The following is a 57,671-nucleotide window of genomic DNA, read 5'->3' as shown; positions in this document are numbered from 1 at the left end:
ATCCTTCAGCTCGGAGACCGGGTGGAGGCCGACCATTATTTTTTTGACAAAACCAATTGATTCAGGAGACGGAGGAAGCGATATGGCACAGTGGAAAGAAATTACAACGAATGAAGAATGGGAACAGCTTTTAGCGGCGACGACGGAACAACCGATCGTTATGCTCAAGCATAGCACGGCATGTCCAGTCAGCTTCAATGCGCTGCAGGAATACGAGGCTTATCTCGGCAAAACGCCGAACCCGGATGTCGAGTATGTACTGGTCAAGGTGATCGAGTCCCGTCCGGTGTCCAACCAAATTGCCGAGGATACGGGCGTTAAGCACGCTTCGCCGCAAATTTTATATATCAAGAACAAAGAAACGATTTGGAATACGTCGCACTGGGCGATTACCGAAGAACATATGACCGCTGTACTGAACTAAGGCGGCATACTGAGGCTAAGGAAAGGGGAGCGACCGCTATGGGAGTGACGCCGTTTGCGTTTTTTTCCAGCGCTTTGTTTGCGCGCAAGCTATGCTACGTCTATCTTCCCCCGAGCTATAACGAGTCCGAGGACACCCGCTACCCGGTTGTTTATTTGCTTCACGGGCTATACGGGAACGAAACGAGCTGGAGCGTGAAAGGAAATGCCGAGCAAACGATTGAAAAGCTCATGGCTTCTGGTGACCTCCGCGAAAGCATCGTTGTCATGGTCAGCGACGGAGGCTACGGCCACGGCACGTTCTACGTCAACTGGTTTGACGGCTCGGGACGCTTCGAGGATTATTTCTTGTACGATCTTATACCTGCGATCGACCGCGAGTTCCGCACGATTGCAGCTCCTTCCCATAGAGCTCTCTGCGGCCTGTCCATGGGCGGCTACGGCTCGTTCGTGCTGGCACTGCGCAATCCGCACCTTTTCGGGTCGGCCGCCAGTATCGCGGGCGCGCTCATGTCCGCCGGCCTCATGACAGAAGCGTTCCTTCGTACGGACGTGTGCCGGATGATCGGACCCGTACATGGGCCTTATGCGCAAGAGCTGGATTTGCACGTGCTGGCTGCCCGGAGAGTGAAGGAGGAGGTCCGGCCCGCGCTTCATTTCAACTGCGGCATGGCGGACTCGTTATTCCCGCTTAACTCCGCTTATCAGGCGCTGCTGGAGCAGATTGGCTACCCGCACGAGTATATGGAATTCGAAGGGGATCACAATTGGGAGTATTTCGGAGGGCATCTGCCTGAGGCGCTCCGGTTCATCGAGCGCAGTTTCGCCGGATCGGCGCCAAAGCATACTCCGGCAGTTTGACAACCAGTACTGAAAAGCCCGCCGTCTACAGTGGATGAAGTGCATCAATTCATCGCTGTTGACAGGCGGGCTTTTATGTGCCCAGGGCGTTAATTCAATCCGGCAGCCACAGCGCCCTCATGGATCGTGCCCGGTCCTTTTTTACGCAAGTGCACGGTAAACGTCGTTCCCTTCCCCGGATCGGAATGGCACTCCACTTCTCCTCCGTAATGCTGAAGATAATTCTGCACGATATGCAGACCGAGACCGGAATTCGTGACGTCGGATTTGGTGGAGAAGCCTTTCTCGAATATGGTTAACCGATCCTCTTCCTTGACATAGGAGCCGGAATTAAATACGGAAACCGTATACCGGTCATCGGCTTCCTCGATCGTCAGGCGGACGGTGCGCAGCAAGTCGTCGGCCGGAATGGCCTCCACGGCATTTTTCAGCAGATTGTGCATAATGCTGGAGAAATGACAGATCGGCAGCGTCAACTCTTCGAATGTGCAGTCAAGCTTCCCGGCGACCTGCAGATCGATTTTCTCTGCAATGCAGATAAGCGACAGATTGCTCAGAACGACGCCAAGCACCGGGAATTCAACCGATCCGATGACCGATTGCTGAACGATCTCTTTGCACCAGACGGAGATATATTCCTTCGCCATATCGAACTTGTTCATCATCAGCAGCGCATGAACGGTTTGCACATTGTTGATCAGCTCGTGCTGCGCTTTGCGTATATTCAGCATGGCCGCTTCCGCCGACTGCACCCAGCGTTCCTTCTCGTCAAGCTTCAGACGGATGTTTTTCTCCTGCGCCTCCATAAGCTGCAGCTTGTAATCTTTGTATTCAAGATGGTCACACAGCTTGGAATTTTCGATCAGCATCGCGATCTCCGCGGCCAGCAGCTTAAGCGTGTCGAGACGTGCCTCTTGAAATACATGGCTGGCGAGGCTGTTCTCCAAGTAAAGCGCGCCGATCAGCCTGCTCTGCTTAAGAATAGGCACGCAAAGAATCGATTTGGGCCGCTGCGCCAAAATGTAAGCGTCCCGGGCGAAGACCTCCGAAACTGCTGTATCGTGCAAAAGCACCGTTTCACCGGTCCGGGCGGCATATTGTATCACCGTAACGGCTGCGCTGCGACAATCATCCAAAGAGGCCGAATGCAGTGACTCGAACGGGGTGCGGAGAGCCTTTTCCACTTCGACGAACAGCCGGCCGTTCCGTTCGAGCACGAGGAGCCCTTTTTCCGCACCCGCATTTTCCAACAGGATCGTCATGATGCTTTCGAGCATCCGTTGGAATACGGCTTCGTTCGAGATCGCTTGAGCCGCCTTCATCATACAGGAGAGGTCGAGCGTCGATTCACCGGCCTGAGCCCTGCTGAGCAAGGATGGATAGCGGTCGTCGAGATCGGATACCTTCCGGTTGGCGCCCCACTTCGCGTATAAGCATCGGGCTTCCATTAAATAGGAGCGGGCCACCTTAAGCTTGCCGGCTTGCATATAGTACTTTGCGGCATATTCCCCGGCCATCGCCTCGAGCGGCACGAAGCCGTTATTCGAGGCATGATGAATGGCCTGGTCGTATTTTTCCACAGCCAGCACCGGGTTACCGGAAATCCGATACCATTCGGCTTCGACAAGCAGCTTCATCGCGAGAAAATTATCCGGCGAGAAGGCTGACCATTTTTCCAGAAACCGGATGCTTTTGCGGATACGGGCTTTGTAAGCTTTCTGCTCCTTGGCTGACGCCTTGGCGTACAATCCGGCAAGCGACAAAGCATAATGAAAGTGATGCAGGTGCACGTGCGGCAGACCGAAAACCGACTTGATGCCGGCTTCCGCGGTCTCGCAAATGGCCTTGGCCTCGTCCGGACGCTCCAGCAGCAAATACGTTTGCGCTTGAAGCGCGTAATACGTATGGGCGATAGCCTGATTGGTCAAAGCTTTCATTTGCTTCGCTTCATTCTCGTTCATGAAGGGCTCGCAGCCGTTTGCGCCCGCCGGGGCAGGTAGAATATCTTCCTTCAAAAACATCATATAGCGCTGAAGCACGGTATAGATCCATATCGTGTCCCGGTCTTTTGACTTATGTATAAACGTATGGTGCTGGTCCGTTTCCTTCAGCACTTCCGCCAACGAATCGCCTTTAAGCAGCCGCATAAAAAAGCCGAACGCGATCGAATAGCCTGCGTATATGAAATCCCCCGATTCTACACCGTATTGATAAGCCTTGCGCAAATATCGGACACTTGCTTCGATATGCTCCTTCGCGTTGCTCGTAAAGGAACCGTAAGCGAAGTAGACTTTGCATTTCATGGACAAATCGTTAAACGTATCGCTGAGCTTCGCTCCAAGCCGGCCATATTCCATACCTGCCTTCAGTCGCCCGAGCAGCGAGCTTTGAATGATTCCATACGTCGAGCAGGCGAGGGCCGAACCTTCCGAATGGCCGTAAACGAGCGAGTAGTTGAACATTTGCAGCATAAGATAAACGTATAATTCCGAATTTAAAAAATAAGCCGGAGGCGTTAAATTGACCATGAGCCGCATGACCGCTTTATGGTTCGGGTCCGTCATGACCGGCAGATCGAGCAGTTCTTGGGGATGGCGGGTTCCTACAAGCAGATGTGCCTTCATCAGCGCCTGCCCGATGCTCAGTTTGCCGGGATTCGGCCGGATCGGAAGACCGAGCAGCTTCAATCCTTCCAAGCCGCTCCGTAACGCTTCTTCATGCTCGCCCATATTGGTGAAGAGCACGATCATCAGGTTGTAGGCTTCCGCTTTTTCCAGCTTCGTCCGCGCATGCTTCAGTACCGTCTGAAATGAACGCTTCGCTTCTTCGAACTGACCGCACAAGTACTCCAGCTCGGCTTGATCGAGTTGTAGGGAGAAGGTCAGCTCGTACTGGCTCACCCAGCAATCTGCCTCCAGCAATGCGATTCCTTGGGCCGCATAGCGCAGCGCAATGTCATAAGCGGAATTGGTCTTCGCTTTCCGGCATGCCGCCGCATTCAATCGGGCCAATTGATCTTTTTCTTCGGGGAGCGTAATAAGCTTCGAGCCGAGATTGAGCTGATTCGTCATTTCGAACAGCCGCTCTTCCTGCGCATCCCCTTGATAATGGCTTTGCAGCAGCCTTCCGATATGCAGATGAATCTCTTGTTTCCGCTCCCTTGGGACAAGCGAGTAGACCGCTTGATAGACCCGGTCATGCATGAATTTGAAGGAGAGCTTTTCCGGCGGAGCTTGGCGACCAAGTCCGACCTGCAGCAAAAGCCCATCAGTAACCGCTTCTTGCAGCAGGGGGACGATCGTGTCCGGAGGCCGGTCCAGCACATGGGCCAGCGTATCGGTATTAAAATGGTGTCCGACGCAGGCGGCATGCATCAATACTTGCTGCAAAGGCCCGGAGAGACGGCGGATTTTGTTGATCATAAAATCCACGACGTTGTCGGTAATATGCAGCTCGCTGATTTTATCGGGGTCCCATTCCCAGCAGCCGGTGTCATAATTGAAACGCAGCAGCTGATGATCGTACAGCGTCCGGAAAAACTGCTTAGTAAAGAACGGATTGCCTTTCGTCTTATCCATGATCAGGCCCGCCAATTCATTCACCGGCTGGCGGATCGGCCGAAGCGAGTCGTTCAGCATGCGTTCGATGTGCTCTTCCCGGAGCGGTTCGAGCCGGATTCGCGTCCTGTTCGGCATTTGGCTTCGCTCCATCTTGTCCAAGAACGCCTGCAGTGGGGGAGGCTCGCTAAATTCCCGGTCCCGGCAGGCTGCTACGAACAGTCCGTACTGAAGCCCCGAGTCCAAGACCATGTCTTCGATGATCTGGACGGATGACGGGTCGGCCCATTGCAGATCGTCCAAGAAAATAACCAGAGGCTGTTCTTTGGACATAAACCCAGACAGGAATTTTTGCAAGGTTAAAATAAACCGGTTATGCGTTTCGACAGGCGGAAGCTTGGATAGCGGGGGCTGCTTGCCCAGAATCAGCTCGATATCGGGATTCATCTCTACCAGAATCTGTCCGTTAGGTACGACGGCCTCCAGAATCCGCTGCTTCAGCCCCTGAAACCGTTCCTCGGGAAGCGCTAGCAAATGCTGCAGCAGCTGCCGTCCCGCTTGCTGAACGGCATAGTACGGCGTATCGCGCTTGAATTGGTCGAACTTGCCGGTAACAAACAAACCGCCGTCACTTTGCACCGATTGTTGAAATTCATGGATTAAATACGACTTGCCGATCCCCGATAAGCCGGAGACGAGCACGATTTCGAGGTTGCCGAGCAGAGCGCGCCGGTAAGCGCCCTGAAGCTGCTGCATCTCCGCTTCACGACCGTAGATCGCATCGGAGATACGGAATTGGTCCGACATTTCTGTGCCACTTACGGCGGACTCGTCGATGTACCCTTCCGTCTGAAGCTGTTTCAAGCAGCTTTCCAAATCCCGCCGTAGGGCAAATGCGCTCTGATACCGGTCTTCCGGATGCTTGGCCAGACACTTCATGACAATACCGGAAACGGGCTGCGGCACCCCATACGACCGCTCTCCAGGCGGGACGGGCTGCTTCGCCATATGCTGATGAACCAGCTCGCAGGAATCCTCGCTGTCGAACGGATACACTCCGGTAAGCATCCGGTAGAACAAAACACCCAGCGCATACACATCCGTCCGGGTATCCGTTCGGCGGTTCATACGGCCGGTCTGCTCCGGCGCTGCGTACAGCAGTCGTTCCGCTTCGTAACGAGGCGGTTCCTCGACGGCATCCGGTATTGCGGCCGTTGGCGTTACGCTATATAAATCGGTAAGTTTCATCTTTTTTCTATCTGATTCGACAAAAAATGCATATGCCGATAGAGCCAGATGGGTGAATTTCAATTGATGCAGCTTTTGGATCAGTTTCGACGCCGCAACGGCCCACTGCAAAAAAAGGCCGAGCTCCATAGGCTGCGGAGTCAGCAGGGAAGAAAGAGGGTACCCGTCCGTGTGCTCCATGACAAGCGCTGAAGCGCCGCCGACCGAGATTATCCCGCGCGGGACGAGGATGTCGTCCAATGGAATGGTTTTACCGATTTTATATTCTTGATGCAGCCAGTCGGGTTGCGAAGGCTGGGAATATTCGTCTTTTACTATTTTAACGAGCCTTGTCTCGCCGGAAGGAAGCTCTTCGCCGCGGTAAAGAATCGTGAAGCCGTTTTCGCCGATCGGCTCAAGCGACTTTTCATTTACGTTCCAAGCCAATGGAATGCCCTCCGATAAACTGCTTTGTTTCATTTCATTGTACTTTTTCACAGGTGTGGAAGCAACCATTAATCCCATTATCCGCCATTAGAAGAAACCTGCGCCAGCGCTTGCGGCGTCGGAAGCGGAATGGAAAGTAAAGATTTTCGGCGCAGCATGGCTTCACGAAGCGATTTCCGATATAATGAATGTCAAAAAGATATCAGTGTAAGCGGAGGAACATTCATGAAGGTCGCTATTGCAGGGGGGACCGGCTTTGTCGGCAAGCATTTGACCCAGTTATTTTTACAAAAAAAAGATACGGTAATCCTCATTTCCCGGAAAAAGCGACGTTCGGATCATCCCTTGATTCGCCATATGACTTGGGATGAACTGGAAAATAATATCAAGCCGCTGGAGGGCGTCGACGCGATCGTCAATCTGGCGGGGGAAACGATTAACCAGCGTTGGACGGAGGAAGCCAAGAAGCGGATTCTGGAATCGCGTCTGGATGCGGTTAATCGTGTCCAAGCGCTGATCGAACAGTTGGAGAAAAAGCCTGTATTGGTCAATGCGTCCGGCATGTCGATCTATGGCACGTCCGAGACCGAGTCGTTCACGGAGGAAAGCGAACTGCGCGTAGAGGATTTTTTGTCCGGCGTCGTCGACCAATGGGAGATGGCAGCGGAGCATATCCCCGATACGCGCGTCGTTCTGCTGCGGATCGGACTCGTGCTTGGCAACGACGGCGGCGCCTTCCCGAAGATGAGCTTGCCGTTTAAGCTCGGTGTTGGCGGACGGGTCGGCAGCGGACGTCAAATCATGTCGTGGATTCATATCGAAGATCTGTGCCGGATGATTGAGTTCTGCATCGAGCACGAAGAGATCGAGGGGCCGGTCAATGCGACGGCGCCGATTCCGGTGACGTACGACGAGTTCGGGCGCAGCTTGGCCAAGGCGCTTCGCCGGCCGTACTGGTTTCCGGTTCCTACATTCGTGCTGAAAGCGCTGTTCGGCGAAATGTCCGAGCTACTGCTAAAAGGTCAACAAGTATTTCCGAAAGTCGTTACCGACCTCGGATTTCGTTATAAATATTCGGTGATCGATCATGCGCTGGAAAATTTGGTGCGGTCCGGCAAGAAAGGGTGAACGCGAGATGATCGAATACGGTAATCCGGACATCCGGGAGCTGCGGTTCGCGAGGTTTCGTTCCCAGGCAGAGGTGCGCAGCGAGCAGTGGATCGACGTGGAAGTAAGTCTGGAGCTGGAGGAGGGCAGCGAGGCGCCGCAAGGGATCGTTGAACTGGGAGCGCTTATCGTCTGTACGCGCCGAGGAGACATCGTTGAGATCGTCCCGCAGGACGAAGGAAGAGACTGCGAGTACCAGTTCACGGAACAGGAAAAAGCGCAGCTGCGGACCTATTATGAGCAGGAAGTCCGGCCGGCGGTGGGAAACATGGGCTAAAAAAAGATTGAAGCCAGTTGCGGCTTCAATCTTTTTTGTGCTTCGCCATCGCGGCTTTCAGCGCTTCTTCCAGGCTGGAACCGAGCGAAACGTTATCGCTGAACTGCTTGGCGAGCTGGGCTTGCTGCCGTTTCGCCGCGCGTCCGCCCCCGCCGGATTCGCCAAGCATCTCGACCACGTTGCACGGACGGCACTGTGCGTATTTGCCCGCTTTGCCCGTATGGATCTCCATCCGCTTATGGCACTGCGGACAACGCTTGTTCGAAAGAGCAGGCTCTGCGGCTCGTTTATAAGCGCATTCCCGGTCGCTGCACACGAGCAATTTGCCGCGCTTGCTCTTGATCTCCTGCAGCGGCTTGCCGCACTCGGGGCAGCGGGAATGGGTCAGGTTGTGCGGCTTATATTCGGCTTCGCTCGCCTTAACCTCCCGGACGATGGTCTCGGTTTGCTTGCGGATGCTCTCCATAAACTTTCCGGCGTCGCCTTTGCCTTTGGAGATGCGCTCCAGCTCCTGCTCCCAAGCGGCTGTCAGCTCCGGGGTGCGAAGCTCGGGCACGACGAGCTCGATCAGCTGGGCGCCTTTGCCGGTCGGTTGGAGCGTGTTCATGCGGCGCTCGATCGTATCGGTCTGCAGCAGCTTCTCGATAATATCGGCGCGTGTCGCCGGCGTGCCAAGGTTGTGCTTTTCCATGACCCCGAGCAGCGCCGCCTCGGTGTAGCGGCCCGGCGGCTTGGTCGTCTGCTTGTGCTGGCTGAGCCGGAACTCCTTCAGCTCCATCCCGGGCTGAAGCGCAGGCAGCGTTTGCCGGGAGGCCGGTTCGTCCTCGGCTGTATCGTCGTCCTCGTCTGCGCCGGCCGATGCTTCATACAGCGCCTTCCAGCCCGCTTCTTTGACGATGCGCCCTTTGGCGTGGAAATGCTCTCCACCGAGCTCCAGCGTCACCGACGTTTCGTCATAGCGGAACGCCGGAGTGAACAACGCGATGAACCGGCGCACGATCAGGTCGTACAGCTTGCGCTCCTCGGCCGACAGATTGTGCAGCTGCGGGCGTTCATCCGTCGGAATGATCGCATGGTGGTCCGATACTTTGCTGTCGTCGACAACACGCTTGGAGACCGGAAGCGGCTTCGCAAGCAGCGGCTTGATCCAAGCCGCGTAAGGCTGGACGTTCAAAGCCTTGAGCCGGTCGGGAAGCGTAGAGATCATGTCCGAGGACAGGTAACGCGAATCGGTGCGCGGATACGTGACGAGCTTGTGCTGCTCGTACAGCCGCTGAAGCACGTTCGACGTCTGCTTCGCGGTGAAGCCGTGCCGCTTGTTGGCATCGCGCTGCAGCTCGGTCAAGTCGTAGGCGAGCGGATGGGGCTCGCTCTTCTCCGCGACTTTAAGCTGCGCAACTTTGGCCGAGCGCACCTTATTCAACCGTTCGAGCAGCGCGTCGGCTGCGGCTTTGTCGAACAGGCGTCCGTCCGGATGCGCCTGGCTCCGCCATACGGCCTGAAACGAGCCGAACTGCGCCCGCAGCATCCAGTAGTCTTTCGCCTGGAACGATTTGATCTCGCGCTCGCGGTCCATCATGGCCGCCAGCGTCGGCGTCTGTACGCGTCCGGCCGCCAGTTGGGCGTTATGCTTGCAGGTCAAGGCGCGCGTAATGTTAAGTCCGATCAGCCAGTCCGCTTCCGCCCGGCAAACGGCGGATCGGTAAAGCGGGTCGTAGGACTGTCCCGGCTTCAGCGAGGCGAAGCCGTCGCGGATCGCCTTGTCCGTTTGCGAGGAAATCCAGAGCCGCTTGAACGGTTTTTTCCAATGAATCATTTCCATGATCCAGCGGGCGACCAGCTCGCCCTCGCGCCCGGCGTCGGTTGCAATGATGAGCTGCTCCAGATCACTGCGCTTAGCAAGCTGCGCGATCGCTTTATATTGCGGCGTCGTTTCGCGAATGATTTTCAGCTTCATTCGCGAGGGCAGCAACGGCAAATCGTCCAAGTTCCAGTTTTTGTACTTTGGATCGTATTCCTCGGGCTCGGCCAGCGTGACCAAATGCCCCAGTGCCCAAGTCACCACATAACCGGGGCCCTCCATATAATGCTTATGCTTCTGCTGGCAGCCCAGGACACGCGCGATTTCCTTGGCGACACTCGGCTTTTCTGCCAATACGAGTGATTTCATGACAGGCTCCTTTCAACGGGGTTGTTTATTCTTAACATAATAGTACAATAGTCCTAACACTTTTTTAATACGTGTCTGCTATGATCGACAGCACAGAGAAATAGAGGGGGTGCGGTCTATGTTTCAATTATTTATCGCTAATTTGGCATTATTAACTGCATTTATGTTTTTGTCAAGCCGCATCCTGCGTAACCACGAACGGAAGCCGTTTCTGCCCGTTAAGCTGCGTCTCGTTATCGGAGGGGTGCACGGGCTGTTCGGCATTTTACTGATGTTCTTCAGCGTCAGGATCGACGGGTCGACCATTCTGGATTTTCGGCAGATCGCCATTATCGCGGCGGCGCATTTCGGAGGGATCTACGCATCGGCGGTAACGGGCTTGATCATCGCCACCGGCCGGATTGCGATGTTCGGGGTGAATACGTCTTCTCTGACGGCAGCCACGACAGCTGCGCTTCTTGGTTTCATCAGCGGCATCATTGCGATGCATATTACGGATTATTGGAAAAAATGGCTGATTTCCATCGCGGCAAGCATTGGAGTCATCACCACAAGCTTATTTTTCCTACTCGGATGGCGGAGCTGGTATGTGAATCTTTACTTTATCGCCATTATTTTGTCCGGCGGTCTGTTCGTCGCATACCTGATCCGTTATTTGACTGACGCCAACCGACTCGTCTATCAATTGGAGGAAAGCGAAGCCAAGTACCGGCGGTCGTTTACGCTGCAAGAGGCGATTTTCCGCTCGGCGACGGGCGTTGCGATTATTTTCATCGATCCGGCAGGTATCACCAAAGTGTTCAATCCAGGGGCGGAACGAATGTTCGGAATTCCCGTCGACGAAGCGATCGGACGGCGGGTTCCAGGCACGATCGTGGACCCGGAGGAGTTTGCGCTGAGAAAACAGGAGCTTCAGCGTCAGCTAGGACGGCCGGTAGAAGATCTGGAGGTATTCGTGACAGGCTTGTCCGAAGGGAAGGGCCATGAACAGGAGTGGGCCTTCGTCCGGCGCAGTGGAGAGCGGATGTACGTACACCTGATGCTCAGCGAAGTCAGGGAGCGGGAGGACCGCTTGCTTGGCTATTTGGCGATTATCGTCGACAGGACGGAGTCGAAGCGGGCTGAAGAGACCATGATGCAGGCGAACCGCATGCTGGAGCAGCTGTCGCGCCGCGACGGGCTGACCGGAGCGGCCAACCGCCGGGCGTTCGACGAATATCTCGATGCGGCATGGACGACGGCGGCGATGTATTCGCAGTCGCTATCCGTTATTATGCTCGACATCGATTGCTTCAAAGCGTATAACGATACGTATGGTCATCAAGGCGGAGACGCTTGTCTGAAACGGGTTGCCGGTGTTCTGCAGCGAGTTGTCGGCAGCATGGACGGTCTCGCTGCCCGCTATGGCGGCGAAGAGTTTGTGGTGATCCTGACGGCCTGCGGAAGGATACAGGTAGCCGGCGTGGCCGAGAGCATTCGCCGGGAAGTGGAAGCGCTTCGTATCCGGCATATCGGCTCGTCGGTATCCGAGTATGTCACGGTCAGCGTCGGCGCCGCTTCGGCCATTCCGTATGCGGGTCTCTCGCCGCTCGAATTGGTCGGGATGGCGGACAAGGCGCTGTACCGGGCCAAGCAGGAGGGGCGCAACCGGAGCGAAAGCTATCAGCCGGGGAGTTAACCGGGGGCGGTGAGGCTAACGGCGCAAATAGAGCTGCCGGTATTCCGTCGGCGTCATGCCTTCCTGCTCCAGAAACCGCTTGTTGTAATAGCTGACGCTCGGATAGCCGGCGCGCTCGGCAATTTCCTTCACCGTCAGCTGCGGCTGCTCCAGCAGCCATTGCTTGCTGTTCTGCAGACGGCACAGCGTAATAAAGGTCATCGGCGTTAGATGAGTCGCTTTCTTGAATAGGCGGCAAAAATAATAGCTGCTGACGCCGGCACGGTCCGCCCAATGCTGCAAATCGAACGGCAGGCAGGCATCGCGCTGCATTTCGGGCAAGAGCTCCGAGATCCGGTTGTCGGCCTCGGGGCTTCGGGCTTCGGACCAAGGAACCGCTTGCGTGACGAACTCCGCCAGTATCGCGTAAGTCAGCGTCGAGATGCGGGTCAACTGCCAAAACCCGTTCTGCTCCAGCTCCTCCAGCAAATCCGCCAAAGCCTGTTCAAGCGGCTTCCACTGCGGTATTTTCCACAAGGGCTTCGTCCCGATGCCCCGTTCCAGCAAAAACTCCTTCAACGTTTTGCCGTAAAAATGCACCCACCGCACTTCCCAAGGATCATCGTTGCTGCTGTAGTACCTTTGCGATTGTAAAGGGAAGTAGAGAAAGGCGTCCCCCCGGTGCAGCGTATGTTGCTGTCCGTCGGTTTCCAGATAGCCTTTGCCGTCCACAATCAGATGGATGCTGAAATTATTGAGAGCTCCCGCTTTGCGCAGCACTTCATGCTCGGGGTCCTTGTACCAGCCGACCGATTCGGGCAGCAACAAATATTCGTGCTCGTTAAGCGTCGGCAGAAAGCTTTGGCGCCGCATTATTACTTCTCCTTTTGAATGACAATATTGTTTCATGCGATTGCAAAAAGATGTTATTTTCATTTTATTCCAGGATCAATATAATGACAATATCTTAGCATATTCATCCAAACCAAGCTGAAGGAGCGATGAGGAAATGAGGGAAAACAAAGTTCGTTGGGGGGTCATCGGCTGCGCGGGTATCGCCATACGTTCGGTCATTCCGGGGATTCAACAATCGGCTACCGGCACCGTGGCGGCCATTGCCAGCCGAGGACTGGACAAAGCGAAGGAAACGGCGGAGCGGCTGAATATCCCGAAGGCGTATGGAAGCTACGAGGAGCTGCTTGCCGATCCCGAGATTGATGCCGTTTACATTCCGCTGCCGAACCACCTGCACAAGGAATGGACGATCCGCGCCGCGGAGGTGGGCAAGCACGTGCTGTGCGAGAAGCCGGCCGCGATCGATGCGGCCGAAGCCGAAGAGATGGCGGAAGCTTGCCGCCAGGCGGGCGTAACGTTCGCCGAAGCGTTCATGTACCGCTATCACCCGCGCTATGCGGCCGTAAAAGCTGTGATCCGGAGCGGGGAAATCGGCGAGATCCGTGCCATCCACGGCGCCTTCACCTTCAACAATGCGAAGGATGCGGACAACGTGCGCTACAAGCAATGGATGGGCGGCGGGTCGATCTACGATGTCGGCGTGTATCCGATTAGTGCGGCGCGGTTCATTCTGGAACAGGAGCCGGAAGCGGCGGCGGTGCATGCTTTCTTCTCACCGGAGCATGATCACGTCGACATGATGGCCTCGGGACTGCTCGAATTTGCCGGCGGCGTTGCGCTTACCTTCGATTGCGGGATGTGGGCTGCCGGACGCAATACGCTTGAGATCGTCGGAACGGAGGGCCGGATCGAGGTGCCGTCCGCGTACGTTGTCCATGAAAACGCGCAGGATCATTTTTATGTCGTTACCGGAGGGGAAAAGCGCGAGGTGGAGGTTCCTTACGTGAACCAATATACGCTTCAAGCCGACGCGTTCGGCCGGAACGTCCTGCACGGCGAGCCGATGCCGTTCGGACCGTCGGACGCGGTGAACAACATGCGCGCCGTCGACGCTTGCCTGACGTCGGCCCGGGAACGCCGCCGCGTGGAGTTGAACTTATAATCAAGGGGAGGAACGAGACGTGAGAACGATTCGCATTGAAGGCTTGGAAAAACCGGTATCGTGCCTGATTCAAGGGTCGGATTATTTCAGCATGGACATTTACGATAAGGTCTGCGGCGTGCTCGACGCGTTCTTCAGGATCGGAGGCAATACGATCGATACGGCTCACGTCTATGGCGGCGGGAACAGCGAGCGCACGATCGGCCAATGGATGAAGGACAGGGGGAACCGGGCCGATGTGATTCTTTTGACCAAAGGGGCTCATCACGACAGCAAAGGCCCGCGCGTGACGCCCGAAGCGATCGCCAGCGATTTGAACGAAAGCCTGGAGCGGCTCGGCACCGATTATGTGGATTTGTATGCGCTGCATCGGGATGATCCGTCCGTACCGGTCGGCACGATCATTGAAGCGCTTAACGGGCATATCGCGGCAGGCCGCATCAGGGCGATCGGCGCCTCCAACTGGACCGTGCAGCGGCTGCAGGAGGCGAACGACTATGCGGCGGCGCACGGCTTGACCGGGTTCGCGTTCAGCAGCCCGAATTTAAGCCTGGCCAAAGCGAAGGAGCCGTTCTGGGCCGGCTGCGTTTCGGCTTACGCCGACGATTGCGCGTGGTACGAACGGAACCGCTTCCCGCTGTTATCCTGGTCGTCGCAGGCCCGGGGCTTTTTCACCGGGCGCTATACACCTGAGGTGACGGATAACGCCGACCTGGTGCGAGTGTTCTATAGCGACGACAACTGGGAACGCCTGCGCCGGGCCGAGACGCTGGGCAAGCAAAAAGGCGCCAGCCCGATTCAGATCGCGCTTGCTTATGTGCTGAACCAACCGTTCCCCGCTTGCGCATTGATCGGGGCGCAGACGCCGGAGGAGCTGGAGTCGTGCCGGCAAGGAGCAGACATCCGCTTAACACAGGAGGAGCTGCACTGGCTGGAGCACGGGGAAGGGGGCATTTAGGCTCGCCAGGGCCGGAAATCGAAAGATCAATTTGTCTGCAACAGCTTGCATCGGAATTTCGCTGCAGGCTGTTTTTGTTTCAACGCTGCATTCAGGCTTCGTCTTTCCCTGAAATCTGAGCGTTCCTGTCCGCCTCGCATTCCGGCGGGTCCTCGATTGTGATATAATGATCGGACAAACGCCACCATTTGGAAGTGAGTGAAGCGCAAAGCATGAACGTGCGGGAGCAGTTTGGAAATATCGATATTTATTTGTTCGACCAGCTGCTGAAAGGGAGGATCGCTCCCGGGATGCGGTTGCTCGACGCAGGCTGCGGGAATGGGCGAAATCTGGTCCATTTCCTACGAGAAGGCTATGACCTATGGGCCGTAGACCGGTCCGCCGAAGCGGTGGAAGCGGTCCGCGCTTTGGCTCGCGAGCTTGCGCCGCACGGAGAGCGCATTCCTCCTGAGGAGCGTTTCCGTATGGAACCGGTGGAGAAAATGAGCTTCGCCAACGATACGTTTGACGTCGTCATCTCTTGTGCGGTGCTGCATTTTGCTGAAAGCGAAACTCATTTTCAGCAGATGGTATCGGAGCTGTGGCGGGTACTGAAGCCGGGGGGGCTATTGTTCGCGCGTCTCGCTTCGGGCGAAGGCCTGGAGGATCGCATCCGTCCGCTTGGCGGCGGCCGGTATGTGCTGCCGGACGGCAGCGAGCGGTTTCTGGCCGACTCCGGGCTGCTGGAGCGAACGGCGGAAAAGCATCATGCTTTGCAGGTAGAGCCGCTGAAGACGGTGAATGTGGAGAACCTGCGGTGCATGACGACCTGGTGCTTGAAAAAGCCGCATATTTTATTTTTCGATCCGATCGAAGAGCGGTCGGAAGAACGTTTGCCGGAGGGGAACGGCGAAACGGAAGAGATAGAAACGGGAGGATGACTTTTAGATGAAGCTGAGAGTTTCGGCGGTACAATACCATTTGCATACGATTGGCAGCTTTGAGCAATTTGCCGGGCAGGTGACGAGTTACGTCAGAACGGCGGAGGAGTTCGAATCGGACTTCGTGCTGTTCCCGGAGCTGTTCACGACCCAGCTCATGTCCATCGGCCGGGGGGACGGGAGCGGCGAAGCGCTCAAGATCGGGGAGCTGCCGCAATATACGCGGCAGTATAAGGAGCTGTTCCAGGGCTTGGCACGTGAAACGGGCATGCACCTGATCGGAGGAACGCACATTATTGAAGAAAACGGCCGGTTGTACAATACGGCGTTTTTGTTCTACCCGGATGGCCGGATCGCCGAACAGCGCAAGCTGCACATTACCCCGTGGGAAGTCAAGGGATGGAACATGGCGGCGGGTGATTCGCTGCAAGTGTTCGACACGGATAAAGGACGGATCGCGATCCTCGTGTGCTATGATATGGAGTTTCCGGAGATCGTCCGGATGGCCCGGGCGCGCGGGGCGGATGTTATTTTTTGCCCGTCGTGCACGGATGACCGGCACGCCTTCCACCGCGTACGGTATACGTGCCATGCCCGTACGATCGAGAATCAAATCTATGTCGTGGCGACCGGTACGGTCGGTTCGCTGCCGACGGTCGATTTTATGCGCGGCAATTTCGGGCAGGCTGCGATCATTACGCCGAACGATGTGCCTTTCCCGCCGGGCGGCTTGATGACGGCCGGGGAGATCAACGACGATATGATCATTACCGGGGATTTGGATCTTGCGCTGCTATACGAGGTGCGGGAAAAGGGCTCCGTTACGACCTGGAGAGACCGGCGTACCGATTTGTATCCGGATTGGAAGTAAGGGAGGAACGGCTGTGGGCTCGTACCGGAAAGACATGTACGTATTCGACGGAGACCGTCCCGTTAAGGCGACGATCCGCTCTTACACCGAACGGGACTTCGCCGGCTTAATTCGGATTCAGCAGGAAAGCTTTCCGCCGCCATTTCCTTCGGAGCTGTGGTGGAACGAGGAGCAGCTTAGGAATCACGTCGAACGGTTTCCCGAAGGTGCGCTCTGCGTGGAGATCGGCGGCGAACTGGCCGCGTCAGTGACAGGCTTGCGGGTCGATTTCGATCCTGCGCATGCTGATCATACGTGGGAGGAGATTACCGACAGAGGGTATATACGCAACCATAACCCGTCCGGTAACACGCTTTATATCGTCGATATATGCGCGCGCCTGACTTACCGGAAGCTCGGCCTCGGCAAATGGCTGATGCTTTCTATGTACGAGGTGGTCGTTGAATTGAAGCTGGAGCGGCTGCTCGGCGGCGGCCGGCTGCCCGGGTATCACCGGGTAGCCGACGAAATGACAGCCGAAGAGTACGTGCGCAGTGTATTGGAAGGGGAACGGAAAGATCCGGTGATGACGTTCCTGCTGCGGTGCGGACGAACGCCGGTGAAATTGGTTTCCAATTATTTGGAAGACGAAGAATCTCTGAATTACGCGATGCTGATGGAATGGCGCAATCCGTTTCTCGCCACGAAGCGGGGATAGGTGTGCGGACGGGGTACGCGCTTCGCAACCGCCCATTTGTCCCGCTTAGACCTGCTTCGCCAATAGTTTCGCGGTGGTTGCCGGATGCGAGACCGGAAACTGATGGCCGTACGAAACGAGCTGAGTCCCCGCTTGATTCCGGTATGCTTCGGGTAAAGCATAGGCGCGATCCTTCGTGCCCCAGACGACCGTCGTATCGAGTGAGGCCGGAAGGGCAGGCGCCCATGGTTTTGCAGGCAGCTTCCGGTAAAGCGAATGCAGCATATCCGCGTTCGCCGTGGCGATGCGCGGGGAAGTTAAGCTGCGGACGACGGTCTCGACGTAGCCGTCCGGGATTTCCTCCTCCGCCGCAAAAACGCCTTCCCGCAGCATCGTGTTTCGCATCGCCCGGACCGACATGAAACGAAGGGCGGCGGAAGCCGTGCGGCGGGTGCCGCTGAGCGCGCGGCGCAATGCTCCAACATCGGGGCGGTGCAGAACGGGCTGAAGCAGCGCTAGCGTGCTGAGCTTCCCTCCCGCGGGCCCGTTGGCCGTTTCGAGGGCGATTCGCGCGCCGAAGGAGTGCCCGACCAAGCGGACCGGAACGGGGGAGTCCGCAATCGCTTCGCTTACCGCTTTCGCGTAGCTTTCCAGACTGTGGCGGCCCTCCCGCAGCAAGGGCGAACGGCCGAAGCCCGGCAAGTCGAGCAGCCACACCGGGTTTCCAGTGCTGGCATGAAGATGCTCGGCGAGCGGTACGAAGTCGTCGGCGCCGCTCAGCAGCCCGTGCACGATAACCCAAGGCTCACCGAGACCTTCCCGCACAAGCGCGGCAAGGTCTCCTTTGCGTTCGCGGGACCAATGCGCAGGCTCCGACGCGCCCGGATGTGTAAGCCGGTAATCCAGATCGGCCACGACCATCGGCAGCAGCTCCGTAACCGCCAGCGGCTTCGCTCCCATCCGTCCGATAAGCTTCTCCGTCGTTTTCGTATCGAACGACCGCTCCGTGATAAATGCCAGCGATTCGGCGGGAATGCCGGTCAGACGGCCGAGTCCGGTCTTCATGACACCGCGGAGCAGGGAAACCGGCAGCGCTCCCCGGGGAGCGGGGACGGCAAGCTCCCGGGCGATGAGATCGAGCAACTCCTTCATATTCGGGCCGGCTTCCTTGCGCCCCAGCATGTTGTAGGTGCCGCCCTCAGGCTTGGCTTCGCGGGCCAGGTGGATGATTACGCCGGCCAGAGCGTCGTTGGCCACGAGCGGGACCCAATGGGAAGCACCGCCCGGTACGACTGGCATCAGCCCTTTTCTAACCGCATGCACGAGGATGCCGAGTCCGTCGGTTTGCTCCGTTGCGCCTGTAGGGCTCGCCCCGACGACGGTGCTCGGGTTGACGACCGACAGCGGATAACCGTGCCGTAGCGCCTGCTGTCGAATAAGCAAATCGGCCAAAAACTTCATCCGTTCGTAAGGGCCTTCGCCTTTCATAAAATCATCCATGCGGAACACGTCTGCTTCCGGATCGACATTCCCGTCGTGAATCGGGCTCATGTAGCCGACGACATGGATGAAATGGCGGAGCCCGCGCGCTTTATGAATCCGCTCCGCCAGCTCCGCAAGATGCCGTGAGCCTTCGAGAAACGTCCGCTGCGCCTTGGCGTTATCTAGCGTAATGCTCATCGGGCCTCCCGCATGAATGATGACATCGGCTTGCAGCGCCCGATTGTAATCGGCGGGATTCATCCCGAGGTTTGGCTCTGATAAATCGCCTTTCAAGAAATGAATCCGCTCTGCGACATCGCTGCTGCCAAAACCTTGCTTGCTCAAAGTTGCCGCGGCTTTTTCCGGAGAACGGACCAGCAGCAGCAGCCGCTCCTCACCCTGAGCCAACTGCTTCAACACTTGCTTCCCAATAAATCCGGTACTCCCCGTAATCAATAAATCCGACATTACTGCTCCTCCTCATGACCTTATAATTAGTACTATACAGTTCTAATGATCGTTAAAAAAAGATGCTTCCGCTAGCGAGCTAGTGAAGCATTTGGCAAAAGCTGCGTACCGTCGTTTCCATGACAGACAAATCTTTTGTCGTCTCGGACAGTACGAGTGCGCCTTCCAAACAAGCGATAAACAGCAGGGCGGCCTGCTCGGGATCGAGCTGCTGACGAAATTCCCCTTTGGCGGCGCCTTGACGGAACAGCTTGACGAGCATGGGCCGCAGCTCGGTAAAAAACAGCGCGATCCGCTCTCTCACCGGCACCGCGTTTTCCGGACATTGCAGATAGAGCGTCACGAACGGACAGCCGCCATGACCGTTCCGCCGGGCAATTCCTTCGGTTAAACCGTCCAAGAACGTCATGATCCGTTCTTCCACGGACAGCTCGTTCCGGCTGAGCAGGGCGAATAAAGAACGCTCGTAGGACTCGGCCCAATAATTGACGACGGCGAGAAGCAATTCCTCCTTGCTTTTGAAATGGTAGTAAATATTCGACTTGGATACTTGGCTCTCCCGCATGACATCGTCCATGCTCGTATACGAGTAGCCGCGCATAAGAAACAGACCGGCGGCCGTTTCAATCACATGCTGGCGATTGGACGGCGGGGAAGTGGTTTTGTTCTTATTCATGATTAGAACTATACAGTACTAATCGATTGGAGTCAAGCGCTCTTCTTGTACAGGTCTTGGACCATACGTTTATGGCCGCTGGATTTGGTAAACAATGGTCTAATGTAGCTTGCGGAACGTTAAGGAGGGAGCAATCTTTGGGAACGCAATGGAAAACCGCGGCGATTTCCGCTGTGTCGCTGCTTGTACTGAGCGGCTGTCAGCACGACCTGCGGGCTTGGTTCGGACAAACGGAGAAGCCGCAGCACCGGCATGAGCCTAAGCAGACGGAAGACAGCGCTGCCGTGATGGCGAATGAAGCGAAGGAAGCCGTTCAGGTGGACATTCTGGGCAAGCAGGGAACGGCGATCGGAAAGGCCAAGCTGACGCCGGCCGGACCGGGAGGCGGTGTGCGGATCGAACTGGAAGCGGCTTCGTTGCCGCCGGGGCCGCACGGCTTTCACGTGCATGAGACCGGCAAATGCGATGCGCCGGACTTCGCTTCGGCCGGGGCACACTTCAATCCCGAGGCCCGAAAGCACGGCTTGAACAATCCGGAAGGGGCTCATATCGGCGACCTTCCGAATCTTGAAGCGGATCAGCAAGGCAAGGTCAAGGTGGACTTTGTCGCCAAGCAGCTGACACTGGAGGCAGGGAAGCCGAATTCGCTGCGGAAGCCTGGCGGCACGGCGTTCGTCATTCACGAGAAGGCGGATGATTTTAGGACGGACCCTGCCGGCAATGCGGGCGGTCGCATCGCCTGCGGCGTAATTCGGTAAATAAACGGCGAATCGGCGGTTAAGAAGCGTACCGTCGATTCGTTTTTTTTATTCCTGATTTATCGGGCGCGCTTAGACCACCGAAACAAGAGAAAGCCTGCCGCGACGCAGCCCAAGCCGATAAAGAACATCTTCAAATTTCGTTCGATCAGCATAAACATTTGCTCCCACTGCTCTCCAAAGACATACCCTACCGCAAAAAACGAAGCGACCCACAGCGTTGTACCGGCATACGCATAGATGACAACCTTGCGATAAGGAACGCGGATGATGCCGATAAAATACCCGAGGAACTGCCGGATTCCGGGAATGAAAAAGGCGATTAGCAGCAGCTTCTCCCCGTACTTGTCGTAATACCGGCGCGTTTTCTCCACATGGGCAGGCTTTAGGGACAGCCATTTGCCATACCGCTCGATCAGCGGCATGCCCACCTTGTGCCCAATCCAATAAGTCACGGTCACGCCGATGAACGCCCCGGTCAGCGCCGCAGCAAAGGCAGGGAGCCACGAGAGTACGCCTTTAAACGACAAATAACCGGTATAGGCCAAAGTGCTGTTTCCCGGAGGGATCGGCAGCGCAATAAAATCCAAAGGCAGACCGATCAATAATACAAAATATCCGTACTGCTCAAACAACTGCTGGACGACTTGCAACAGGTTCATCTCTACCTCTCCTCATCACTCCATTCCTTTTATCATAGTAGATCTTGCGAGTAAATAAAACCCGAAGGATTTCTGAACGAAGTCCTAAATAAATCTGAAGGTTATCTTAAGCTTTGGGCGAGCGGATTCGAACTTTTTGCCTCTATCACCGGGGGCGGCCTTGTAGTATACTAAAATTCGGCCTTTTTACGGCTTGATTCAGATACGACAGAAGGGACGCTCAAGATGAGATTTGACGTGGACTATATTTCGTTTTTTGTCATTCAAGTGGACGGGGAGGACGGAACGCCGGGCAAGCGCAGCAAGCACTACGTCACCATGGACGGTGACGATTACGCGTCGTGCGAGCTCAGCGGATTTCTGGACGGCGAGTTCGCCAAGACGGCGAAGCGCAAGGCCGAGCATCATGCCAAGGCCGATCAGGTGCCGACCAAAATCGGCCGTTTCGCGGTCGAGCCCGGATACGACCTGGACAGCAACCCGAATTACAACTTGTTCGCCAGATTGCGTGCCGCCGAGACGCTAGAGCATTTCAAAGGCCATGCGGACGAGCTCGTCACAACTTACATGGATGCCAGCGCGATTCGCGGCGGGGCCATGTTTATCGTGCGCGCAAGGCTCAGTCAATATTCCGATGAGCCATTCTTGTTCGTGTTCAAATGCGATTTTGAGCAAAAAATCGCGCGCATTACGGACGAGCGGAGCCTGCTCAATAAAGTCGAGATGGCGATCAACGCCAAAAATATGAAGTCGATCATGTACCCTTATATGCCGGAGCCGGGAATGACGGAGCTGTGGGAGCTGAAAATTCACCAGTCGTCGCATGCACGGTACTTCGAGGATTTTTTGAAATACGTCGAATATGAAAAATCCGTCCCCGAGATGATGAACGAGCAGGTGTTCGGCTTCGTGCAGCAGTATGTCGAGGAGGTATTCGAAGACCAGCCGGAGGCTAAGGAGCGGGAGCTCGAGGCGATGGAGCTGTGGGCGTGCAGCGAACAACGCGAGCTGCAGGAGAAATGGGATCAGGTGCAGGTCATGGAAGCGACGTCCGTTATGGTCGAGCAAAAGCCCGACCTCGAAATGAAGCTCAAGCTGGGCAACATGTCCGTCCGCGCCTTGCTGGCCGATTTCGGCGACCGGCTGCATATCGCCAAGCTTGGCGACCGGTACGTCGTCGTGCTTGAGGGCGATTTGCAGTTCGATCGGGGAATTTCGCCGGTGGAGCTGTTGGCCCCGGAGCCGCTGGAATCGCTGCTGGAACGGCTCAAGCGGAAAGCGGCGGAGGAAGAGCGAGAAGGGATTTATGCGTAAACGGCCGATCGTGCCACTATGCGCTGCCGTAGCGTGCGTCTCATTTGGCGCAAGCTGCGGCCGTTTTCTTTTTCGCAGTCTAAGGATAAATTGACAGATAGTCAGTCAAATAAATATAATGAAACCAACCTCCGGTTATAGGTTCGCCTAAAATTGTTAGCTCAGACGAACGGCTGCGGCTTTTTCTCTGAGTAATGCGAGCTCGAAGGTGCCTGGGGCTACCCCGAACAGCCCTTCCAAAACCGGTTGGATTGCCGTAATACGTACAATTCTTTCCTCTTTCGTCCAATCGAATAGGGAAGGATTGATCCATTGATGAAATGAGGTGAGGAAAAATTCCGCGATCAGCGTAGGATTTGAGACGGAAAATAGCTGCTCCTCGTTTCCCTGTGTAATGATGTCCGCAATGAGCGACGTGAATCTGCAAATCATTTGAACGTCCGCTTTTCGGCGGAGCACGGCGTTATTCGGGTGATGCAGATAGCCGAACATCTCGTTATGGCCGTACGGATCGTCCAGCTCGAACACCATGACCCAAGCAATTTTATGGTAAGCGGACAAGTCGGGGGCGTATGCAACCCGAGAAAACAATCCGTAAATGTAACCGAGCTGCCTGTCCACCAAGGCATCGGCAAGAGCTTCTTTGGATTCGAAATAATAATAGAGTGTGCCTTGCGCGACTTTCATTTTTTTCACGATGTCTATGGTCGATGTATGCTCGTAGCCTTTTTGACTGAATAACTCCTCTGCGGCATCCAGAATTTCTTTCCGGCGTTCCTGAGGGTCTTTGGCTATTCTCGGCATGGGGGATCACCTCACGTAATATTTAAACATTTGCTAGAAAAGCAGTCAAACGAGGGGTATTAATTGAGTGATAGTCAGTCGGTTATTTTAAATCCTCGGGAGGTCTCATTTTATGAAGAATGATTCTATCGATAGCAGTACTCGGACGAAACCGTTCACCGAGCTCGACATGACATTCGAACGCATTCCTTATGATTGGGAAAGCCGGAAGGAATGGCTGCAGCTGCCGTTCCCGCTCGAAGAATATCACATGCGCATAGCCAAGGTCAGGCAGGAGATGAGCAGGGAAGGGCTTGACGCGCTGCTTATCTATGGGGCGCCGGGGCTGCTCAATGGCGATGTGCGTTGGATTTCGAATTTTATTACCGCTATCGGTAACACGGTCGTTGTGCTGCCCCGAGAAGGCGCTCCGATGCTGACGACCAATTCGATTCTTCATTCGGCTCCGATGCACTCCTTCGTCCATCAGACTTGGATCGAGGATGTCCGGCCGGCTCACCTGCCGGGAACGGTCAAAAACCCCGAAGGTATCGGCAAGCATGTGTGCCGTTTTCTCCAGGAGCGCAAGCTGGAAGACGGGCGCATCGGCTTGGTGGGTGAGATGTTCTTCGCGGCGCCGATCCTTGATGAGCTTCGCGCCAAGCTTCCTAAGGCGGAGCTTGTATCCGGCGCTCGCACATATATGACCGCCAAACAGATCAAGAGCCACCGCGAAATCGCGGTCATGGAGCAAGTGGGTATGGCTACGGCAGCCGGACTCGAAGCGGTGATGGAGTTGGCGAAGCCGGGGGTAAGCGAGCTTGAACTATCGGCTGCTGCGCATCAGGCGGTGGCAGGAATGGCCGACTGGGTCGTGCATTGCATGATCGCAAGCGGGCCGCGTTCCGGGCTCAAGCATCTCTACCCCTCGCCGAGGAAGCTTGAAGACGGAGATATGGTCTTCCTAGACTTGGGCGCTCATTACCAGGGATATAATACCGACACTGCCCGCACGTTTTGCGCCGGCACGATCGGCAAGAGACAGCGCGAGGTTCTGCAATGCGGTTTGGATATGTTCGAAGCCGCTCTGGAGGCCGCGAAGCCCGGCGTACGCGTGGCCGAGCTGCAGCATATTGCCCAAAGCATCGCGGAAGAGTGCGGCTACGGAGAGCACTATTGGCCGACCGGTTTCGGTCACGGCATTGGCACGAATATCGCCGAGCTTCCCGATTTGCATTGGAAAAGCGAAACCGTCCTGCAGCCGGGACACGTCTTCGCTCTGGAGCCGATGATTGTCATTCACGGGTTCGGATGCGGAGTCATTGAGGACCAGATCCTCATCACAGAAACGGGCGCCCGCTCGCTGACCCCCGCCAGAAGAAAGCTTTGGTGAGAGCCGCCGTTTCATATGCCGACGCGTGCAATCCCGGCGCGCGTCGCGGCGTCAACTTCCCCTTCAGACGAAGTCGTTCCGCACCGGTTTCGTACATCCTGTTTGCAGAGCGTCCGATTCTTTTTCCCCTCATGCCGACATGGCCCAAAACAAACGTTTCCTCCCACCACGTATATTCCAAAAAACAACAGAAAAACAATTGACTTCAAACCTAAATCAATGGTAATATCTTCGATATTAACGGCGTGGTAATAAAAAGACATTTTGTAATCGCTTACCTAAGGTTTATTATGGTTTAATTGAACTAAAAAGGCTGTATTTCTCTCTTTTATTAACGACAGTGGAGAAAATAACGAGAAAGGAGCAGGCATAGGTCAATTTTATTTTGGAAGCGTAAACAGGAAAAATGTTCAAATGATCAATCCGGAGGCGTTTTGCATGAAAAAATGGGCTTTTTGTTTCGTTAGCTTGTTGTTGATAATTAGCGTGATGTTGTCCGGCTGCAATTTTACCGGTGAAGCTCCCCAAGGCGCGGAATCGCCAAGCGGCCAAACCGCATCGAAAAACGGGGAACAGCCGTCAAGCGGAAAAGCTATCACCTTATCCGTGGAAACGGAGATTACGGATTTGAACCAGTTTTCCGCATCCGACAATGTTGCTTTCGCCATCCTGAATAACGTCAACGAAGGACTGTACCGTTTGGACCAGAAAAACGTGCCGCAGCCGGCGATGGCCAAAGGGGTCGATATTTCCAAAGACGGATTAACGTACACCTTTACGCTGCGCGATGGCGTGAAGTGGAGCAACGGAAGCCCGGTGACGGCGGCGGATTTCAAATTCGCGTGGCTCGGCTCGATGAAGCCGGAAACGTCGCTTAGCGGGTACGCCTTTATTTTGACGGATTATATTGAAGGCGGGGCGGAGTATGCCGAAGGCAAAGCGGCCGATGTTTCCGGCATTGTGGTGAAGGATGACAAGACGCTTACGGTTAAACTGAAAAATCCGACGCCTTTTTTCCTCCGCCTGGTTTCTTTTATTCCGTATTATCCGTTGAACGAAAAATTCGTGAAGGAAAAAGGGAAAGACTTTGCGCTGAAACCGGAAAATATGCTGTACAACGGGCCTTTCGTGCTGACCCAATTCGATCCGGCCGGCGGCGCGGTATTGGAGAAAAACCCGAATTACTGGGACAACGGCTCGGTAAAGCTGGATAAAGTCAATATTAAAGTGGTGAAAGAAATGAACACCGCTTTGAACTTGTATAAGGTCGGGGAGCTGGATCGGGTGAATTTGTCGTCCGCCGATGTGAGCGCTAACAAAACGAATCCTGAATTCGGCTCGGACATCGAATTTGCGACGACTTATTTGCAATTTAATTTGAAAGCCGGTGACGTATCCAACCCGAACATTCGGAAAGCGCTTCAATTGGCTTACGACAGCAAGGTGCTGGAGCAGCTTTTGAATAACGGGTCGAAGGGAGCCGTAGGACTGATCCCCGATCTTATGAACGGAGCGGGCAGTAAGTCGTTCCGCGACATGCAGGGAAAGGTGACCGCGCCGGATGCCGCCAAGGCGAAGGAGCTGTGGGCTGAAGGGGTGAAGGAGCTCGGTCATGCGCCGAAAATCAAGCTGCTGGTGTTGGATGACACGGTGAATAAAGATGTCGGCACGTTCCTGCAAAGCGAATTCAAGAAAAATCTCGGCGCCGAGATTGAGATCGAGTCGATGCCGAAGAAGGCCCGCAACAAGCTGATGGACGATAGCAGCTATCAGATGGCCGTCACCGCATGGGGAGCCGATTACGATGACGCCATGACGTATCTGGATCTCTGGATCAACCACACGCCTTATCGTGGGAACTACAACAATCCGAAGTACGACCGTCTGATTGCGGAAGCCAAGAAGGAAGCCGACGAAGCGAAGCGCGCGGAAATGCTGCTGCAGGCGGAAAAAATACTGGTCGGCGAGGACGCTGTCGTGGCGCCGTTATTTTATAAGGGCCACGCCTTCCTCCAGAAAAAAAATATCGAGGGACTTGTTTATCATCCTTATGGCGCGTCGTGGGATTTCAAATATGCCGACAAAAAATGACGATGAATCAGGAGAGGAAGCGGGTTCTTTCTCTCCTTTCCTGTAGGCCGACGTGGCGCGAAGGTGTGAAGATCGGTACAAAGAGGTGCTGGAATGAAAAAATATATCGCCATTCGGGCTGTATACATCTTGATCACGCTGTGGATCATTGCGACGCTGACGTTCTTTCTCATGAAGCAGCTGCCGGGATCGCCGTTTGACGAAGAAAAATTAGCTTTGCTGCCGGCTGCGGCCAAAGCGGAGATCTACGCCAAATACAGTTTGGATCAGCCGGTGTGGAAGCAATATGTTCATTATATGGGCAATTTGGCGCGGGCCGACTTGGGCACTTCCTTTTTCTATAAAGGCCAGCCGGTGCTGGACATTATGTTGAACCGCCTTGTTCCATCCGCGCTTATTGGCATCCAGGCGATTGTACTCGGCGTTGCGCTCGGTCTGATCCTCGGAGTGGTCGCAGCGCTCCGCCATAATACGCTGTGGGATGCGGTCGCGATGTTCATTGCGGTAATCGGCGTATCGATTCCCAATTTCGTCTTTGCTGCATTGCTGCAGTATTACGTCGGGATGAAGTGGGGGCTGCTGCCGGTTGCTTTTTGGAAAAGCTATTCCAGTTCCATCATGCCCTCCGTCGCGCTATCGCTGATCGTCATCGCGCTGATTGCCCGGTTTATCCGCAACGAAATGCTGGAAGTATTGCAGCAGGACTATATCGTGCTGGCAAAAGCCAAAGGGCTTAGCCCGTTCGCCATCGTATGGAAGCATGCGATCCGCAATGCGCTGATTCCCGTCATTACGATTCTGGGTCCCATCACCGTGAACATTTTGACCGGTTCGCTGGTCATTGAAAGCATATTTAGTGTACCGGGGATCGGCAGTCTGTTTGTCGATGCCATCAAAATGAACGATTACACCACAATTATGGGCGTAACGATTTTTTACAGCGCGTTTTTTGTGCTGATTGTGCTGATCGTCGATCTGCTGTACCGGGTCATTGACCCGAGAATCCGTCTGGCGGGAGGGGAGAAGTGACTATGCTGAATTACGAATCGCGGGAGCTGGACCGCTTGTTCGTCCCGACCGCCGTCGATCCTCACGAAAGCGAGAACGTATCCGGCCCTCCCTTAAACGCGTTTCAGGAAAGCTGGCGGCGGCTGCGTCAAAACCGCGGGGCGCTCGTCAGTCTGTATCTTCTTCTTTTCCTCGGTCTCATGGCCGTGGTTGGCCCTTGGATGAGCCGTTATACGTACTTCGATACGAACTACAGCGCCGCTTACCAAGGACCGAATGCCGATCACTGGCTCGGCACGGATAAATTCGGACGCGACCAGTGGGTCCGAATTTGGCAGGGCACGCGCATCTCGCTGCTGATCGCCCTGCTGGCGGCGGCGCTGGATCTGTGCATCGGTGTCGCGTACGGGGCCGTCTCGGCGCTGCTCGGCGGTAGAACGGATACGATCATGCAGCGGATCATCGAAATTTTGGTCAGCGTGCCGAGCCTGATTGTCGTCATTCTGCTGATGATGGCGATGAAGCCGGGCATTTTTACGATCATTGTGGCGATGGTCATTACCGGCTGGGTCAACATGGCCCGCTTGGTGCGCGCGCAAATTTTGAAGTTAAAAGAGCAGGAATTCGTGCTGGCTGCCCGTACGCTGGGAGCAAGCAACTCGCGTCTGATCTTGACGCATCTCGTTCCGAACACGGTCGGAGTCATTGTCATCAATACGATGTTTACGATTCCTTCGGCCATATTTACGGAGGCGTTCCTCAGCTTTATCGGTCTGGGGCTGCAGGAGCCTATGGCTTCGCTCGGCGTGCTCATCAACACGGGGTATCAATCGCTGAACACGAACTATTATTTGCTGTTGTTTCCGGCTTTGATCATTATTGCGATTATGGTGGGCTTCAATATATTGGCCGACGGATTGCGGGATGCGCTGGACCCCCGAATGCGCAAGTAGCCTAAAGCGTCATGGAGCTGATGAGAACGACAGAACAAGGAGCGATACGAGGATGGAGAAGATTTTGGAAGTCAAGGACCTGGAAATTTCGTTCCAAAGCTACAAGGGGGAAATTCAAGCCGTCCGCGGGGTCAGCTTCGAACTGGCAAAAGGAGAAACTCTGGCCATCGTCGGGGAATCGGGCTCGGGGAAGTCGGTCACGTCCAAAGGCATCATGCGGCTGCTGCCGCATCCGTTCGGGAGGATCAAGAACGGGAAGCTTCTGTTATCGGGCGAAGACTTGACGGAGCGCTCGGATAAGCAAATGCGGGACATTCGCGGGGCAGAAATTTCGATGATCTTCCAAGACCCGATGACGTCGCTCAACCCGACGATGACGGTAGGAAGTCAGCTCATGGAAGGACTAATGCAGCACCGGAAGCTCGGCAAATCGGAAGCGGCGGAGATCGCGCTGGAGCTGCTGAGGCAGGTCGGTGTTCCTAACCCGCAAGTGCGGATGAAGCAATACCCGCATCAATTTTCCGGAGGCATGAGGCAGCGTGTGGTGATTGCCATTGCGCTCGCCTGCAACCCGAAGGTGCTGATCGCAGATGAGCCTACCACCGCGCTGGACGTGACGATTCAAGCGCAAATTTTGGACTTATTGAAGGAGCTGCAGCGGGAAAAGGGGACATCCATCATTCTCATTACGCATGATTTGGGAGTCGTCGCCAACATCGCTCACCGGGTAGCCGTCATGTATGCCGGGCAAATTGTCGAGACCGGAACGGCGGACGAAATTTTTGTTGACCCAAAGCATCCGTATACTTGGGGCCTGCTCGCTTCCATGCCGAAAATCCATGAGCCTACCGAATCGCTGCTGAGCATCCCCGGGACGCCGCCCGATCTGATCCGTATGCCGGCCGGCTGCGCTTTTGCCGCCCGGTGTCCTTATGTCATGGAAGTATGCCGGGCTTTGTCGCCAAGAACGAAAGTCATCACGGAAACCCATCAGGCCGCTTGCTGGCTGTTAGACGAGCGAGCCCCGCGTATTCAGCCGCCGCAAGGCGCAAGACCATGAAAGGGGAAAAGTAAAGGTGAAATCCATCAACTGGACCGAGGAAGTGTGGGCAAGAAAAGAAGCGCTGTTGCGCGACCTTGTGGAGCTGCTCAAAATCCCGAGCGTCAAAGATGTTAGCACCGGCGAAGCGGGCAAGCCGATGGGGCGGGAGATTGCCCGGGCGTTGGAGTTGATGCTAGGGCTTGCCGAGCGGGAACAGTGGCGGACGTGCAGCTTGGACGGTTATGCAGGCTATGCGGAATACGGCCCGGCTGAGATCGCCGATTATATCGGCGTGCTGTGTCATTTGGATGTGGTCCCGGCGCCCGGACCATGGACTTCTCCGCCATTTGAACCGGAGGTCCGCGACGGAAAATTGTATGCGCGCGGAGCGATCGACGACAAAGGGCCGACGATGGCGGCGTTTTATGCGATGAAAATCGTCAAGGAGCTGGGCCTTCCGCTGAAGCATCGGGTACGGATCATCTTCGGCACGGACGAGGAGCATACGATGAGCTGCATGGAATATTACCGCCGCGTCGAGAAGATGCCGGTGGCCGGGTTCGCGCCGGATGCGGACTTTCCGATCATTCATGCGGAAAAAGGGCAGATCAATACGAGAATCGTCCTGCAAAAGAGCGGCGATGCCGGCGAACAAGAGGGGACGGGACAAGGGATTGTGGAGTTAGTTTCCTTTCACTCAGGGAGTGCGGCGAATATGGTTCCCGAATCGGCGGAAGCTGCGGTGACCGGCGAGCTTCCGCTGCTTGCGGCGTTGGCCGGGCAATTTAGCGATTATTGCAGTGGAAATCGTCTCAAAGGCACGGCGTCCCTCCAAAATGGAACGCTCGTCTTGACTTTGCAAGGGAAGGCAGCGCATGGCATGGAGCCGCAGTTAGGCGTGAATGCCGGGCTCAAGCTCGTTCATTTTCTAAGGGACTACGAGTTTCAGCCCGATGCGCAGCATTTTATTGCTTGTCTGGACGAATATTTTTATGACGATCCCGCGGGGCGGCGCATCGGGATCGATTGCGAAGACGAGATCATGGGCCCTTTGACGGTGAATGTAGGGATTATGCGGTATACGGCCTCGTCGGAGCCCTCGTTGGCTTACCTCAATATCAGATTTCCACTTGTGGCGGATGAGCTGCGGCACGTCGAGACCATTCGCGACAAGGTCGGGAAGTACCGTTTTGCCATGGAACCGCCGATTCTGAAAAAGCCGCATCATGTGGCAAAAGATCATCCGATGATCGCAGCGCTTCAGGCTATTTACCATGAAGAAACCTCGCTGGAACCCGAACTGCTCACGACGGGCGGGGGCACGTATGCCAGCTTTCTGGATAACGGCGTCGCGTTCGGCGCGTTGTTTCCGGGAAAAGAAAACGTCGCCCATCAGACGGACGAATATATCGAGATCGAGGATCTGCTTAAAGCAACCGTCATTTATGCCAGAGCGATTTACGAGCTGGCTAATTTGGATTATTAGATTAGTAGACTAACCAAATTATGGGAATGTGTTCTTCGCCTGCGATCCGTACGTAGCTCCCAGAGCTGTGTGTGGATTTGCAGGCGAATGTGCGTTCTTGGACGAAAAAGCCCTGCTAATGACCCAATCGTTGCCAAATGTGCCCCCAGACCTCCGATACCGGCTATTTGCGGTATAATGAACATTTTAACGCGAACTATTTTTTATTAATTCCAGTGAACCTTATGAGGCGACGGAGCCAATACATCGTGTATACAATTTCGGGAGGCCTCCAATGGATAACGAACAACTGAACGTCTGGCTTGACCGGCTGATCGACGGCGATCCGGACGCTTTTGAAGTGATTTACGGCATGACCAAGAACAAAGTGTATGCGACGGTGGCTGCGTTGGTGGCTCATCCGGCTGATGTCAACGACATTGTGAGCGAGATTTATTATCAGCTGTGGCGGGCCTTGCCAAGCTACGACCGTACGCGTCCTTTTCTGTTCTGGTTAAACGGGATCGTCATTCGGCAAATCCATAGCTGGCGGCGGCAGCTTTGGAGAAGATTCCGTTTGCTTGAGAAAAAAAACCGTTTGAGCGTGGAACCGCATGTGGAACGGCCGGAGGAACCGGTGCTGGAGAACGAATCGCAAAAAGAAATGCAGCGCCTGATCAATCAATTGCCGTTCAAGCTGCGCATCGTGATTATATACCGGTTTTACTATGATTTTTCGCACGAGCAGGTAGCGGAGCTGCTGCAAATTCCGCTCGGCACGGTCAAATCCAGAAATCATCTGGCCTTGAAGCAGTTGCGCCAATGGTTGGACACTCAAGCAAAAGAGGAGGCTAGTTCCGAACATGTCAATCTCGGACGAAATTAAACAATCGCTGACGGAGCAATTCGACAAGACGCAAGTTCCGGAAGACGTCGATCGGCGGGTAAGGCAATCCTTCGTACAATTTCATGAGAAAAAGGAGAACAAGAAAATGAAAAAAACGATCATCACTCTCAGCATTGCGGCAGCCGTACTGATTCCGACAGGCGCTTATTCGCTCAGCAGCTCTTATTTTGCCAAGGATCAGGCGGACATTAACGGATTGGTCGGCAGCGGGGTAAAACGCGCGGTGTCCGAAGGGCTGTCGGTGCCGATCGACCGCAAAATAACGGATCAAGGGATCACGATACATTTTAAAGAAGTGTATGTCGAGGATACCAAGGTTCTGGTTCATTACCGGATCGAGAAGCAGGATGGTACGCTCGTTCCTTGGGAATTTGATACGACCGGGCTGAAGATCATTTCCGACGGGAAGAAAGACGGCAAGCAGGTGGACAATCCGACCTACCAGGAAACGGGCGTGGAAGGTTTCAACCGGCTCAACTTTATCGGTACGGAACGGAAAGAACAACTTCCGTTTCGTCTGACCGATGCTGCGGGCAAAGAAATCGAGACGGGCATTGCGGACAAGGATAAGCCGGAAGGGGTGATCGCCTTCGTGACGAGCGGCGCTTCATTACCGCAAACGATTAAGCTTAATGTGGATATCGACCGCATCGGCAAAGCCAAAGGGAGCTGGAAGGGGGATATCGCCATCGATCAAAGCAAGGCCAAGCAAGCCACCGAAGCGGCACGTTAAGCAATAAGGGGTAGGGGGAATTTCCTCCTACCCCTTTGTGCTAAGCACGTCCAGCAGCAGCTCTTCGCTTTGCTGCGTTTCCCATGTGGCGGCGAAGCGCACTTGATGCGACACGCCCAAGATCTCGTAGCGTTGGGCGAGATGCTGGCGCGCCGTGCCGACGATCAGCGAATGCAGGCGCACCTGCTTCGAGCGGCCGAGCTCGGCCAGCGCTTCGCGGACGGGCGGGGAGACTGCGCCGACGCCGTCGGTCACCATGACGAAATCGGCGTCATGGTAGCGCGGCTCGGCGGACACGAGCTCGATGCCGCGCCGCAGCGGGGCGTCGAAGTGCGTGCCGCCGCCGAAGGCGAGCTGGGACAAGGCGTAGAACGCCGGCCAGTCGGGCTTGCGCCAGTAGAGCGGGTGCTCGACCAGCTCGCCGCGCGCGCCGAACAGCAGCAGCCGAAAGTCGCGCTTCTCCAGCAGGCTGAAGGCGGCGAACGTAGCGACGAACAGTTGGGCGAGCCGCAGCTTGCTGCCGCGCATCGAATGGGACGTATCGAGCATGCAGACGACCGGCCCTTTCAGGGGCTCTTGTGTCCAGCCCGTGACGTTATAGGTGAGCAGCTTGCGCTCCAGCCATTTGACCATAAAATACGCTTCATAGTCCTCGTCGGCCAGCAGACTCGCTTCGCTCGGCAGCATATGCGTAATATCCCCGGACTGACGCAGGTCGTCGTAGCTTTCCGGGATGCGCGGCGACCGGATTTTCCGGCGCTGTGCCTTCAAATGCTGCACATTCCGCCCGACTTCTTGTAAGAAGGCGACGAGCTCAGGGTGACGCTTGAGCTTTTCGACCCATTGCAGGTAATTCGCGTACTGCTGCCGGTGCAGCCGTCCGAGATCGCTGCCCCAGCGCCGGTTGGCAATCCGCTGGCTCGCCTGCAGCAGCTCGAACAGGTTCAAGCTTTCGCTCTCTTCGCGGCCGAGCGATTCCTGCAGCGCCCGGTTGAGCCAGCCGCCGAGCTGGGCTTCCAGCTCCCGCAGCGTCTCCCGGTCGCGGCGCTCCAGCCGCTCAATCCGCTTCTCGCGCTCGCCGAGCTCGGCTTCGGCTTTCTGGAGCTTCTGCCGGAGCTTGTCGCGCCGGACGAAGTCGGTCCGCATCTCTTCCTGCAGCGAACGGATACGTTCCTTCAGCGCGCCGATCTCCGCTTCCACGAGCGGCCGGCTGTCCAGCGCCGCCTGCTTCTCCTCGACGTTGCGCTTGCCGCGCTGCAGCGTGTAACCGACGAGCCGCAGCTGCTCGATCTGCTTCTCGTTCAAGCGCTCCTGCACCTGCGGTTGGTCATCGCCTTGTCCTTGACGGCTCTCGCTTAGGCCGATCGTCCGAAGCTGCTGCTCCTCCTGCTTGCGCCGCTTCACTTCGTCCTCGAACGTTTGCGTCAGCCACATGAGCGCCTTCAGCGCCGTTTTGAACGAGGCATTGACCTCGCCTGTCGTCCGCGGGTGGATTGCGCGGTAGAAGAACTGCTTCTGCAGCTCCGCCACGAGCCAGCGATGGAACGGCGTCGCCTCCTGGCTGCGGTCCAGTTCGGGGCGGGCCAAATAGAAGCACATGAAAAAATCGGCAAACAGCTCCACCGAAAACCATGGCGTTTGCGCCTTGGCCTCGCGAATCCACTCCTGCGCGGCGCGAGAGGAGTGGACGTACCCGTCAAATACGTAGCGGTCGATTTTTGCCGACCGGATAATCATGCCGAATCACCTCGCTGCCGAGGAAGTCCGGTGAATGCTCCGCTTGCGCCGCGGCATGTTCATTCATCGGGCTTCTAGAGTGTATAGTCGTATTGAACGCCCGGAATTTCGCGGTCGAACAGCGTCCGGTACAGCCCTTGCATCGATTGCAAAATGCGTTCGCCCTGAATGCGCAGGTGCGTATATTTCACCGCATACTCAGCTGTTTGCAGCAGCAGGAAATTGCGGTTGCGGATGTAACCGGGTAAGTCCTTTTCTCGCTGCAGCCATTGGACCAGCTTGCTTTGCAGCTCCCGCGCCTTGTCCTCCAGCTCCAGCCGGCACTCCTCCAGATTGGCTCTCGCCTTATCCTGTTCCTCCTTGCTCAACCGGCCGCCGACTTCTTTTTTGAACTGAAACGCATGAAGCGCGTCTTCTTCTTCGAGCCAATGCTTGGCGATCCGGTCGTAGCGGCGGAGAGGCAGCTCCTTTTCCGTCTCCTGCTTGAGCCCCTCCTGAAACACCTTCTGAAATATCTCCTTCAGCGTGCCGAAATCCTCCGGCAGATCCCACAGCATATGCGGGGTGTACACGGTATCCCACACGTTGACCTCGTGTCGTCCGTTCAGCGCGGCCGACGTTTTCCATACCTGTCCGATTTTGCGCCAGCGGCGGTCGGACAAGGCGAATTCCTTCGCTTCCAGCTCGGTCTTGAGTTGATACAGCATATAAATCAGCGTTTCGGGGATGACGACATCCGTGCTTGCCCGCCGTACGGTCTCGATATCCCGCAGCGAGAGCAGGGCAGGGAGCGGCTCGTCCGGAAGCTGGAACATTTTCTCGTAGCTCGACATTTGCTTCAAGTACCCGACCTCGTAGCGGATCAGGAAGCGATCGTACAGCGCGGCGAGCTGTTCGTTTTCCTCCGGCAGCTCGTTGGAAGCGGCGATCAGAAACAGCAGCGGCACGCTTTGCTTCTCCTGTCCGTTAAAAAACACCCGTTCGTTCAGGATGGACAGAAGCGCGTTCAAGATGGCGCTGTTCGCCTTGAAGATTTCGTCGAGAAAAGCAAAGTCCGCCGCAGGCAAATAACCGTCCGTCTGCCGGACGTATTGATCGGCTTTGAGCCGTTGCAGCGATACCGGACCGAACATCTCGTCCGGCGTCGTGAAGCGCGTCAGCAAATAGTCGAACCAGCGTCCGCTTCCGAACAATTGGGAGAGGGCGCGAGCGAGCTGCGATTTAGCGGTGCCGGGCGGACCGATCAGCAGGGCGTTCTCGCCGGCCATCAGACCGAGCAGCAGCACCCGGATCAGTTCTTCACGTTCGAGAAAGCGGGCTTCCAAATGCCCGATCGCTTGCTCCAGTTTATGGCGTATCGATTCCAGCTCGTTCATATCCATCGTCGCATCCCGTCCGAACGTTGCAGCCGTCAGGCTGGTAGGAGAATAGGACGGAGACGCTCCCTCCCTCGATCGTTATGTTTTCCTGTGACATCCATTTTCATATTGTAGCAGACCGCGGCTCTTTTCTCTAATGATCGTGCGGATTTTTCATTCCAAACCGCTTCATGCTACAATAGAGTTCAGGGCATTTATGGAAAAAGGAGCGATGGGACATGTCGGTTTACGATTTTTCGGCGACAACGATTCAAGGCGCGGACAAGCCGCTGTCGGACTACCGGGGCAGCGTGCTGCTGATCGTCAATACGGCGAGCGCCTGCGGCTTGACGCCGCATTACGAAGGACTTCAGAAGCTGTATGAAACCTATAAGGACCAAGGTCTGGTCGTGCTCGGCTTTCCGTGCAACCAATTTGCCGGTCAGGAGCCCGGGACGGAGGCCGAGATCGCACAGTTCTGCGAAACGCGCTATAACGTGACGTTCCCGCTCTTTGCCAAAATCGATGTTAAGGGAGAGCACGCGCATCCGCTGTATCAGTATTTGGTCTCGCACGTGCCCGAGCCTTACCGGACCGGGGATATCGAATGGAACTTCGTGAAGTTTCTGGTCAACCGTCAAGGAGAGGTCGTCAAGCAGTACTCTGCGCGCACGGAACCCGCGGCCATCGAGGGAGACATTCAAAAGCTGTTAAGCGAATAAAATGGCGAGGCGAGCAGTCTGTTCCGCAGCGGGACAGGCTGTTTTTGCCGTTCAGGTGGGGGAGAAGCCGGGCCTTCGAAAAAATACACCTTTTTCCGAAAGGAAAAACGGTCTATAATAAATGGGTATGAAGCGGTATATAGCCGTAGATTGCAAACGTGTGCAACCAGATCAACTGACGCCGCGGCTTGCGCAAAAGGGAGGCTGGACCTATGGCAACCATAGAGCAAGTTATAGATCAAAAATACGCCAAGCTCGGGGACATTTTGCAGTCGATGAACAAAGTCGTCGTCGCGTTCTCCGGCGGGGTGGACAGCGCTTTTCTGCTCAAGGCGGCGCTTGAATTTATGGGCAAGGACCGGGTGCTTGCCATTACAGCCGATTCGGAGACGTATCCCGAACGGGAGAAGCTGGAGGCGATCGCGCTTGCCGGGAGCTTGGGTGCGCCGCATGAGGTCATTCACACCAGCGAGCTGGATATTCCAGGGTACGCGGAAAATCCGACGAACCGGTGCTATTTTTGCAAAAACTCGCTGTTCGATCATTTGATTCCGATCGCCCACGCGCGCGGGTATGAGCATGTCGTGTTCGGCGCCATCGCCGACGACCTCGGGGAACACCGTCCCGGGCTGCAGGCCGCTCATGAACGAGGCGTTCGGGCACCGCTGCTGGAAGCGGGCCTGAAGAAGTCGGAAATCCGTCATCTGTCCCGCAAATTCGGGCTCGCCACGTGGGATAAGCCGTCGTTCGCCTGTCTGTCTTCGCGTATTCCGTATGGGGAAGCGATCACGGCGGCGAAGCTGTCTATGATCGACCAGGCGGAAGACTTCTTGATTCAGCTCGGCTTCCGCCAAGTGCGCGTGCGCCAGCACGATACGCTGGCGAGGATCGAGGTGCCCGCATCGGAGCTGGCGGACGTGCTGGCCGTCGCCGAAACGGTTCACGCGAAGCTGAAGGAGATCGGCTACGCCTACGTGACGATGGACTTGAAAGGGTACCGTTCGGGCAGCTTGAACGAAGTGCTTTCGCCACAGGAGCAGTCGGTTCAAGCGGCAGCGCAGGCATAAGTTCGGAGAGGAGCCGATTCGATGAGCAAACCGAAAATTTACATTTCCAAAGCGATTCCCGAGGAGGCGCTTGCTTATCTGGAGCAGCACTGCGAGTGCCGGATGTGGGACGGCCAAGGCGCCGCATCCAGACAAGGGCTGCTCGCAGAACTTCACGATGTGGAGGGGCTGCTGACGACCGGAGGCCCGATCAACCGGGAGCTGTTGGACCATGCCCCCAAGCTGCGGGCGGTCAGCAGCATTTCGGTCGGGTACAATCACTTCGATCTGGAAGCGATGAAAGCCCGCCGGGTCATCGGAACGAACACGCCGCACGTGCTGGACGAGACGGTCGCGGACCTGGTGCTGTCGCTTATGCTGTCCGCGGCAAGACGTATCCCCGAGCTGGATGCGTTCGTGAAGCAGGGCCGCTGGCAGCGGGGCAAAGGGCTGACCGACGAAGATTTCTTCGGCATGGACGTACACCATCAGATGCTTGGTATCATCGGGATGGGCCGGATCGGCGAAGCAATTGCCAAGCGCGCGGTGGACGGCTTCGGCATGAGCCTGCTTTATCATAACCGCAGCCGGAAGCCGGAGACGGAAGAACGCTTCGGCGCCCGTTACTGCGGCTTGGACGAGCTGCTGCGGGAGTCGGACTTCGTCGTGATGATGACGCCGCTGACGCCGGAGACGGAACGCATGATCCGTCTGGAGCACTTTGAAATGATGAAGCCGACGGCGTTCTTCATCAACGCTTCCCGCGGGAAGACGGTGGACGAGCCGGCGCTGATTCAAGCCCTGCAAACCGGACTCATCCGGGGAGCCGGACTTGACGTGTTCGATCCGGAGCCGCCGAGCCCGGACAATCCGCTGCTGCATATGCCGAACGTGGTCACGCTGCCGCATATCGGGTCGGCCACAGCGAAGACGCGTCTCGATATGGCGATGCTAGCCGCGCGCAATCTCGTCGCCGCACTGACTGGCGGGCATCCGCCGAATGTCGTGCCGGAGCTGCGGGAGCTGCTCGAATAGCCGCTGTCGCATGATAAGTAAGCCTAAAAGCCGCTGAATGCGGCTTTTTTTGCGTGTCATGATCTGAGGGCTCTGCGGAAATCTGCAACTAGTCCGAAGGTTCATCCGATATAGCGGAAGCCATAGGCTTTATTCGTGTCGAAAAATGTTTCTTTATTGTCAAATACGATTGGTAGCTTACCTGAGTTCCTCTATCGCACGAAAATAGGCGTGTACCGTGACGCAATGCTGGCTATGGGTATATATTGAATCATAACAACTAGACGGAGGCCTGTATGAAAAAGCTGACTGTAGGCATTCTCGCTCATCGGGAAGGTAACTTATTTAAGAACTCCAGGTTTTTGAGCGACCTTGTAACGGAAGGTATGAAGCTTGGAGCTAGTGTCTACGTATTTTCTCACAAGGACGTAAACGAAGAAAGCAGGACGATTCGCGGCTTTACCCCGGGTTCTGAAGGGAAATGGGCGGGAGCGACTTGTCCGTGGCCGGATGTCGTCATCGATTTCTGCCGAAAGCTATACAAGCCCTTTCGCGATATGCGCCGTCGCAAGGATTTGTTCGTGTATGCCAATCATAAATTTACTTACAAATGGAAAGCGATGAAGCTGTTTGCCGATTCCGACAAGTTAAAGCGCTGGATTCCGAAGACGCTTCTTTACTCGCCACAAGCGTTAGATCAGATGATTGAGAACTATGACTTAGTCTACGTGAAGCCGGGGAATGGGACCGGCGGGCATAGCGTTCTTAAAATCAAGAAAACTGGCGGCGGCTACCTGCTTCAAGGGCGAAAAAGATCAGGACGTATCGTGGTAACGCCGGTCATGACGAAACAGGGGGTCATTCATCGGATTAACCGCTGGGTGCAAACTGAAAAAATACGATCCGGATCATTTATGGTCCAGCAGGGACTGGATTTGCAGCTTATTCCCCGTCGACACGTGGATGTTCGATTGCTCATTCAAAAGAACGAAATTGGAAACTGGGAAGTGACCGGCAAAGTTTTGCGCGTAGGCGCTAAAAATAGCCCTACCACGAATTTAATCTATGGGGATGGAAAAGCGCTGGTCTTTCAGACTTTCATCAAATCCCGTTTCGGATTGCGTAAGGCGAAAGAAATTGAGCTGGAATGCGAGGAGCTTGCTCATCGGTTGATGGAAGTTGTGGAAGAACGGTTTGGCTCTATGGTAGAGTTTGGATTGGATGTGGGAATTGATGTCAACGGACAAGTATGGCTGATAGAAGCCAATCCCAAACCAAGCCACGAGGGCTTCATCAAGTCGAAAGAAATGGCCACTTACCGAAAATCCATCAGGCGGCCGATTCAATATGCCATGCATGTGGCCAACCAGCATTTGGGTGAAGAACCAAACAACTCATTTTCATGAACAGGCCATCATGGAAAACGATCTCCGGAGTGATGGCGCTCGGACAAAGGTACAATGAAGGCCAGGCAGAGCGCCTGGCCTTCATTGCGGGATGCGGGCGAGTTCCCTTAGCCGCGATCATAAGCAGATTCCCGACCCCTAGAAATTACAGTCCGGCCTTCACAAAATCGCCTTGAACACCGGCGATCAGCGGGGAAGGCTCGCCCGAATAAAACAGCTTCAGCTCGTGCAGAGCCCGGGTGCAGCCGACATAGAGCAGCTTCGCGTCCTGCGCTGTCTGCGCGTAATGAACCGGATCGACGTCCACGAGCAGGACGGAATCGAACTCGAGCCCTTTGGCCATATACACCGGAACGACGGAGACGCCGCCCTCGTACTGCTGCTGGCCCGGGACGATCAGGTTCACGCCGTCGCATCCGGCGGCGAGCAGCTGCGCGTGCAGCTCGCGGCACCGCTCCTCCGTGCGGGCGAGAATGGCCAGCGTGCCTGCGCCCTCGCGCGGCCGGTGTTCCTGTACGACTCCGGCGAGCCGCAGCGCCAGCGCTGGGCCGTCCGCTTGCGCGAGCTCGACCGGCTCGCCGCTGCGGAATACCGGCACGGCCAGCGCCGGCGGCTCGGCAAGCCCGCGCTTCAGTACTTCGTTCGCGAAGTAGATGATCTCCATCGTTGACCGGTAGCTGCGATTCAGCGTAAAGTACGCGCGGTTCTCTTCAGGGAACAATGACAGCAGCTCATGCCAATCCCGAACGCCCTGATAGGCGTGGATGCCTTGCGACAAATCGCCGAGAATCGAGAACGAACCGTTCTTCGTGTGCAGCGCCAGCAGAGCCACCTGGAATGGCGAGAAATCCTGCGCTTCGTCGATGACGGTATGATCGAAGCGCAGATCGCCGTGAATGCCTTCGAAGCGCTGGCGAATATAGAGCAGAGGGGCGAAATCCTCCGGCTGTACCTGCTTCTTCTTGGCTGCCGTGAGTGTGGATTGGCGCAGGTCCTCGGGAATGAACCGCTCATCCGCCTCGGAAACGAAGGGCAGGGCGCCGGACTCCGCCGTGCGGAACAGCTCCTTGTAGAAGCCGAACGGCGTATAGGCCGTCCACTGCTTGGCGTAATCGCGAAGACGGGTAGAGCCGCGCTTTTTGTAGTCCTTCTTCAGGTGGACTTCCCATACTTTATCCAGCTCCATCTCCAGCCAACGCTTGATCCGGGCGAGCACCCGCTCGCGGCGCTTCATCAGCGGCTCGTGCTTGTATTCTACCGCGTACCAATCGCGGATGGTGCGGTACGGGAGCTTGGCGCCGTCCCACGGAACAAAATCCGTCTGCGGCACCGCCTGCTGCTCGTATGCGTTCAAGAGCCCGTCCAGCCACTGCATGAAGCGGAGCGAGCCCTTAAACCGGCCGGGCGCCGTATCGTCCATGACCGGACGAGCCGCGCCGACGGCGAACCAATGCCGCAGCGCCTGTGCCGGATCGGCCAGTTTGACCTCGTGGTCCAGCAGCTCCAGCGCCCAGTCGGCGAAGGTAGTCTGCTGGATATGCCCGACGCCAAGCTCTGGAAGAACGCCGGAAATATAATCGAGAAACATGCGGGAAGGGGCGAAAATGATCATTTTTTCCGCTTTGACTTGATCCCGGTATTGATAGAGCAGGTAAGCGAGCCGGTGCAGGGCTACGGTCGTTTTCCCGCTTCCGGCGACGCCTTGAATGACGAGCGCATGGTTTTTGCCGGCCCGGATGATCGCATCCTGCTCCGCCTGAATCGTCGAGACGATGTCGCGCAGCTTATTGTCCTTGTTCTCGCCGAGCCGGTACAGCAGGAACTCGTCCGTGACCGCCATCGCGTCCGATTCGCGGTCAAACGTATCGACTACGCGCTGTAAAATTTGCTTGCGGATCACGAGGTTGCGCTTCAAGTAGACGAGCCCTTGTACGACGCCGTCTGGCGAATCGTAGCTGGCCGCTTCGGTGCCTCCCGTGAACGAATAAAAAAGGCTCGCTACCGGAGCGCGCCAATCGATCACCATCAACTCGGGAGAGTCCGATTTTTCCACGCCGGACTTGCCTATATAGAGCGGGGCCGGACCGGGCTTTCCCGTTTCGTGAAAATCCAGTCTGCCGAAGTAAGGCTCGGGCAGCGCGTGCGCCAAGCTGCGCCGCTTGTTTTCGCGGATCGACTCCAGCACCTGCTCCGTCATGTCGTGTCCCGTATAGGGCGGTATAGCCTGTAGTGCCTTAAGATGCCTTTCCATTTCTTGTATGGTGTGCTCCAGCCGTTCTTTTTCCTCCAAGTAAGCGCTTTGCAGACCGGATTCCATGGGTCCGTACCTCCGTTCGTGTTATGAATTCCCAAAAATGGACAGGAGTAATACTATAGCACAACGGGGTATGTCGTTGCAAGCGTTTTACAACGGCGGAATGCTTTGCGCGAAACGAAACGCGTTATCCGGGTCGTATTTCCGCTTGATCCGGCGCAGCGCGTTAAGATTGGAGCCGTAATACGCCTGCGCCCAGTTGGGATCGAAGACATTCGGGTAATTGACGTATTGGCCTAACGTATAAGGCAGCAATGCCTTCCGAATGCCTTCGGCCCAGCGGAGATGCGCTTTGTCCGCCGCCGGATCGTCCCATTGGGTAATATACTGCATATGAAAGCTTGCCCGGCGATGTACGAATGCGGTTGCATGAGGGGGAATACGTCCCAGATGGCCCCCCAGGCTCTCGAACACGATCATGCAGAGCGGACTCGGGGCCGCATGAAGGAAAGAGGCAATCGTCGATATCGCCTGAGGCGGCAGAGGACGGTACACGAAGGCGCCGCTGTTTTTGAACCGGTGCCGGTGCTCGGGAGTCATCTGCCACTGCGCATGCTCCATTTTCAAACCGCCGAAACGGTACATCGCCTCAAGATAAGGGACGGTCATGATTTCCATTTCCAGGGGCGTTCCAACCGAAAGCAGCGGAGCGAGCAGCTCGCGGAGCCGCCGTTCCGGTCCGACATATTGACCGGAGGAATAGCAATACTCATTCGAGCTTGCCGACAGCACGAGAGAGGGGGTCAGCCGTTCGTCGACCGACGGCGCCCAATGCTGCCATGCGTTCAGCAGCAGCGGCAGATCCCGCCAAGGCCAGGCGATCCGGTAGATGGCAACGTTCGATACCGGGTATACCCGAAATGTGAACGAAGTGGCGATGCCGAAATTCCCGCCGCCTCCGCCGCGGGAGGCCCAGAGCAAATCCGCATGCTCACGGTCATTGGCACGGATCACTTGGCCGCTCGCAAGCACCGTTTCAACCTCCAACAGCTGGTCGCAGGTCAGTCCGAGCAGCCGGGAGAGAAAGCCATATCCGCCGCCAAGCGTCAGCCCTGCGATCCCGACGGTCGGGCATGTACCGCCCGGAACGGTGACGCCCTTTTGCCACAGCGTCTCATAAAGCGGGAGCTGACGGATGCCGGTTTGGACCACAGCGGTCCTCTTCTCCGGATCGAGCCACACGCCGTTCATCGGACTGACATCGATGACGATTCCGCCGTCTGCGAGCGTAAAATCCTCGTAGCAGTGCCGGCCGCTGCGCACGCGGAGCGGATAGCCGTACTTCCGCGCCCAGCGGACCGCATTCGCGACATCCTCGACATGCTCGCAAAAGACGATGGCCGCCGGATATTTCGAGAACCGGGCATTGGTATTCATCCGTGCGTCCTCATAACCGGGATCTCCCGGGCGGACAACGCGTCCCGTAAGCGTTGTGGTCATTCGTATGACCTCCTCTGCCGCTTTTTCCGTTTCCTCCCATTGTATTCATGTTCAGACATGCGCATGAACTTGACAGCCAGAAACGGCACCCGTTGCGTCCGTTATCGCTTGCTTGCGGAAACAAGCGACTTGACTTTAGGAATGCCGAGCAGCAGCAGCGGCAGAAGCAGCCCCTGAGTTAACGTATAAGGCCACCAGGTTTGGATAATGAGCGTGTTGAAATAAGAGACGTTTGGGACAAGGATCAGAGAAGCTGCGACGACCAGAACAGCCGAGGGGAACGATAATATTTTGTAATCTTTTACTTTGAACAACTGTGCCGTTTCCCGGATCGCGGCGTGGAAACAAAGGGACAATTTGAAGTAAAGGGTAAAGATCCAGATGGAGGCAATAACGACTTCGATTCGTTCGAGAATGCCGCCGATGCTGATTTTCTGCGCCAAGATGTAGGTGGGAAATATATTTATGACGGTAATGTCTTTTCCGAGCACCAAAATACAAGTCAGGATCGTCAAGGCTAAGACGGATGAGCCGATCAGCATCCCCTTCCGCAAAACATTGGATAGGTTCCCCGTAGGTTTGAAATATGGAAAAAGGGAAATCAGGATGAAGCTTTCTAAATAGTATCCGACTAATAAAAACGAACCGCGAACGATCGGACTGAGCCCGTTCTCAGCTAACGGCTGAATGTGACGGCCTTCAAAATTGGGAGAAAGCATCACCACGAACAGGACGAACAGCACCACGCTCCACCCGAAAATAATTTCGGAAGCCCTCCCGAGCACATCCGGCCCTAAGCGGACCCCCATGACAATAATCGCGATAAACAGGATCAGGCAGGCCTGGATCGGTGTGGCCATCAGGATATGAGTGGACATAAAATCGCCGATTTGCCAAAGAAGCACTCCGGAATCGATAAAGAAGAACAAAATCACCCACAGGCCGACCGCCTTGCCAAGGAAGCGTCCGAACGCGCTTTCGCAAATATCGATCAGCAGCATACGAGGGTATTGCTTACCTAATATTCCGTACAGCGAAACCAACAAAAAACCGGCACAACTAGCAATCAAGCCGGAAATCCAGGCGTCCTGTCCGGCGACAAAAGCGACATTGGAGGGAACGTACAAAATCGTATCGCCAATAACGAACAACGCCGTCAAAAACATAAACTGGCGAGCGCTCAATGAAGAAAAATGCACGATCGTTCCCCCTTCCCATGTACATCGTTATATTTTGTTCGTTTATCCGTCCATATGCATCTTAGTGGAATAAAGTAACTGTAGAGGATGAATAATAATGGCAACACTTAAGATTTGAGGTCGAGGAACCGTGCAATTTTTCTTTCGCAAAAACAAAAGCGGCATGAATCGTTTGCCGGCCTCGCAGCAAACCGGACAGCAGGAGGGCAGCAAAGCCAAGTCCAACGACAACTTGCCGCTCAGCGGCCTTCTGCAGGCCGATCTTCAAGAGCTGCGGCAGCAGCTCGGGTACAGCTCCGATCTGATCGTAAGGGAAATGATGATAGGACCGGATAACGAAATTCCGTGCGCCTTCGTCTTCATTGCCGGCCTTACAGAAGAACAATCCGTTTTCCGGCTGATGGAATCCTTTTATACGCATTCGGAGAAGAGCGAGTGGGGGGACCCTCGCAAAAATGCAGGAAATATCGAGTGGATTTTACGGCATTTTCCGTTTGCTGTCGGTGATATCAAGCTCACTCGGCATTTCCAAGCGGTCAAATCAGCCGTGCTTGTAGGGCATACCATTCTATTGATCGAAGGCTGCAACCAGGCGCTATCGGTCGATACCAGCGGAGGTCAGCGGCGAAACGTCACGGAGCCGACATCCCAAACCGTTGTCCGCGGACCGCAGGAGGGCTTTACCGAAGCGATTCAAACCAATATCGCCCTGATCCGGAGAAAAATCAAAAGTCCGGACATCAGGGTGGAAACGAGACAAATCGGACGTGTGACGCAAACAGATGTAAGCATCATGTTCATCGAAGGCATCGTCGACGCCGATATCATCCGTCAAGTTCGCGATCGACTCGGACAAATTAATATCGACGGCATTTTGGAAAGCAATTATATTGAGGAGTTTATTCAGGACAGCAAATACTCCGTTTTTCCGACCGTAAGGAATTCGGAGCGGCCAGATTCCGTGGCTGCTGCACTGCTTGAGGGACGTGTCGCCATCCTGATCGACGGAACGCCGTATGTATTGATCGTACCGGCGGTGTTCGCGCAGTTCATGCAATCTGCAGAGGATTATTACCATCGGGCCGACTATGGGCTAGTTCGCCTGCTTAGGTATGTGGCATTGGTGATATCGCTGCTTGCGCCCTCGCTTTATATTGCGATCACAACCTTCCATCAGGAGATGATTCCGACTTCCCTGCTGGTCAGCCTTGCCGCTCAGCGCGAGGGCATTCCGTTCCCGGCTTTCATCGAGGCCCTCATGATGGAAGTCACGTTTGAGCTTTTGCGCGAGGCGGGGATACGGATGCCCAGAGCCGTCGGAACGTCGATATCGATCGTAGGCGCACTTGTACTGGGATCGGCTGCGGTAGATGCGGGATTGGTCTCCCCGGCGATGGTCATCATCGTATCGATTACGGCGATATCAGGATTCATCTTTCCAAGCTTTGATATGGGGATTTCGATTCGGATGCTTCGTTTTGGATACATGGCATTAGGGGCGTCCTTCGGGATATTCGGGATCATCGTCGGGCTCATCGCCCTTGTCCTGCACATGTGCCATTTGAGCTCGTTCGGCGTTCCATACCTGTCGCCTATGGCGCCGTTTAAGCTGGCCGATCAAAAGGACGCGATTGTTCGGGTCCCCTGGTGGCAGATGTATACCCGGCCTGAAGCATTGCGTCCCCGCAACCTATGGCGGCAGCAGAAAGGCAATGCATCCGATCCGGGGCGTCAGGACGGAGGAGAACAAAATCAAGGGTAAAGGGGGAGCGGCCGTGCGGCGAATGATTCTACTATCCCTGTGCTTCTTGCTGATGGGAGCACTGCTTGCCGGCTGTTGGAGCCGCAGAGAGCTGAACGACTTATCCATTGTCGGAGGCATAGGGATCGATAAAAGCGGCGACCAATACAAGCTGTCCGCGCAAGTCGTCGTACCCGAAGCCATGGTTTCCAAGCGCGGCGGGAGCACCGGCACTCCCACCGCCATATTTCGTGCGACGGCGCCTTCCATGGTGGAGGCGATTCGCAAGATGGTCCGGTCGTCTCCGAGATATTTTTACTTATCCCATTTGCGGATTTTGGTCATCAGCGAGCAAGTGGCAAGGGAAGGTATTAGAGACATCCTCGATTTTTTTTCAAGAGACAATGAGCTTCGCGCCGATTTTTATATTTTGATTGCGAAGGGAGAGCAAGCCGAAAAAATCCTAAGCATCGTCACGCATACGGAAAAATCGCAGTCGAACAAAATTTTTAAATCGATGGATTGGAACAAGAAAGTCACAGGAGAGACGGCTAACGTGTATTTGGACGATCTGTTGTCCGACTTGATCAGCCCGGGGAAAGCCGCAGTACTGACAGGGGTGGAAACGACCGGAAGCAAGCAAACGGGAGAGAAAATGAGCAATGCGTTGAAGAGCAACGACTATACCCATTTCAAGTTTTCGTCTACTGGAGTTTTTAAAGACGACAAGCTCGTGGGCTGGCTGAATGAAACCGAGAGCCGGGATTACAACTATATCATCGGTAAAGTAAAGAGCACGGTGGAAAGCTTGGCCTGTCCGAAAAAAGGCACCTTGGATCTTATCGTGAGCCGCGTCAATAGCAAAATGAAAGGCGTGGTTAAAAACGGAAAGCCCGAAGCGAAAGTGAAGCTTTATATGGAAGCGGACGTCACGGAGGTCAAGTGCGTTATCGAGCTGAATAAGCCGGAAACGTTGCACGGCTTGGAAAAAGAATTGAAAAAAAAGCTGACGGCTTCTTTGCAGCATGTGATCAACAAAGCTCAGAAAACGTTCGGATCGGACATTTTCGGCTTTGGGAGCGCGATTCACCGTTCGAATCCGAAAGCATGGAAACAGCTTAAGAAAAACTGGCGGCAGGAATTTGTGAATTTGCCTGTGGAGCTTTCCATCGATGTCAAAATCAGGCGGACCGGCACACAGACCAATTCCTTCATCAATGATATGAAAAAGAAAGAGGAGCAATAAGTCATGATGGCCATTGCTGGTATTCTTGCTGTGGGCGCGGTAATTGTTTGGCTGGAAGTGCCGTCGCTTGTGCGGACAAAAAGAAAGAAGGAACTATGGGTCTTTTCGCTCTTGCTGGCACTCGGTCTCGGTTTAAGCATCGCCAAAAGCCTGCGGTTGAATGTCCCGAACCCGTTGGATTGGATTGCGTACCTGTACAAACCCGTGAGCGATTATGTATTCGGAATATTAAAACCGTCGGAATAGCGTGGTGATGGTACGTGGATAATCAGATCACCTCCAGGCAGTTAATGCTGCTCGTCGTTTTGTTTACGATCGGCAGCTCCGTCCTGTTCGTGCCCGGAGGAGCCACAGCGGCTGCCAAACAGGATGCCTGGATTTCGATCCTTGCTGGAATAGGGTTAAGCTTTCTGCTCGTTTGCATGTACAATGGTGTGGCTGGCCTGTATCCCGGTCTGACTCTGGTGGAAATTAGCGAGAAGCTTCTAGGAAAATGGCTTGGCGCCATCGTTTCGTTCTTTTTGATTGTGAGTACGTTTGCGGTCGGAGGCGTATCGTTGATCGATTTTGCCGGAACCTTCGTGACGCGTCAAATTATGCCCGCCACACCGGTCATCGCAGCAAATATTCTTTTTGTAGTCGTAGCCATTTGGGGCCAGTATCTTGGGCTCGGAACGGTAGCTCGCGCAGCGGAGGTTTTGTTTCCGCTGATTACCGCGTTATTCATCGTGATGATTTTGGCCGTATCGCCCAACATGAAGCTGGAGCATTTACAGCCCGCTTTTACCGTCGGAGTCAAGCCGTTGATCAAGTCCTGCATCTCGTATTTGGGCTTCTCTACGTTTCCGGCGGTTTTCTTCTTAATGATTTATCCGCCCTGTGTCAAAGAACCTGATCAGGCTTCCAAAGCCATGTTGATTGGAAATATCGTCGGCGGATTGTTTTTGCTGACGATTACGACGGTATGCGTTGCGGTGCTTGGGGCGGAGGGCACCTCCAGACAGGCTTATCCCAGCTATACGCTGGCAAAAAAAATCAATATCGCCAATTTTATCACGCGAATTGAAGTACTTATGGCGACGCTTTGGTTCCTCTCTCTTTACTTTAAGCTAATGATTTATTTTTTTGCGGGCATGAAGGGCTTGGCTCAATTGCTGAAGCTTCAGGACAAACGTGCGCTTTTGTTACCCCTGGGACTTCTGTCCGTCGTCTTCGCGCGCATGTTTTATCCCAGTGCCGCTTACCGTCAATTGTGGGATGAGAAAATATGGCCGCTGTATGTGGGAACTTCAGGATTAATTATTCCCTTACTGCTGCTTGCCATGGGGATCATACGGAAAAAAGGGACGATGCGCAGAAAAAACAATTCGTGACGTCGGCCGGTTTGGGGGGGTGAAGCGGTGAATGGCGACAAACAAATAACGGTCAGGCAATTTCTGCTTATGGTGATCCTCTTTACGATCGGGAGCTCGCTCTTGGCTATTCCTTCGAATGCTGCGGCTGGCATGAAGCAAGGGGCATGGATCCCCATCATTACGGGAATGGGATGCAGCTGCCTTATCCTATTCATCCTCATGAAAACCGTCCATCGCTATCCTACGCTGACGTTTGTTGAAATCAATAGCCTGTTGCTTGGAAAATGGGTGGGTACTCTCGTGTCCTTGATGTGGATCTTGACCGCTTTTATCGGCGGGGTCTGCACGCTGGTGTATTATATGGGCCACTTCGTTACAACACAAATTATGGCCACGACCCCCGACTACATCATCAATATCATATTTTCTGCCCTCTTGGTCATGGGTCTTCTTCTTGGTCCTCGAACGGTGGCCCGTACAGCGGAAATATTGTTTCCGGTCGTTGCCGTGCTGATTGCCGCTCTAATCGGTTTCGTTTCTCCCAAAATTCAACTCGAACATTTTCAACCGGTCTGGGAAGCGGGAGTTACGCCGATACTGAAAATTACTTTGGACTATGTCAGTTTTGCGGGCTTCCCGCTTGTCTTTTTTTTAATGATCTATCCCTCTTCCGTTCGGACGGGAACTAAAGCCTCAATGACATTTGTGCTGGGAAGCCTCATCGGAGGAATGCTGCTGCTTCTTGTTACTGCGGCCTGTATCGGGGTATTGGGGGCTGAAACGACAGCCCGGTTGTTTTATCCCAGCTATGCGCTCGCCAAAAGAATCAACATCGCGGAATTTATTACGCGCATTGAAGTCATTGTTGCCGCCATATGGATCATCACGCTTTTTTTCGAAACGATCGTTTACTTTTACGCCACGATGAAGGGACTGGCCCAACTATTGAAACTGTCCGACGAACGTGCGCTTGTGCTTCCCCTTGGAGTTCTGGCTGCAGTATTGTCTATGGTCGTTTATCACAATTCCGCTTATCAGCAGGAGTGGGATGATCGGACGTGGCCGTTCTGGGTGATGACGTCCGGTCTGTTCTTTCCGCTGCTGCTGCTTGCCGTCGGGACCATACGCAAGAAAAAAATTCCGTAGCTTATCGGATTATGAGGTGAAGGGAGTGAAACGATGAGCCGCAGCGACAAAATGACGCGCCGTCAATTCCTGATTCTGGTCATTTTATTTTCTATCGGAAGCTCCATTCTGTTTATCCCGTCGGCAGCCGCGAGGGATGTGAAGCAAGGGGCATGGATTCCTATCGTAGCCGGAATAGGGACCGGGCTGCTTATCGTTTTATTGCTCATGCGAGTGGCTCATCGTTATCCCGATTTGACCTATGTGGAAATCAGTCGTCGGCTGCTCGGCAAATGGATGGGCACCATCGTCTCTGTCGTTTCGTTTACCGCTTGCTACCTCTTAGGATCTTCAACTCTGGTGTATTACATGGGCAATTTCATGATCACGCAAGTGATGCGTACGACGCCCGAATACATGATTCATATCATGTTCACTCTGATCGTGGTTGTGGGTCTTCTTCTTGGTCTTAAAACGCTGGCTCTCACGGCTGAAGTGTTATTTCCGGTCGTTGTCGTTCTATTTGCCGCTCTAATCGTGTTCGTTTCGCCCAAAATCCAGCCTGAACATTTCCAGCCCGTTTTTGAAGCAGGAATCTTACCGATCTTGAAAGGCGTATTTTCCTATATGAGCTACACATCGTTTCCACTCGTCTTTTTTTTGATGATCTATCCTTCGGAGGTTCAAGGGGGAACGAAAGCGTCGGGGGCTTTTCTGCTCGGAAGCATCGTCGGAGGGATGTTCTTGCTCACTGTAACTGCCGCGTGCGTCGGGGTACTGGGGGCGGAGCAGACGGCACGTCAATTTTACCCCAGCTATGCGCTTGCCAAACGAATCAATATCGCCAATTTTATAACGCGCATCGAAGTCATTGTGGCTGCGTTTTGGATTATCGCGCTTTATTTCAAAACGGTCATTTATTTTTATGCTTCTGTAAAGGGGATGGCTCAATTGTTGAAATTGGATGACGAGCGAGTGCTCGTTATCCCGCTTGGCCTTCTCATGGTGCCGTTGTCCTTGTTTACGTATCCCAGTTCCGCTTATCAGTTGCAATGGGATGAAAAAGTATGGCCAGTCTATTCCATCACCATCGGCCTGCTGTTCCCATTGCTGCTTGTTGCGGCTGGGGCATTCCGCAAAAAAATAAAGCCGTAGCTTTCGTTACGGCTGGTTCCACGCTTTGCCGAGCGGTCCGATAAGGGCGCGGGTTCCCCGGGAGTAGTGGAGCAGGGCGGGAGTTCCCAGCTCCAATCCGAATCCTCGCGTCAATGCATGACAACTCAAATCCGCTTCGGCCGTTTGCAGCTCCCATGGCGCGTGAACTACCTCACCCCGGTACAGTCCGCCGCTGCGGCCGCATCGGCAATAGTAAATATAACGCTCCATAAGCCAATATTCGATCGTTCCTTGCCGGGCGGCGAACGGGGCGGAGACAGGACGGTACGTGGCGCAGAAGGCTTCTTCCGGCAGGGAAGCGGACCACCGGCGGCTTTGAAACGCAATGGTCCGGCCGTCCGTGCGGAAGCGCATCTTCGCTTGATGGTACGGAAGCCGGTACCACTGCTTGGCGATAGGAACGAGCAGGGGATGGGAAGCGTCCATGGACAAAAAAAAGATGGCGGATTCTCCGCCCGACCGGACATATGTACGAACGTTAATCTCGGGAAACGATCGCATCCAGGGCAGGGAAGGCATATATTTCAACCGTATTCCGCCAAGACGGAAGGGCAGAATGCCAACCCATGCCTGCCCATCCCAAGTGTCGATATCCAGTGCCTCAGGGACGAAGGAACGGATCGCTTCGACCGGAACGGGCCAGTGGGCAAATAGGAAATGCTCCCAAGTCTGCTTCATTGTCCATCGGAAAGCGGGCATCGGCGACCTCTCCTTTTGCAGCTCGTCAACCATGCGGATTCGTTTCTGGCTTCTCCCACGGCTCGTAGGCCAATTTTACTTTCGTCACATGACTGGTCCACGCATCGAGGGCCACCATATCGTCGGCGTTGACTTCCCGCAGAGCACGTTTGCCGAGCGCGCTGATCGCCAGCTTCATTTCGTCCGTGAAAGAATTTAAAAAATTTTCCAAATAGACTGCGGCTTCTTCTTCGTTAAAACGTTCCTGCATACTGCCGGTATACCAGGCAAGCTGCGTCGGAGGCTCCCAGGGCACCGCTTTCGTAACTTGATCGTGCGTCATGGCCCATAACAGAGAGCTGCCCATATACACGCCGGTGGCTCCTAATGCGATGGCTTTGAGGCATTCGCCAGGCTGTGAATAGGCGCCTCCGGTCAGCAGGCTGATCGAATCCTTCACGCCCCGTTTGCGAAGGTAACGAACCGCGCGAGATAAGGCGTAGATCGTCGGCAGCCCGAAATCGTCCTCCAAAATCGGCGCTCCGCCTTTCGTCCCCGCCTGGCCCCCGTCAAGGCTGATAAAGTCGACGCCGGCTTGAATGGCGATTTCCAGATCGTGCTCCAGAACGGCGCTGGCGCATATTTTTACGCCAATCGGCACACCTCCGGTCATCTGACGAAGCCGCTCAACCACTTGTTTCAGATCCTGCGGGCTTGAAATATCTTTATGGCGGCTCGGAATGACGGTGATTTCCTCGTTCTGCACCTGCATGATCTCGCTGGCTCTTCCTTCCAGATCCGTTGCCTGCAGGATGGTTGCGGTGCCGGCAAGCGCCCCCTGACCGAAGCGGATTTCGATCGCATCAGCTTGTTTTAATATTTCGGGTGATTTGGACCAATGTCCGGAGTTGTATTGAATGATCAAATACTTGGCATTTTGCCGCTCCTCCGGCAAAAAGCCGCCTTCGCCCGTATTCGTACTTGTTCCGACATTGGCTGTTCCTTTGGCAATGGCGACTTTTACCTTTTCGCTTAAGCCTACGCCATAGCCCATACCAGCGGCGAGTATCGGAATATCGAGTACCAACGGCTTTTTTGCTTTGGGGCCGATCACGGTGGTCATATCGATCTCAACGTCTTCCGGTGTAGGAAGCACGAATAATTGAGCGGGAGAGAACACGAGTCCCTCAAAATGAAGAAACTTGCGCGGGCTTCCGAACGGACGTTCGATCACGGCGCCGGAAGCGGCGCGAATGCTGTTCTCCACGACGGTAATGGGACTGATTCGGGTCGTAGCCGTGATCACTTCCCAAATGTTGGACTCGTAAGGATCGGACATCAGCCGTTTCGTAAAGCGCCCGACGATCCACTTGATGATGCTTCTTGAGCACAAAAGGGCGAGCATGCCGGAAAGCACGACGGCCGCAAGCGATCCGACAAACGAGCCGAATATAAACCAAACCCATTTCGATGACATAAGAAAGACCTCTTCCGATTCGAATCGTTAAAAAGAGAAACGCGTGGTTAGTTTGTACATCGAATCGGAGGAATATACCAAATAAGGATTTATTTAAGAAGTCCCTGGGAACCATCCCGGATCGCCCCAGATCATCCGCCAGAGCGGGTCCGGGATCACGAGACGCTGCTGTGCATCGGCTCGAAGCGTCGTTTCGATGTCCGCCTCGCGTCCTTGCTTGATCTTCTCGATCCAGTCGGGATCGATCACCAGCCCCCGCGCGAGCGAAATGAGATCGATGCCGGTGTCGTACGCTTCCAGCGCTTGGTCGGCCGTGTAGATCGAACCGCCGCCGATGACCGGCGTACGGCTTCCGACCGCCTCCTTGATCAGCTCAAGGCGGGTACGAGTAGCGTCAGCTTCACGACGTGGCCTAGAGCGGTAGTCATTCGTCAGCACGTGAATGTAATCAAGCTCTTGCTTCGCCAGCACATCGGCCAAATGCAGCGCGTCGGCCATCGTAAGCCCCGGCGTTGTCGCCTCTTCAGGAGTAAAGCGGTATCCGACGATAAACGGACGGTCGGCGTGTCCAGCGACGGCATTCTTGACCTCGTCGATAACCGCAAGAGGAAAGGCAAGTCGCCGCTCGACGCTCCCGCCCCAACGGTCGCGGCGGCGGTTGGCGTGCGGAGAATAGAACTGCTGGAGCAGCAAAGCGAAAGCGCCATGGATCTCGACTCCGTCGAACCCGGCGATGATGGCGCGGCGCGCGGCTTCCCCGAACTGCCGGATCAGCTCCTCGATCTCATGCGGCGCCAGCTCCCGGGGGAGGACGAAGCCTCCGGCTTCATCCTTTATTGCACTCGGGCCGACGACGTTGCCGTTGGGCGCGAGTCCGGGGTCCGCGTTGCGCCCGCCATGATGAAGCTGGAGGACAGCTAACGTTCCTTGCGCTTGAATGACCCGGGCCCAGCGAGTGAGCTCCGGTATCGTTTCGTCGCGGTCGGCTGCGGGCTCTCCGGCGGCATCTTGTCCTCCCGGGGCAATATAGGCGCAGGCCGTAATGACCATACCGGCGCCTCTGGAGCGCCGGGCTATAAAATGCAGCTCCTCGTCGGTCAATGTTCCGTCCGGACGGGACGAATAGTGAGTCATCGGCGCGACGACGATCCGGTTGTCAAGCGTGATGCCGCTCCGCAGGGCAAGCGGCTCGAACAAAGGTGCATAAAGTGGATTCATAAGACGGATTCGACCTTTCTTTGGAAATATAGTATACTATTATGTATATTAAGTTGATTTAATCAAATGGCCGCACAAAAATCAATCCTTATTCTACGGCCTGCGGCCCGATAGGCGGAATCGTCCGGTCGATCCGGCGGAGTCAAAGCTTTTTAATTTTTTCCAGGATGGGTAATCTTAACTAAGATGAACTTATGTCAAGGAGGATGCTTACGATGGAATTCCGAACCGAAAGAGACACGATGGGCGAAATTCAGGTGCCTGCGGACAAATTATGGGGCGCTCAAACTCAGCGGAGCAAAGAGAACTTCAAGATCGGTACGGAGCGGATGCCGCTGGAAATCGTCCGGGCGTTCGCGCTGCTGAAGAAGGGGGCGGCGGCAGCTAACCTGAAGCTGGGCAAGCTGGAGCCGGAAAAGGCGGAAGCGATCGCCCAAGCGGCCGATGAAGTCAGCGGCGGACAATGGGATGACCATTTTCCGCTTGTCGTATGGCAGACCGGCAGCGGCACGCAGTCCAACATGAACGCGAACGAAGTCATCGCCAGAAGGGCGTCGCAGCTTCTCGAAGCGAAAGGAAGCGAGCTGCGGATTCACCCGAACGACGACGTGAACCGCTCGCAAAGCTCGAACGATACGTTCCCGACCGCGATGCATATCGCCGGCGTGCTGGCGGTGCGGCAGCAATTGCTTCCCGCTTTGCAGCGGCTCAAGGAAACGCTCGGAAATAAAGCCAAGGAATTTGAGGCTATCGTCAAAATCGGACGTACACATCTGCAGGATGCGACACCGCTGACGCTCGGGCAGGAAATCAGCGGCTGGTGGGCGATGCTGGAGAAGACGGAGCGGATGATCCGCGAAAGCTTGGAGCCGATGCGCGAGCTGGCGATCGGCGGCACGGCCGTCGGAACGGGATTGAATGCCCATCCGAGATTCGGCGAGACGGTGGCCGAGGAAATTTCCCGCTATACGGGAGAAACGTTCGTCTCGGCCGAGAACAAATTTCACGGGCTGACCAGCCACGATCAAATCGTATACAGTCATGGCGCGATCAAAGCGCTCGCCGCCGATCTGATGAAGATCGCCAACGATGTCCGGTGGCTGGCAAGCGGTCCGCGCTGCGGCATCGGTGAGCTGCGTATCCCGGAGAACGAGCCGGGCAGCTCGATCATGCCGGGCAAGGTGAACCCGACCCAAAGCGAAGCGATGACGATGGTCGCCTGCCAGGTGATGGGCAACGATGCGGTGATTGGCTTTGCCGCCAGCCAAGGGAATTTTGAATTGAACGTGTTCAAGCCGGTCATTATTCACAACTATTTGCAGTCCGTTCGTCTGCTGGCAGACGCAATGGATTCGTTCAACGAGCATTGCGCCATCGGCATCGAGCCGAACCGCGAGGTCATTCAACGGTACTTGGACGAATCGCTGATGCTGGTTACGGCGCTGAACCCGCATATCGGCTACGAGAAAGCGGCGGCGATCGCCAAAGCGGCGCATAAGGAAGGGTTGACGCTCAAGGAAGCGGCGATCCGGAGCGGCTATTTGACAGAGGAGCAGTTCATATCGATCGTGCGTCCGGAGGAAATGATTCATCCGAAAGAGTAGACGGTGTAGAGACAGCCTGTATGAAGCGGGCTGTCTTTTTTCTATCTCTCGCGGGCTACTTTTTCAAGCCTGCAGATTGAATGGGGCTCAGTTGGGTCATGCGCGTGAACATCAAGGCCACGTCCCACGGGGTATGATCGCGGCCTCGTTCAAGCCAATATTGAACGATACCCAGATGCGCGGAGATTAAATAGGCCATCAAATAATCCCACGGAACCGGCACGCGGTCTTCGCTGTGGTGAAATTCGTTGAACTTGTCCATCAAATGAACTTGCATGAACTCCTTGAACTTCACGGAAAAGGCCGGGTCCCCCTTCGGCCCCAGCATCACGCTGAAAAAGCGGGCATGCTCGCCGAAATATTCAAACAGCCGAACCGTGAACGGAAAGGGGGTGTCCTGCGACTCGTGCATGACCAAGTCCAGCGGATCGAACGTTTGGGCGATCTGTCGGAGCCCCTGCATCATCTCTTCGGTGATTCGCTCCAGAAGATCGAATTTGTCGGCATAATGTAAATAGAAGGTGCCCCGGTTCAGCCCCGCTTTTGACGTGATATCCTTCACTGTGATTCGTTCGAAGCCTTGTTCCTCCATCAGCTCAAGCAGCGCCTCCCGAAGCATGTGCATCGTCCGGACAATTCTGGGATCGTTCACATTCTCAGTCACTTCGTTCAGTCCTTTCACTCCAATAAGTTGTGTAAAAGTTGTCAAATATAGATTGTTTTTCGATGGTTAGTAGACACTTTATCGCGGACTGTCCATGGTATCGTCTCCCGTTAATACTATAATAGACAGTATGATCATTAATCAACACAAAGTTCATTTATGGAGGCCTAGTTATGGAAAAGTCCGCT

General features: G+C 55.2%; 48 protein-coding genes (1 of these 48 running past the window's edge). 32 read left to right on the top strand and 16 right to left on the bottom strand.

The features are described from left to right. The 3 genes in view from PEL01S_RS15455 to PEL01S_RS15445 are tightly spaced (at most 38 nt apart) and all read left to right on the top strand, a layout consistent with a single transcriptional unit that may run on beyond the window. Positions 1-60, top strand: partial view of a metallophosphoesterase family protein gene (locus tag PEL01S_RS15455; RefSeq protein WP_010494068.1) — the end only. It extends 447 nt beyond the left edge of the window; the window shows 60 of its 507 coding nt (coding positions 448-507); the start codon falls outside the window, past its left edge; the stop codon is at positions 58-60. Between the two features lie 22 nt (positions 61-82). Further along, on the top strand, positions 83-424 hold the full coding sequence (gene ytxJ, locus PEL01S_RS15450; protein WP_127460921.1) for a bacillithiol system redox-active protein YtxJ: 342 nt from the start codon (positions 83-85) through the stop codon (positions 422-424). 38 nt (positions 425-462) lie between these two features. Next, positions 463-1,284 (top strand): alpha/beta hydrolase, encoded by an 822-nt coding sequence (locus PEL01S_RS15445; RefSeq protein ID WP_127460920.1) that lies wholly within the window; start codon positions 463-465, stop codon positions 1,282-1,284. A gap of 89 nt (positions 1,285-1,373) precedes the next feature. Here PEL01S_RS15445 and PEL01S_RS15440 read toward each other — a convergent pair whose 3' ends face one another. Continuing rightward, positions 1,374-6,515 carry an AAA family ATPase gene (locus PEL01S_RS15440; protein WP_239551115.1) on the bottom strand — a complete coding sequence of 1,714 codons (5,142 nt, stop codon included), beginning with the start codon at positions 6,513-6,515 and terminating at the stop codon, positions 1,374-1,376. A 225-nt stretch (positions 6,516-6,740) separates the two neighbouring features. Between PEL01S_RS15440 and PEL01S_RS15435 the strand changes: the two genes are divergently transcribed. Both PEL01S_RS15435 and PEL01S_RS15430 read left to right on the top strand, forming a co-directional pair. Further along, positions 6,741-7,643: a TIGR01777 family oxidoreductase gene (locus PEL01S_RS15435; RefSeq protein ID WP_127460918.1), complete on the top strand. Its 903-nt coding sequence runs from the start codon at positions 6,741-6,743 to the stop codon at positions 7,641-7,643. Further along, complete coding sequence (locus PEL01S_RS15430) at positions 7,603-7,959, top strand: hypothetical protein (RefSeq protein ID WP_255320116.1); 357 nt, start codon at positions 7,603-7,605, stop codon at positions 7,957-7,959. The genes PEL01S_RS15435 and PEL01S_RS15430 overlap by 41 nt, the downstream gene beginning before the upstream one ends. Positions 7,960-7,984: 25 nt before the next feature. Here PEL01S_RS15430 and PEL01S_RS15425 read toward each other — a convergent pair whose 3' ends face one another. Then, a complete protein-coding gene (locus PEL01S_RS15425; RefSeq protein WP_127460917.1) occupies positions 7,985-10,129 on the bottom strand; it encodes a DNA topoisomerase III in 2,145 nt (714 codons plus the stop codon). A 118-nt stretch (positions 10,130-10,247) separates the two neighbouring features. On the opposite strand from PEL01S_RS15425, the gene PEL01S_RS15420 reads away from it, so the two are divergent. Beyond that, positions 10,248-11,807 (top strand): diguanylate cyclase domain-containing protein, encoded by a 1,560-nt coding sequence (locus PEL01S_RS15420; protein ID WP_063180566.1) that lies wholly within the window; start codon positions 10,248-10,250, stop codon positions 11,805-11,807. A gap of 15 nt (positions 11,808-11,822) precedes the next feature. On the opposite strand, the gene PEL01S_RS15415 is transcribed toward PEL01S_RS15420, so the two are convergent. Further along, positions 11,823-12,659, bottom strand: a complete 837-nt coding sequence (locus tag PEL01S_RS15415; RefSeq protein WP_127460916.1) for an AraC family transcriptional regulator — start codon at positions 12,657-12,659, stop codon at positions 11,823-11,825. A gap of 136 nt (positions 12,660-12,795) precedes the next feature. Here PEL01S_RS15415 and PEL01S_RS15410 point away from each other — a divergent pair, with 136 nt between their 5' ends. The 5 genes from PEL01S_RS15410 (at position 12,796) to PEL01S_RS15390 (ending at position 17,249) form a co-directional block, all read left to right on the top strand. Then, positions 12,796-13,803 (top strand): Gfo/Idh/MocA family protein, encoded by a 1,008-nt coding sequence (locus PEL01S_RS15410; protein WP_127460915.1) that lies wholly within the window; start codon positions 12,796-12,798, stop codon positions 13,801-13,803. Positions 13,804-13,822: 19 nt separating this feature from the next. Then, the gene (locus PEL01S_RS15405; RefSeq protein WP_127460914.1) at positions 13,823-14,761 is read left to right on the top strand and encodes an aldo/keto reductase; all 939 of its coding nucleotides are present in this window, start codon (positions 13,823-13,825) and stop codon (positions 14,759-14,761) included. Positions 14,762-14,955: 194 nt separating this feature from the next. Continuing rightward, positions 14,956-15,681 (top strand): class I SAM-dependent methyltransferase, encoded by a 726-nt coding sequence (locus tag PEL01S_RS15400; RefSeq protein ID WP_233455306.1) that lies wholly within the window; start codon positions 14,956-14,958, stop codon positions 15,679-15,681. A gap of 7 nt (positions 15,682-15,688) precedes the next feature. Continuing rightward, positions 15,689-16,552, top strand: a complete 864-nt coding sequence (locus PEL01S_RS15395; RefSeq protein WP_127460913.1) for a carbon-nitrogen hydrolase family protein — start codon at positions 15,689-15,691, stop codon at positions 16,550-16,552. 34 nt (positions 16,553-16,586) lie between these two features. Continuing rightward, a complete protein-coding gene (locus tag PEL01S_RS15390; RefSeq protein ID WP_127460965.1) occupies positions 16,587-17,249 on the top strand; it encodes a GNAT family N-acetyltransferase in 663 nt (220 codons plus the stop codon). A 45-nt stretch (positions 17,250-17,294) separates the two neighbouring features. Here the strand turns inward: PEL01S_RS15390 and PEL01S_RS15385 are convergent, their stop codons facing one another. Together PEL01S_RS15385 and PEL01S_RS15380 are read right to left on the bottom strand one after the other, a co-directional pair. Further along, a complete protein-coding gene (locus PEL01S_RS15385) occupies positions 17,295-19,178 on the bottom strand; it encodes an alpha/beta fold hydrolase (protein ID WP_127460912.1) in 1,884 nt (627 codons plus the stop codon). A gap of 79 nt (positions 19,179-19,257) precedes the next feature. Next, positions 19,258-19,854 carry a TetR/AcrR family transcriptional regulator gene (locus PEL01S_RS15380; protein WP_127460911.1) on the bottom strand — a complete coding sequence of 199 codons (597 nt, stop codon included), beginning with the start codon at positions 19,852-19,854 and terminating at the stop codon, positions 19,258-19,260. A gap of 137 nt (positions 19,855-19,991) precedes the next feature. On the opposite strand from PEL01S_RS15380, the gene PEL01S_RS15375 reads away from it, so the two are divergent. Next, positions 19,992-20,612, top strand: coding sequence for a superoxide dismutase family protein (locus PEL01S_RS15375; RefSeq protein ID WP_127460910.1), 621 nt, complete (start codon positions 19,992-19,994; stop codon positions 20,610-20,612). Between the two features lie 59 nt (positions 20,613-20,671). On the opposite strand, the gene PEL01S_RS15370 is transcribed toward PEL01S_RS15375, so the two are convergent. Then, the gene (locus tag PEL01S_RS15370) at positions 20,672-21,274 is read right to left on the bottom strand and encodes a DedA family protein (RefSeq protein WP_127460909.1); all 603 of its coding nucleotides are present in this window, start codon (positions 21,272-21,274) and stop codon (positions 20,672-20,674) included. Between the two features lie 225 nt (positions 21,275-21,499). On the opposite strand from PEL01S_RS15370, the gene PEL01S_RS15365 reads away from it, so the two are divergent. After that, positions 21,500-22,588 (top strand): DUF3900 domain-containing protein, encoded by a 1,089-nt coding sequence (locus PEL01S_RS15365; RefSeq protein WP_127460908.1) that lies wholly within the window; start codon positions 21,500-21,502, stop codon positions 22,586-22,588. A gap of 156 nt (positions 22,589-22,744) precedes the next feature. On the opposite strand, the gene PEL01S_RS15360 is transcribed toward PEL01S_RS15365, so the two are convergent. Further along, the gene (locus PEL01S_RS15360) at positions 22,745-23,392 is read right to left on the bottom strand and encodes a TetR/AcrR family transcriptional regulator (RefSeq protein WP_127460907.1); all 648 of its coding nucleotides are present in this window, start codon (positions 23,390-23,392) and stop codon (positions 22,745-22,747) included. A 112-nt stretch (positions 23,393-23,504) separates the two neighbouring features. Here PEL01S_RS15360 and PEL01S_RS15355 point away from each other — a divergent pair, with 112 nt between their 5' ends. The 8 genes from PEL01S_RS15355 (at position 23,505) to PEL01S_RS15320 (ending at position 32,963) form a co-directional block, all read left to right on the top strand. Then, a complete protein-coding gene (locus PEL01S_RS15355; protein ID WP_127460906.1) occupies positions 23,505-24,764 on the top strand; it encodes a M24 family metallopeptidase in 1,260 nt (419 codons plus the stop codon). Positions 24,765-25,202: 438 nt separating this feature from the next. Then, positions 25,203-26,855 (top strand): peptide ABC transporter substrate-binding protein, encoded by a 1,653-nt coding sequence (locus PEL01S_RS15350; protein WP_239551117.1) that lies wholly within the window; start codon positions 25,203-25,205, stop codon positions 26,853-26,855. Between the two features lie 93 nt (positions 26,856-26,948). Continuing rightward, positions 26,949-27,884 (top strand): ABC transporter permease, encoded by a 936-nt coding sequence (locus PEL01S_RS15345; protein WP_127460904.1) that lies wholly within the window; start codon positions 26,949-26,951, stop codon positions 27,882-27,884. Between the two features lie 2 nt (positions 27,885-27,886). Then, positions 27,887-28,816, top strand: coding sequence for an ABC transporter permease (locus tag PEL01S_RS15340; protein WP_127460964.1), 930 nt, complete (start codon positions 27,887-27,889; stop codon positions 28,814-28,816). Between the two features lie 52 nt (positions 28,817-28,868). Further along, positions 28,869-29,876, top strand: a complete 1,008-nt coding sequence (locus PEL01S_RS15335; protein WP_127460903.1) for an ABC transporter ATP-binding protein — start codon at positions 28,869-28,871, stop codon at positions 29,874-29,876. 16 nt (positions 29,877-29,892) lie between these two features. Next, complete coding sequence (gene pepV, locus PEL01S_RS15330) at positions 29,893-31,344, top strand: dipeptidase PepV (protein ID WP_127460902.1); 1,452 nt, start codon at positions 29,893-29,895, stop codon at positions 31,342-31,344. A 274-nt stretch (positions 31,345-31,618) separates the two neighbouring features. Then, positions 31,619-32,209 carry a sigma-70 family RNA polymerase sigma factor gene (locus tag PEL01S_RS15325; protein ID WP_127460901.1) on the top strand — a complete coding sequence of 197 codons (591 nt, stop codon included), beginning with the start codon at positions 31,619-31,621 and terminating at the stop codon, positions 32,207-32,209. Further along, on the top strand, positions 32,187-32,963 hold the full coding sequence (locus PEL01S_RS15320) for a DUF4179 domain-containing protein (RefSeq protein ID WP_127460900.1): 777 nt from the start codon (positions 32,187-32,189) through the stop codon (positions 32,961-32,963). The genes PEL01S_RS15325 and PEL01S_RS15320 overlap by 23 nt, the downstream gene beginning before the upstream one ends. Before the next feature lie 27 nt (positions 32,964-32,990). On the opposite strand, the gene PEL01S_RS15315 is transcribed toward PEL01S_RS15320, so the two are convergent. Both PEL01S_RS15315 and PEL01S_RS15310 read right to left on the bottom strand, forming a co-directional pair. Then, entirely contained in the window at positions 32,991-34,700 is a 1,710-nt protein-coding gene (locus tag PEL01S_RS15315; protein ID WP_127460899.1) for a vWA domain-containing protein, read from the bottom strand. Between the two features lie 74 nt (positions 34,701-34,774). Next, complete coding sequence (locus PEL01S_RS15310) at positions 34,775-36,076, bottom strand: AAA family ATPase (RefSeq protein WP_127460898.1); 1,302 nt, start codon at positions 36,074-36,076, stop codon at positions 34,775-34,777. Between the two features lie 221 nt (positions 36,077-36,297). Between PEL01S_RS15310 and PEL01S_RS15305 the strand changes: the two genes are divergently transcribed. From PEL01S_RS15305 to PEL01S_RS15290, 4 genes are all read left to right on the top strand, one after another. Continuing rightward, a complete protein-coding gene (locus tag PEL01S_RS15305; protein ID WP_063180601.1) occupies positions 36,298-36,780 on the top strand; it encodes a glutathione peroxidase in 483 nt (160 codons plus the stop codon). Positions 36,781-36,992: 212 nt separating this feature from the next. Then, positions 36,993-37,847, top strand: a complete 855-nt coding sequence (gene larE / locus PEL01S_RS15300; protein WP_010494028.1) for an ATP-dependent sacrificial sulfur transferase LarE — start codon at positions 36,993-36,995, stop codon at positions 37,845-37,847. A 21-nt stretch (positions 37,848-37,868) separates the two neighbouring features. Continuing rightward, on the top strand, positions 37,869-38,861 hold the full coding sequence (locus tag PEL01S_RS15295) for a 2-hydroxyacid dehydrogenase (RefSeq protein WP_127460897.1): 993 nt from the start codon (positions 37,869-37,871) through the stop codon (positions 38,859-38,861). Between the two features lie 275 nt (positions 38,862-39,136). Continuing rightward, positions 39,137-40,246, top strand: a complete 1,110-nt coding sequence (locus PEL01S_RS15290) for a YheC/YheD family endospore coat-associated protein (protein WP_127460896.1) — start codon at positions 39,137-39,139, stop codon at positions 40,244-40,246. Positions 40,247-40,391: 145 nt separating this feature from the next. On the opposite strand, the gene PEL01S_RS15285 is transcribed toward PEL01S_RS15290, so the two are convergent. The 3 genes from PEL01S_RS15285 to PEL01S_RS15275 all read right to left on the bottom strand — a co-directional run bounded on the left by PEL01S_RS15285 (position 40,392) and on the right by PEL01S_RS15275 (position 45,199). Further along, entirely contained in the window at positions 40,392-42,563 is a 2,172-nt protein-coding gene (locus PEL01S_RS15285) for a HelD family protein (RefSeq protein WP_127460895.1), read from the bottom strand. Between the two features lie 87 nt (positions 42,564-42,650). Continuing rightward, positions 42,651-44,000, bottom strand: a complete 1,350-nt coding sequence (locus PEL01S_RS15280; protein ID WP_127460894.1) for an FAD-binding oxidoreductase — start codon at positions 43,998-44,000, stop codon at positions 42,651-42,653. Positions 44,001-44,101: 101 nt separating this feature from the next. Then, the gene (locus tag PEL01S_RS15275) at positions 44,102-45,199 is read right to left on the bottom strand and encodes a GerAB/ArcD/ProY family transporter (protein WP_063180609.1); all 1,098 of its coding nucleotides are present in this window, start codon (positions 45,197-45,199) and stop codon (positions 44,102-44,104) included. Between the two features lie 163 nt (positions 45,200-45,362). Between PEL01S_RS15275 and PEL01S_RS15270 the strand changes: the two genes are divergently transcribed. The 6 genes from PEL01S_RS15270 to PEL01S_RS15245 are packed head-to-tail and all read left to right on the top strand — an operon-like array spanning position 45,363 to position 51,821. Then, the gene (locus tag PEL01S_RS15270; protein ID WP_063180873.1) at positions 45,363-46,961 is read left to right on the top strand and encodes a spore germination protein; all 1,599 of its coding nucleotides are present in this window, start codon (positions 45,363-45,365) and stop codon (positions 46,959-46,961) included. Between the two features lie 22 nt (positions 46,962-46,983). Next, complete coding sequence (locus tag PEL01S_RS15265; RefSeq protein WP_063915658.1) at positions 46,984-48,186, top strand: Ger(x)C family spore germination protein; 1,203 nt, start codon at positions 46,984-46,986, stop codon at positions 48,184-48,186. Positions 48,187-48,189: 3 nt separating this feature from the next. Further along, a complete protein-coding gene (locus PEL01S_RS15260; protein ID WP_063180613.1) occupies positions 48,190-48,432 on the top strand; it encodes a hypothetical protein in 243 nt (80 codons plus the stop codon). 14 nt (positions 48,433-48,446) lie between these two features. After that, a complete protein-coding gene (locus tag PEL01S_RS15255; protein WP_231884662.1) occupies positions 48,447-49,559 on the top strand; it encodes a GerAB/ArcD/ProY family transporter in 1,113 nt (370 codons plus the stop codon). A 27-nt stretch (positions 49,560-49,586) separates the two neighbouring features. Continuing rightward, entirely contained in the window at positions 49,587-50,687 is a 1,101-nt protein-coding gene (locus PEL01S_RS15250; protein ID WP_127460893.1) for a GerAB/ArcD/ProY family transporter, read from the top strand. Between the two features lie 33 nt (positions 50,688-50,720). Beyond that, the gene (locus PEL01S_RS15245) at positions 50,721-51,821 is read left to right on the top strand and encodes a GerAB/ArcD/ProY family transporter (RefSeq protein ID WP_063180617.1); all 1,101 of its coding nucleotides are present in this window, start codon (positions 50,721-50,723) and stop codon (positions 51,819-51,821) included. Positions 51,822-51,827: 6 nt separating this feature from the next. Here PEL01S_RS15245 and PEL01S_RS15240 read toward each other — a convergent pair whose 3' ends face one another. The 3 genes from PEL01S_RS15240 to PEL01S_RS15230 all read right to left on the bottom strand — a co-directional run bounded on the left by PEL01S_RS15240 (position 51,828) and on the right by PEL01S_RS15230 (position 55,215). After that, positions 51,828-52,541, bottom strand: a complete 714-nt coding sequence (locus tag PEL01S_RS15240) for a YqjF family protein (RefSeq protein WP_063180619.1) — start codon at positions 52,539-52,541, stop codon at positions 51,828-51,830. A gap of 25 nt (positions 52,542-52,566) precedes the next feature. Continuing rightward, positions 52,567-53,997, bottom strand: a complete 1,431-nt coding sequence (locus tag PEL01S_RS15235; RefSeq protein ID WP_063180621.1) for an FMN-binding glutamate synthase family protein — start codon at positions 53,995-53,997, stop codon at positions 52,567-52,569. Between the two features lie 93 nt (positions 53,998-54,090). Next, positions 54,091-55,215: an NADH-dependent flavin oxidoreductase gene (locus tag PEL01S_RS15230; protein WP_127460892.1), complete on the bottom strand. Its 1,125-nt coding sequence runs from the start codon at positions 55,213-55,215 to the stop codon at positions 54,091-54,093. Positions 55,216-55,430: 215 nt separating this feature from the next. Between PEL01S_RS15230 and fumC the strand changes: the two genes are divergently transcribed. Then, positions 55,431-56,819 carry a class II fumarate hydratase gene (fumC, locus tag PEL01S_RS15225; protein ID WP_127460891.1) on the top strand — a complete coding sequence of 463 codons (1,389 nt, stop codon included), beginning with the start codon at positions 55,431-55,433 and terminating at the stop codon, positions 56,817-56,819. A 55-nt stretch (positions 56,820-56,874) separates the two neighbouring features. Here fumC and PEL01S_RS15220 read toward each other — a convergent pair whose 3' ends face one another. Then, on the bottom strand, positions 56,875-57,471 hold the full coding sequence (locus PEL01S_RS15220; RefSeq protein WP_127460890.1) for a TetR/AcrR family transcriptional regulator: 597 nt from the start codon (positions 57,469-57,471) through the stop codon (positions 56,875-56,877). Positions 57,472-57,671: the final 200 nt, after the last annotated feature.

Source organism: Paenibacillus elgii NBRC 100335, assembly GCF_004000865.1.
GTDB classification, from domain to species: domain Bacteria; phylum Bacillota; class Bacilli; order Paenibacillales; family NBRC-103111; genus Paenibacillus_G; species Paenibacillus_G elgii.
This window is presented reverse-complemented; position numbering and strand designations above follow the sequence as displayed.

Coding starts and splice junctions, on each gene's coding strand:
- PEL01S_RS15355 (WP_127460906.1), top strand. CDS start 23,505: ATGAAGAATGATTCTATCGATAGCAGTACTCGGACGAAACCGTTCACC.
- PEL01S_RS15265 (WP_063915658.1), top strand. CDS start 46,984: ATGATTCTACTATCCCTGTGCTTCTTGCTGATGGGAGCACTGCTTGCC.
- PEL01S_RS15315 (WP_127460899.1), bottom strand. CDS start 34,700: ATGATTATCCGGTCGGCAAAAATCGACCGCTACGTATTTGACGGGTAC.
- PEL01S_RS15320 (WP_127460900.1), top strand. CDS start 32,187: ATGTCAATCTCGGACGAAATTAAACAATCGCTGACGGAGCAATTCGAC.
- PEL01S_RS15425 (WP_127460917.1), bottom strand. CDS start 10,129: ATGAAATCACTCGTATTGGCAGAAAAGCCGAGTGTCGCCAAGGAAATC.
- PEL01S_RS15410 (WP_127460915.1), top strand. CDS start 12,796: ATGAGGGAAAACAAAGTTCGTTGGGGGGTCATCGGCTGCGCGGGTATC.
- PEL01S_RS15290 (WP_127460896.1), top strand. CDS start 39,137: ATGAAAAAGCTGACTGTAGGCATTCTCGCTCATCGGGAAGGTAACTTA.
- PEL01S_RS15270 (WP_063180873.1), top strand. CDS start 45,363: ATGAATCGTTTGCCGGCCTCGCAGCAAACCGGACAGCAGGAGGGCAGC.
- PEL01S_RS15395 (WP_127460913.1), top strand. CDS start 15,689: ATGAAGCTGAGAGTTTCGGCGGTACAATACCATTTGCATACGATTGGC.
- PEL01S_RS15340 (WP_127460964.1), top strand. CDS start 27,887: ATGCTGAATTACGAATCGCGGGAGCTGGACCGCTTGTTCGTCCCGACC.
- ytxJ (WP_127460921.1), top strand. CDS start 83: ATGGCACAGTGGAAAGAAATTACAACGAATGAAGAATGGGAACAGCTT.
- PEL01S_RS15345 (WP_127460904.1), top strand. CDS start 26,949: ATGAAAAAATATATCGCCATTCGGGCTGTATACATCTTGATCACGCTG.
- PEL01S_RS15230 (WP_127460892.1), bottom strand. CDS start 55,215: ATGAATCCACTTTATGCACCTTTGTTCGAGCCGCTTGCCCTGCGGAGC.
- PEL01S_RS15280 (WP_127460894.1), bottom strand. CDS start 44,000: ATGACCACAACGCTTACGGGACGCGTTGTCCGCCCGGGAGATCCCGGT.
- fumC (WP_127460891.1), top strand. CDS start 55,431: ATGGAATTCCGAACCGAAAGAGACACGATGGGCGAAATTCAGGTGCCT.
- PEL01S_RS15260 (WP_063180613.1), top strand. CDS start 48,190: ATGATGGCCATTGCTGGTATTCTTGCTGTGGGCGCGGTAATTGTTTGG.
- PEL01S_RS15310 (WP_127460898.1), bottom strand. CDS start 36,076: ATGAACGAGCTGGAATCGATACGCCATAAACTGGAGCAAGCGATCGGG.
- PEL01S_RS15305 (WP_063180601.1), top strand. CDS start 36,298: ATGTCGGTTTACGATTTTTCGGCGACAACGATTCAAGGCGCGGACAAG.
- PEL01S_RS15390 (WP_127460965.1), top strand. CDS start 16,587: ATGTACGTATTCGACGGAGACCGTCCCGTTAAGGCGACGATCCGCTCT.
- PEL01S_RS15240 (WP_063180619.1), bottom strand. CDS start 52,541: ATGCCCGCTTTCCGATGGACAATGAAGCAGACTTGGGAGCATTTCCTA.
- PEL01S_RS15335 (WP_127460903.1), top strand. CDS start 28,869: ATGGAGAAGATTTTGGAAGTCAAGGACCTGGAAATTTCGTTCCAAAGC.
- PEL01S_RS15420 (WP_063180566.1), top strand. CDS start 10,248: ATGTTTCAATTATTTATCGCTAATTTGGCATTATTAACTGCATTTATG.
- PEL01S_RS15285 (WP_127460895.1), bottom strand. CDS start 42,563: ATGGAATCCGGTCTGCAAAGCGCTTACTTGGAGGAAAAAGAACGGCTG.
- PEL01S_RS15295 (WP_127460897.1), top strand. CDS start 37,869: ATGAGCAAACCGAAAATTTACATTTCCAAAGCGATTCCCGAGGAGGCG.
- larE (WP_010494028.1), top strand. CDS start 36,993: ATGGCAACCATAGAGCAAGTTATAGATCAAAAATACGCCAAGCTCGGG.
- PEL01S_RS15370 (WP_127460909.1), bottom strand. CDS start 21,274: ATGAACCTGTTGCAAGTCGTCCAGCAGTTGTTTGAGCAGTACGGATAT.
- PEL01S_RS15430 (WP_255320116.1), top strand. CDS start 7,603: ATGCGCTGGAAAATTTGGTGCGGTCCGGCAAGAAAGGGTGAACGCGAG.
- PEL01S_RS15415 (WP_127460916.1), bottom strand. CDS start 12,659: ATGCGGCGCCAAAGCTTTCTGCCGACGCTTAACGAGCACGAATATTTG.
- PEL01S_RS15360 (WP_127460907.1), bottom strand. CDS start 23,392: ATGCCGAGAATAGCCAAAGACCCTCAGGAACGCCGGAAAGAAATTCTG.
- PEL01S_RS15365 (WP_127460908.1), top strand. CDS start 21,500: ATGAGATTTGACGTGGACTATATTTCGTTTTTTGTCATTCAAGTGGAC.
- PEL01S_RS15445 (WP_127460920.1), top strand. CDS start 463: ATGGGAGTGACGCCGTTTGCGTTTTTTTCCAGCGCTTTGTTTGCGCGC.
- PEL01S_RS15235 (WP_063180621.1), bottom strand. CDS start 53,997: ATGTCATCGAAATGGGTTTGGTTTATATTCGGCTCGTTTGTCGGATCG.
- PEL01S_RS15380 (WP_127460911.1), bottom strand. CDS start 19,854: ATGAATAAGAACAAAACCACTTCCCCGCCGTCCAATCGCCAGCATGTG.
- PEL01S_RS15435 (WP_127460918.1), top strand. CDS start 6,741: ATGAAGGTCGCTATTGCAGGGGGGACCGGCTTTGTCGGCAAGCATTTG.
- PEL01S_RS15245 (WP_063180617.1), top strand. CDS start 50,721: ATGAGCCGCAGCGACAAAATGACGCGCCGTCAATTCCTGATTCTGGTC.
- PEL01S_RS15385 (WP_127460912.1), bottom strand. CDS start 19,178: ATGTCGGATTTATTGATTACGGGGAGTACCGGATTTATTGGGAAGCAA.
- PEL01S_RS15325 (WP_127460901.1), top strand. CDS start 31,619: ATGGATAACGAACAACTGAACGTCTGGCTTGACCGGCTGATCGACGGC.
- PEL01S_RS15350 (WP_239551117.1), top strand. CDS start 25,203: ATGAAAAAATGGGCTTTTTGTTTCGTTAGCTTGTTGTTGATAATTAGC.